The organism is Pantoea sp. ABR1s (assembly GCF_057812235.1).
This window is the reverse complement of record NZ_CM173823.1, coordinates 2,974,021-3,029,974: the sequence shown is the minus strand read 5'-3', so window position 1 is coordinate 3,029,974 and position 55,954 is coordinate 2,974,021. Positions and strand designations below refer to the sequence as shown.

Here is a 55,954-nt window from a genome sequence, read left to right as displayed (position 1 = left end):
GAGCAATATGGATATGCGCATTCGCTACAACGCACCGGTAACCGATCGCTTTACCGTTACGATTGGCGGTGGCGCCCTGGATAACCTGCAAATCCAGACGCTGCAGCCTCAACCGCTGGAGGCGGTGACGATTGGCAGCGATCTGCGGCTGACCTTTTCGGCCCGAAATACCGGACCGGATCACGCGATCTGGCTTGGCCTGCAGCCGCGCAATGCGGGCCGCATTCACGTCACTATTCATGGTGACGGCCATGCTCCGGCCCGTTTTACCCAATGGATTTATCCCTGACAGAGGCGCTTTATGGAAACGGTATTACGTGCCGCAGCGATCTACCTGGTGCTGATGGTCGTGTTCAAAATTGCCGGCAGACGCACTCTGTTGCAGATGACCTCTTTCGATCTGATTCTGCTATTGATCATCAGTGAAGCAACTCAGCAGGCGCTGCTGGGCGACGATTTTTCTGTTACCGGCGCTGCGCTGACTATTATCACGCTGGTAGCGATTGATATTGTGCTGGGCAAACTGAAAAGTCGCTTTCCGGTGGTAGAGCAGGTGATCGATGGCGGCCCGGTGATCCTGGTCGAGAATGGTAATCTGCTGACTGACCGCATGAAGATGACCGGCATCAGTCCTGATGATGTGCTGGAAGCGGCGCGCTCCGGGCAGGGTCTGGAGCGATTTGATCAGATTAAATATGCGGTGCTGGAGGTTAACGGGCATATCTCGATTATTCCCCGAGCCGATAAAGAGTCCTGAGGGGCGTTCGCCCTGGCCTGACAGGAGAGCGCCCGTGCCGGAGTCGCGCAGGTTACACACGCCTGAGATATCCTCATCCCCTTGCTGCAGCAGGCCCTGAATGCATTACAGATCCTCATTGCGTCACGCTGCGCTTGTTATGCCGCTTCCCTTGTAATCCTGTCGATTTCGTTCAGACTGAGTATTCCACTCATGCTTTATCATCAGAGCTGGCCTGACTATCAATCAGCGTTATGCTTTTACAGTCAGGATTAAATGAATGAATTTACGCGATTTACCTTCTACCCGGTTACCGGCTGGCATATTGGTCCCCTGAATACCCATCAGGCACTGGTAGTGAAATTCGGTTATATCGATCCCAATGCCCCGCGTGAAAAGGGCCCGCAGGAGACCCTGTTTCTGGGTCTGACCCTCGAAATGGCGAAAAAGCTGGTCGCCAATCTTTCCGAACACATCGACTACGCTGAAAAAAAGAGCACCCAGCACTAGTTTCTCACCGCGATCGGTTACCACGCCCACCGTCGGGCTATTTTGCTGCGCTGTCGCCCGGTGCATAAACCCGCAGTGCACTGGCTATCAGGCGAAAATGTGCGGGTGTCTGACCGATAATCTCACCATCTGCATTGATGTAATGGGGACGGCGCGTCTCAATCGTCAGCTCCGTGGCGCTGAATGCCCGCACGTTACGCCAGCGACCGTGAGTGCCGCGCCGCAGAAAGGGCAGCAGCGCAATGAGCTGCCAGCTATGCTGCAGCTCCAGACTGTAGACATCCAGTAACCCATCGTCCGGAGCGGCACGCTGTTCCACTGTCATGCCGCCCCCATAAAAGCGTCCATTGCCCACCGACACCTGAACCGTTTTGATCGGCGTCCGATGGCCCTGATGCACCAGCGTAGCGCTGAAGGGACGGCTCTGCCGCAGCACCCGCAAAGCCGCCAGGGCATAACCGCCCACTCCCCAGCGTTTTTTCGATTCCGCCGTGAGGTTGCGCGCCAGTTCCACCGAAAAGCCGATGCTGGAGACGTTCAGAAACAGGTGCTGATTCACTTCACCCAGGTCCACTGCGCGCAGCTGCCCGTCAGCGATAATCTTTATCGCGGACTCCAGGATGGCAGGAATGCCCAGCGTGCGGGCAAAATCGTTGGCGGTGCCCAGTGGTAAAATGCCCAGCGGCAGGCCGGTCTGCATCAGTCCCGGCGCGGCCGCATTAAGCGTGCCGTCGCCACCGCCGACGATCACCGCATCAGCGCGATGGGCATACGCCGCGATTAATTCGCTGTAGCTGCGGGTATCATCTCCGGCCGGTTGCAGCAGGGTGAACCCGGCCTGAGCCAGCAGCGACTGTGCGCGGCTGGCCTCGGCGCGTCCTTTGCGCGAGCGCTGATTAATCAGCAGCAGGGCAGTTTTCTCCTGTTGAGACATACTTTTGCGTTATCCCGATGTCAAAATGGCTGTAACGAGACGGCAAGTACAGCACTGGCCTGACCGGTGAACAACCCTGCTTGCGCTACTTTACGTAACCTGTTGAGTGCCATAAGCGGCGATAAAGATCGTCTACACTGCTAAGGGTCAGATCCACACTGAGGAGTTGCGATGACAGAACACGAATTCAGAAAATTGTTAGCCGAACAGGGTTTTGACGAGCCTCTGTTGATTGAGCGTGCAGCCGCCGCCCAGCTTGATAATCATGTACATCCCTTTGAAGCACTGGCACTGATTCTGAGTGGTGACATCACCATCAGTACCGAACAGGGCGATACCACCTATCATCCCGGTGAGACATTTCATCTGCAGCCCAACGAACTCCATCGTGAGGCGTTCGGGTCGCAGGGCGTACGCTATCTGGCGGGACGTAAATATGAGTGACTGGCAATCAGCATGAAGGTTTCTGACGACCTGTTTACCCGGCTGTCACGCTCGCCGTTCCGTCAGCGCTTTCGTCTGGGACGCGCGGAATATGATTATGCGAGCAGCAAAGGCGAGCCGGTATTGCGCCAGCACGCCGCTGAGTTTGTGGCACAGCGGCTGGCGCCTGCGCAGCCTGAAAATGATGGCAAGCAGACGCCGATGCGCGGCCACCCGGTGTTTATCGCTCAGCACGCCACCGCAACCTGCTGTCGTGGCTGTCTGAGTAAGTGGCATAACATCGGACAGCACCAGCCGCTGAGCGCGGAGCAGCAGACCTATATAGTGACGGTGTTGCTGCAGTGGATCACTAATCAGATGCAGCAGCCTGCACCGCCTGCTCGCGTCAGCCGAAGCCAGCCGAAACCGGATGAAAATCCGCAACTCGCACTTTGGTAATGGACGAAAAAGCTACAACCGGCGGCTTTTTCTGGTGAAAACTGGCCCTTTTTCATTCCTGGTTTATTCTTAAATCTTTCCTGGGAACACTATGCCAGGATTAAAACCTACACGGCAACGATTCATACAGAGGGAATTATGAAGAAATCAATTATTGCACTGTCTGCTATTTTGCTGGCCTCGCCGGTATTTGCTGCTACCACCACAGACAACACCGTTGCGGAAGCGCATAAAGGCGCCGATACCGCGAAGGAAAAACTGCATCAGACCCAGAACGAAGGCAAAGAGCTGAAGCTGAAGTCTGAGCATGCCGCTGAAGGCAAAAGCGATACCACCGGGAGTAAAATCACCGAAGGTACGCAGAAAGGCTGGCACAAAACCAAAGAAGGCACTGAGAAAGGCTGGGATAAAACCAAGCAGGGTGCTGAAGATCTGAAAAACAAAGCGACTAACTAATTCGCGGCTGTTCTCAGGTTAAAAAAAGAACCCACCGACAGGTGGGTTTTTTTTATGGTTGGGAAATTCTGGCTTTGGATTGCTGCTGGATCGAGCCTGCTCAGGGTACTGGGTCAGATCGGAAAGACGCAAAGGCCGTCACGGTCAAACGTGGCAGCTTTTTTTCTGGGCGAGCGAGCCACAGTGCGGGCCTGAGCACCTCTGCTGCTGCCGGGCCGTCCTCGCGCCGCTCACGCGGTACCTTCGGCTTTGACGGCGTGCCGACGAACCGTTCGGGGATCGGCCCTCCCTGGCCGGCCCCGAACTGTCCACGCTTCCCGGCGTGGACTTCTGGCCCGCCGTCACGCCTCAGCGCTGCGGATAGCCCTTTCAGCAGCAGAGGCGCTCATGCCTTCACTCTCGTGCCCTTTTTAACAATACGCACCAGACTGCGTTATCCCCTGTCGCTTAACTGACTGGCATTACCCACCGAAAGGTGGGTTTTTTTATGCCTGACGCGGATTAGGCTTTCTTTTCCGCTGTTTCTTTCTCCGAGGCGGCTAACGCCGCGACTTTCCTTTCCGTCTCTGCCGCCGCATCGGCGGAGGCCGCCGCCGCTTCAGCCGCAGCCTCTGCCGCGGTATCAGACTGTTTCTTGCCTTCTTCGATAAACTCTTCGTCGATGGCTTCGATGTTTTCGCGGTTATCGCGTCCTGAGAGCAGGTTCCAGCAGGCGATAAACAGAGCGGCAATCACCGGACCGATAACAAAACCGTTGATGCCGTAAATCTCCATGCCGCCCAGCGTGGCGATCAGAATCAGGTAGTCAGGCATTTTGGTGTCTTTGCCGACCAGCAGCGGACGCAGGATGTTATCCACCAGTCCGACGATCACTACGAAGAAGCCCACCAGGAACAGCCCTTTCCACAGTGCACCGGTGGCGAAGAAGAAGATCGCCGCAGGCACCCAGATAATGGCGGAACCGACTGCCGGAATAAGGGAGAGGAAGGCCATCAGTGCGCCCCACAGCAGGCTGCCGTCGATGCCGGTAAACCAGAATGCCAGCCCACCGAGAATACCCTGAACAATACCGACCACCACCGTGCCTTTCACCGTCGCGCGCGCCACGGCCGCAAACTTCACCATCAGGTGATGCTTCACGTAGGTTGAGAGCGGCAGCGCTTCCAGGATCAGATGTACCAGATAGGAGCCATCTTTCAGCAGGAAGAACAGCAGATAAAGCATCACGCCAAAGCCGACGGTGAAGCTGAACGTCCCTTTACCGATGATAAAGGCGCTGCCTGCCACATACTGACCGCCCTTAAGGGCAAACGAGGAGAGCTTCTGCTGAATCTGTTCGGCGTTATCCAGGTTATTTTCAGCCAGATAATGTTTTGCCCAGCGCGGCAGATGCTGCAACAGATCGGCGAAGACCGCCGGGAACTGCGCCGAATTGGTCTGCAGTTTGTGATAGACCGCATTGGTTTCGACCACCAGCGATGAGGCGATAATGGCCAGCGGCGTGAACACAATCAGACAGATACAGAGCAGGGTAATCAACGCGGCCAGGCCATTGCGTTCGCCCATTCGGACCCGCAGATACGTTTTCAGCGGATGGAAAATCACCGCCAGAATCGCCGCCCATAAAATCGGCGAGAAATAGGGCGAAAGCACCTCGAAAAAACCGAGGGTGGCAATAGCCAGAATCAAAATGAAAAACCCGATGTTCAATCCTTTAAAACGCATGGAAAAACCTCATCTCGAACAACTCTGATAAACCCGACGCGCGAATTTTCTGTGTCTGGCTTTGCTTATGCGGCTGCCTCGTCACTGATTATCGGTCAGGCTTTGCTTTTTAAACGCTGCTGATGACAGCATCATGCTGGCTAACTCTTTGAAAGGTCTGGCAGAAGTGATGAACGGGCAATGTGCGTTCGCTGCGTGACTTCCTATAGGTAACACGCTGCAACTGACAGCAGCGCGCTGAATCCTACATTAGCGTAGCGGTTTCGACCATTATTGGTAGGTCAGAGACTCATGATCCCGGGGGATGCTGCCGATAACAGTATTAACTGGATAAAAAACAGGCAATGAAAAATGAGTAAACAGAGCGTCTTAATCGTGCTGCTGACGCTGGTATTAACCGGCTGCGCCACCAAGCAGTATCCGCAGGCATCCGCGGTCACCCCGGAAGAGACGGCGATGCTGAATTGCAGCGCGCTGGATCAGGAGCTGGTGAAAGCGCACAGCGTGCAGAGTGATATTGAGCAGACCGGCCAGTTCGATGCACTGACCGTGCTGGGCTTTGTCGGGGATTTCGGGCTGGGCAATGGCATTGCGAAATACAATGCCAGCCAGAAGGCGGAGCGGCGACTGACGCAGTTGCAGTCGCTGAAAGCCGCGAAGTGCAGCCAGCGGCTTTCGTAGCGACTGCGCCGGGTCAGCCGAGCGTCCGTTCGCTGACATGCTGCAGCCGGACATTTTCGGCGGCGCGTTTACCGGCAAGGAAGGCGTGATCCGAGTTGTAATATTCCCACTCGCTGTAGCGGCCTGACAGATGAATGTCCTGGGTCAGCAGCCACTGGCGGATCAGCGCCACGTTAGCGCTGCGCGCATGGTCATAGACCACGTAGGCGTAGGGCATATCGACTTCTGAGGCACAGAGCAGCGGATCGTCCGCGGTGATCATGCCAACTCTGATGCAATCCTGACGGCAGCGCTCAATCAGCGCATCCCCCGCCAGCGGCAGCGGATTGGCCGCGTTATAGGTAATTTCGCAGGTTAAGCCGAAACCGCCCGGCGGGTTGCAGTGCGGACTCGCATTGCCCTGCACAAAGATGCGGTGAAACAGCGTATCACCAGGATAGTAAATCCAGTGCTTTTCGGTCAGGTCAGCGCGGCCAATCCCCAGATTAACGCAGCGCACCGAGACAAACTGCAACTGCTGCGCCGCCCGTTGCACACTATCCGGCACTTCATCGCCCATCAGTTTAATCAGCTCCGGCAGCGGCATGGTGCTGATCAATTGTTCATAACGGTAGTGGCGGCCATCCGCCAGCAGCGCGACGTGCGCCTGCGGGTAGAGGCGGGTCAGGGTGGCATCCGTTTCCAGCGTACATTTCAGGTGCGGCAAAAAGCCGGACATCAGCGCCTGGAAACCACCGCGCAGCGGATAGCCGAAACGGGCGTTGGGGCCAACCGGCTTCGCCAGCGGTTGCAGCGCGCCATCAATGATCTGCGCCAGATCGGGCAGCGGTACGCGTCCGCCCAGCCATGAAGTTTCCATGTCGGTCAGCGGCACCTTCCACAGTTTCTGGTTGTAGGGCAGGGCAAAGTGACGCGCGATGCCTTTGCCCCAGGTGCGCATAATGAAGTGCTGGAAATCCTCTTCGCCTTCCACCACGCCTGTGCTGCTGCCCTCATCGGGGATCGCGCCATCTGCGCAGCAGTCCCGCCGTGCCCGCGCCCGATCCAGTGGCACCGCGGCGGCGGCCGTTTCGCCATAACGCGCCTCGATAGCGCCCAGCACGCACTCTTTTACCACCTCGACCGGCAAGCCGTGTAGCGCGGACTGGAAGGGATAGCGGGTATAAACGCCGTCGCTGTAGACCCAGGCTTCACGCGCCTGCCAGTGCAGGTTGTCGCCCAGCAACATCTCATACAGCTGCAAGACGTACGGGTCCTGCGAGAACATAATGTGACCGGCATAGTCGAAGGTAAAACCCTGATCGTCAATCGAGCGGCACCAGCCGCCAGGCGTGGCATTTTTCTCCAGTAACACTGCGCCTTCGCCATAGTGATAACCGGCGCTCAGCCCGGTTGGCCCGGCTCCGATAATCAGGCAGGGCACAGCTTCACTCTCCAGCATCAATGGGGTTAACGGCGTGATATTCGCCTGCGCGCTGCCCTGGCTGGCCGACCTTAGTGCGGGCTGACGCTGCGTCAGCGCCTGCTGGATCAGTCCATGAATCTGTTCAGCGGTGCGATCCCATGAGGTGGCATCGACCTTTGCCTGCATCCGTCCCGCCAGCGCCAGCCGTTCTGCGGCACCAATCGCCATCGCCTGTTCACAGGCGGCAATAAATTCAGCGGGGCTCTCTGCCACCGCCACTTCCTCTGCGTAATGCCGCGCTACGTCAATAATCGCGGTACTGACAATCGGCAGCTGCGCCGCCATATACTCCAGCACCTTGGTCGGTGAGATGAAGCGGGTCGAGGCATTGATGGCAAACGGCATCAGACAGACATCCCAGCCCGCCAGAAACTGCGGCAGCGCCTGATAGGGCTGCTGGCCGAGCCAGTGAATATTGTCGCGCTGCGGCAGGCTGGCGGGATCAATTTTTACCACCGGCCCGACCATAATAATCTGCCACTCGGGGTGGCTGTCCGCCAGCGCCGCAATCAGCGGCAGGTCTATGCGCTCATCCAGCACGCCGTAATAGCCAAGACGCTGTGCCGGAATCGCATCCTGCATCGGATGACGATTGCTGCGATCGCGCGCCTGCTCAAAATGAATAGCATCAACGCTGCTGGGAAAGCAGTAAACCTGAGGATGTTTGTCACGCTTCGCTTCATAGAGGCTGGTGCCGCCGGTAAAGACCAGATCGGCGCGGGTCATCAGCGCGGATTCGCGCTGCTGCAGCTGGCGCGGTGCATTCTGAAAAGCGGAAAGCTCATCCATGCAGTCGTAAATCACCAGTGACGGATTAAAAGGGGTCAGCAACGGCAGCGCCATCGGCGTATAGAACCAGATCAGCGGCTGTTCATCTTCCTCCAGCAGCGGCGTCAGCAACAGCAGCAGCGGGGCGATCTGGCTGTCGTGGAAACCAGGCGAGTCGCTGTCGGTATGCGGCTGGATCACCGTGATGTTAGCGGCAGGCGAGCTCTGATGCAGGCCCTGTGGCCCCGCCTGCCAGATCGGCTCTTCGACAAACAGCACGCGATAGTGCTGTGCCAGTCGTGTCAGTAGCTGCTGCGGACGCTGAAAAACAAATCCCCAGCGTAAATGGCTGAAAACGATGAGAACAGGTGGTTTCATAGTGTGCTCCTGACAGGGGTGTTTTGAGGAGTGGATGTGCTGCAAAAAGCGCTGCGCCTGACGTAATGCGTCGGCATAAGGCTGCTGTAGCTGGCGGGCATAGGGATCGGCCCCCAGCAGATCGAGATCCCACAAACCGCTGCGGGTCCAGAAAGTCGTCTCCTCCCATAAGGGACGATCGAGGATCGGATAGAGGCAGATGCCGTGCAGCTCAACGCCTGCCAGTTGCGCCTGCGCAACCTGCGCGGCGATCTCAAGGATCCAGCTTCCGCGTCCGCTGCCGACGTGGCTGGTTTCCGCCAGCAGCAGTGGCCGCTGATAACGCTGCCAGACCTGCTGCAGCATCCGATGCAGCGGCAGGCGTCGGCTGTCGCCCAGATGCCAGTAAAGCCGCCGGTTTGATCCCTGCTCCCACTGATTGTCGTGGTAGTAATTCACGCCAATCAGATCGAGATAGCGTGGGGCGCCGCCCAGTTCCGGGTTGCGCCTGCCGCTCAGCATGTCCCATGCCTGATACTGGGTGTCACACATCTCACGTGCCAGCACGTCGCTGGCCGGATCGGCGGGATCGGGCACGATATGGATCAGTGGATCACAGTGCAGCAGACGGGCTCGCGGATCGGCCAGCCAGATGGCATCACAGGCTGCCAGCGTAGCGCGCACCAGCTGCTGCTTGGCGGCATCCGCCCGATCCGCTTCAGGGATCGCCTCACAGGTGAACAGCCCTACCGAGATACCCCAGCTGACAAAGGAGATCTCATTCATCGGAGAGTAGACTGGCGCCTGCTGATACCAGGGGGCCAGGAAGCGGGCCAGTGCGCCACAGAAGGCGGCGAAACGGCTGACAAAGTCGTGGTCAAACAGGCTGACGCCAGCGGGCCAGCCGTAGTGGCAGATTGTCCAGCTCAGCTGAATGCCCTGCTGCTCTGCGGCCTGCATCCGGGCCGCGACCGTCGAGAAGTCATAGCGGCCATCGTGCTCACATAACCGCCAGCCGACGCTTTCGCGCACTGTGCGAATGGAAAAGGGGGCCAGCGCGGCATAATCTTCTGCTGCACGCGCCTGATGCTGGTTAAGATCGTTCATCGACAGCGCAAGGCCGGCAGGATTGATATGATCGGCACCTTCGTAGCCGGCCTGCCAGAAACTGGAAAAGGGCGTCATGGCATCTCCCGAAAAAAAGCAACACGCTTCCCGCTGACGAGCCGTCGTGAAACGGGTCAGGGCGTCAGGGTATGCATTGCAGACTGATCGATCTGACCACTCTGAACGGACGGGCGATCCATGCCATAAGCCACAGACACTGAGTTGCAGGCATCAGGGCCTGTCGCGGTGTGGACGAGTGAGATAGCAGGTATAGGCCAGTGACGCTATCGGCAGAAAAAGGCTGGCTTCTCTGGATGTTGAAAGGATTTGCGGAAGCCTTACTGGAAAGTATAGGCAGTAAGGTTTGGTTCGCAATTTATTGAAGTAAAAGAAAAAAGCGCAGCGGTAAAAATTATCCAGCAAGAAACAGGAAGTTTTAGCATGCGGTTTTGCGAACGGCCCGATAAGCGTAGCGTGAATAGTGTCAGTGCCATTTTCAGCTTTGTTAACCTTTTCCTCAACATGCAGAGAGGTCAGACTCGCCCACTTTCGCGTTACAGCTTCGCTTGCCTTTTGGCGGGCTGGCGACAAGATTTACTTATCACTGGCCTGAATCTGCGGGTCATCAACGGGTGATGCGACGATGCGCGCCCCCTAAAACAGGATGTTTTACAGGCTATGTTCTCATTCGACTGGCACCGTTTCTTACTTAACGATCAACCGGCCACCTTTTTGTTTGAGGTGGTGGTACGGGTCATGATCGCTTATCTGGTGGTGTTCACCTTTCTGAAAGTCTCAGGACGACGCGGCGTGCGCCAGCTGTCGTTGTTCGAGTTGGTGGTGATCCTGACGCTGGGTTCCGCGTCCGGTGATGTGACATTTTACGATGATGTGCCGGTGCTGCCGGTCATTATGGTGTTTGTAGTCCTGCTGGCGCTCTACCGCTTCACGACCTGGCTGACGGCGCACAGCCCGCGCTTTTCACGGCTTATTCAGGGAGACGTGATTACCCTGATTAAAGAGGGATTGTATGTGCTGGAGAGTCTGGATCGTCTGAATATTTCTGAAGATGAGTTTTATATGGAGTTACGGCAGAGTGGTGTGGAGCATCTGGGGCAGATCCGGCTGGCGCTGGTGGAGGTCGATGGTCAGCTCAGCCTCTATTTCTACGATGACGATGAGATGCGCGCCGGGTTAAGCGTACTGCCCCCTGAGCACCGGCAGGATTACAGCACTGTACCGGTCAGCGCGCTCTATGCCTGCACCCATTGCGGCCAGACGCAGATCGTTGAGGCTGAGCAGCAGGCTGTCTGCCCGCGCTGTCAGCGACAGCGCTGGTCCGCGGCACTGACCGTGCGTCGGTTGCATTAACGAGATCAGCAAATCGGGCTAAACAGCAGTTAAACCGGTTGTGCCTTGTCTCCGCTTACCACATAACTTTGCCTGTTACTGACAGAAAATGAAAACCCTTCGGGCAGCATAGCGGCACCGTTACCAAAGAGGTGTGCGTATGAAAGTGAGGCTGGCCAGTGCATTACTGTTTTTGCTGTTATCGTTTGGCGCGTTTTCACAACAGGTGATCAGCGAAAGTCATCCCCATTCACGCAGTGCGCGATGGCTGGAGCAGGGCAGTCAGGTTGATACGGCGGATTCGCCGGATGAACATCTGCTGGAGAGGCGGGAGTGGCGAAGCAGCCTGCAACGCAAGCCGTTCTGAGATGAGCTCCCCGGCGGAGAATAGCCGGGGAGCCAGGGGTTAAGCGTTTCAGACCCGTTGTGAAATTATATTGTGGCCTGTGTCGCTGCCATGCCAGGCACCAGAATCACCTTGCGGCACTCCTCTTCGCGTTTGGCGAAAATATCGTAGCCACGCGCAGCATCTTCCAGCGGCAGATGGTGGGTCACAATCTCTTCCGGCGTCAGATGGCCCTGTTCGATCAGCTTCAGCAGGTCGGGCAGATAAGCGTGTACGTGGGTCTGTCCCATCTTAAAGGTCAGCCCTTTGTCAAAGGCGTCACCAAACAGGAAGCCGTGAATGAATCCGGCGTAGACGCCCGGCACGCTGACGATACCGCCACGCCGCACTGCGGCAATACACTGACGCAAAGCTTTACCGCTGCTGCCTTCCAGTTTGAGATTGGTGAGCACGGTTTCGGTCATGCTGCCTTTTGCCTCGAATCCTACTGCATCAATCACTGCATCCACACCGCGATTGCCGGTGCTGTGTTCGATAATCCAGCCGGCCGGGTCATCGATCTCATCAAAGTTAATCGGGATAACACCGTAGCGCTCGCGGGCAAAGTTTAAGCGGTAGTTGTTGTGGTCGATCATGTAGATCTGTTCGGCACCCTGCTGTCGGGCGCAGGCGGCACTGAGCAGGCCAACCGGTCCGGCACCGAAAATCGCCAGGCTGGAGCCGGGTTTCACCTCGGCGTTTTTCACCGCCTGCCACGCGGTGGGCAGAATGTCTGACAGGAACAGCACTTTCTCATCCGACAGTACCGACGGCACTTTAAACGGGCCGGTATTGGCTTTCGGCACCCGGACATATTCCGCCTGTCCACCGGGCACACCGCCATAGAGTTTGCTGAAACCAAACAGGGCCGCGGGCGGCGTGATGTTTTTCCGGTTCAGGATGGCACCCCGTCCGCTGTTGGTATTTTCACAGGCAGCATACTGGCTCATCAGGCAGAAAAAACAGTCGCCACAGGCGATAACAAACGGGATCACCACCCGATCGCCTTTGGCCACGGCGGTCACTCCGCTGCCTGCTTCAACCACTTCGCCCATAAACTCATGACCAAAGATATCTCCGTGCCCGGTACCGGGGATTTTGCCGCGGTAAAGGTGCAGGTCTGAACCGCAAATAGCGGTGGCGGTCACACGCAGAATAATGTCATCTGCGGCTTCCAGACCGGGATCGGGAACGTTATCGACGCTGACTTTATGGGGGCCGTGATAAGTTAATGCTTTCATCTCTTCATCTCCTGATGATTAGGGACGGCGGCCAGACCAGAAGGCGTGGCCACGCACGGGAAAGACTCAGGAAACCTGAAATCGAAACCTGCCTGAAGTGTAGTAATCCTTTAAGGAGTAAGCAGAGCGGTGCAGCCGGCTGGTCAGTTTCAGCCGGGCTGACAGGGCGGCTGCACCTGCGTTGTGGCGACCGTCACGGCTCGGGTTTCGGGTTGCCAGAGAGCGAGGTCGGCAAACGCACGACGATAAACCGTGTCGATTTGTGCCGGAACCTGTTCGATGTAGTGCCAGGCATGCTCACGCGTTTCACCGGTGAGTTGCTGCAGATAGTGCCGCGCGTCGTCCAGCGTCGGGATCTGGCCTTCAACACCCGCCATGCGGGCAGGCAGACCGGTCCAGATCAGACCTTCTATGCCTTTGGTCTTAGCCCACTCTGCCAGTGGTCCCGCTGAGGTCGCTGTCACCGTCATCATCCCGATGCCATCGATACGGCTGTCCGGAATGGCCTCACGGAGGCGCAATGCGCGGCAGGCGGTCTCAAGTGAGGCGGTATTCAGCCAGGCCCAGTACACCGCCACCGGGCTGGCGTTAAGGCAGATCGCGGTCGACAGCTCGCCGCCGTCAGCGATGCGCACAAACTCAATCGGTAGCTCAGGACCATCATGATGCCACTGACTGGCCACCGGCAGTGCGCCAGCTTTCCAGATTAACGATCCCCATCCGAGGCAGGCAATTTTCATTCTCTTCTCCAGTGCACCTGTCGGCGTGATCGCGACAGAATCTGTTTAAGCGTAGCCCGTTGCGCTGAACCGTTACAGGGATCACCTTTTTAGGGGCGGTAAAACTGCCACAAAGATGGCATGATCGCCGCGCAGTCACTTTGCACAACCTGACGGTTTTTTCAGCAATCCATGCGTGTTTATCTGCACGGCTTGAACTTTTATCGTCAGGTAGTGTAAAAAGTGGCGCACGCAATCGATTACCTATGCACGGGCGGGTCAGCATCACGTTGACTGATCCGGTTGCAGCTGAGGCGCAGAGTGGGGCGGACATTTGCCTGCCTGACGGCTCAGGTTACTGGCGGCTTTTAAAACGGAAGATCTGATGAAAACCACGCAAACTGGCACGCTGGGCGCGCTTGAGAGTGACGTCGATACAGGATGGCGTAAAACCGACACCATGTGGATGCTGGGTTTATACGGCACGGCGATTGGGGCGGGTGTGCTGTTCCTGCCTATCAATGCTGGCGTCGGCGGGCTGATCCCGCTGATCATCATGGCGATACTGGCGTTTCCGCTGACCTTTTTTGCGCACCGCGCCCTGACCCGATTCGTTCTCTCCGGTAAAAATCCGGCCGGGGATATCACCGAGGTGGTCGAGGAGCATTTTGGTGTTGGTGCGGGCAAGCTGATTACGCTGCTCTATTTCTTCGCTATCTACCCGATTCTGCTGATGTACAGCGTAGCGATCACCAACACGGTTGAGAGCCTGATGGTGAATCAGCTCGGCCTGGTGCCGCCACCGCGTGTGCTGCTGTCGCTGCTGCTGATTGTCGGACTGATGACCATTGTGCGTTTCGGCGAGAAGATGATTGTCAAAGCGATGAGCGTGCTGGTTTATCCCTTTGTGGCGGTGCTGATGCTGATGGCCTGCTATCTGATCCCGCACTGGCACGGCGCTGTGCTTTCGACCCTGAACGTTCAGCCCGCGGGCAGCAGCCTGTGGATGACGCTGTGGCTGGCGATTCCGGTGATGGTCTTCTCCTTTAATCACTCGCCGATTATCTCCTCATTCGCGCTGGCAAAGCGGGAAGAGTATGGCGATGCCGCAGAGAAAAAGTGTTCGCGCATTCTGGCCTGCTCGCACCTGATGATGGTGGTGACGGTGATGTTCTTTGTCTTCAGCTGCGTGCTGAGCCTGTCGCCTGAAGATTTACACGCCGCCAAGGCGCAGAACATCACCATTCTTTCCTATCTGGCGAACCATTTTAAGGTGCCGATGATCGCCTGGCTGGGACCGCTGATTGCCATTGTGGCGATCACGAAATCGTTTCTCGGTCACTATCTTGGCGCGCGCGAAGGATTTAACGGCATGGTTAATAAGGCGCTGCGCAGTCGCGGCAAAACCATCGCGCCCGCCAGACTGAATCGCCTGACCGGACTCTTTATGCTGCTGACGACCTGGCTGGTGGCAACGCTGGATCCCAATATTCTCGGCATGATTGAGACGCTTGGCGGGCCGGTCATTGCGATGATTCTGTTCCTGATGCCGATGTACGCTATCCAGAAGGTCCCCGCGATGCGGAAGTACAGCGGTCACATCAGCAATCTGTTTGTCGTGCTGATCGGACTGATTGCCATCTCCGCAATCTTCTATTCGCTGGTGAAGTAACACTTAGCGCAACAGGCGCATCTCAATCCCCCTGGGATGCGCCTGCCATTCTGCCCGCCCTTCGCCATTCTCTCCGTGCACCTCCACGTATTCAGCGATATCGCTCCCTGATTTAAGCCCGCTGCCGCGTTGTTAATGCCGCCTCTCAGACGCATCTGGTTAGCAATAGTTACATTTGGTACTTATCAGCATGGTAGAGTTAACGCGAATAATTATTATTCCCTAAAAGGACAGGAGAAAAATGAAAATCGGGATAGTTGCTGCCACCACACTTTTACTGTCAACCGCCTGTGCGGCTACCACCTATCCGGTCACGGTGACCGATATGGATGGTCAGAAAATTACGCTGCAAAAAGAGCCGCAGCATGTGATTTTACAGGATGGGCGTGACGTGATGGCGCTGGCATTACTGGATCGCCAGAACCCGTTTCAGCGTGTCGTTGCCTGGAACAACCTGCCGAAAAAGCAGGATACCCAGACCTGGGACCTGCTGAAGCAGCGCTGGCCGCAGGCGGCATCGATTGTTGATATGGGCTTTAACGATCAGGGGCAGGTCAATCTGGAGAGCGTGCTGGCGAAGCAGCCCGATCTGATGATTGCGCAACTGCGCGCCAAACCGGCCCTGACCCAGTCAGGCGTGCTCGCCACCCTGAAAAATCTCCATATCCCGGTGCTGTTCCTTGATGTTGAACTTCATCCGAAAGAGAACACCCTGAAGAGCGTGAAAGTGCTGGGCACCGTTCTGAATCGCGAAGCCGAGGCGAAAGCCTACGCCGATTTTTACCAGCAGCGCTGGCAGATGCTTCAGCAGAAGATTGCGCAGGTGCCCCACAAGCCAACCGTGTTTATTGAACCGATTGCCGGTAACAGCGACAACTGCTGCTTTACCCACGGTCATAACGGCTGGGGCGCGCTGGTGGAAGCGGTCGGTGGCAAGAATATCGGTTCTGCACTGCTGCCCGGCAGCTCAGGATTTGTGTCGCTGGAGAAGATTATCGCCATGAAGCCGGACGTCTATATCATGACCGGCTCTAAACGCCCGAACAGTAACGTGCTGCCGTTTGGTTACGGTGCCAGTCAGACCGACGTGACCGCCACCTTTAACCGCCTGCAGAGCCGCACCGGTCTGGAGCAGATCGAACCGGTGAAACAGAAGCGGGTGTATGGCGTTTATCACCATTTCTATAATCACCCTTACAACATTATCGGCATGGAAATTCTGGCAAAAGATCTCTATCCGGAAGTGTTCCGCGATCTGGACCCGACGGCTGATTACCACCACATCGTGACGCACTTTACCGGGTTACCGGATGCGCCAGTGATCCTCAGCACGCCATAACCGCAAAAATGTCAGGGTGCGTTTCAGCATCCTGACTTTTCATCGGCCATCATCCGTCAACCAGAGCGTGATTTTCAGACAGCGCAGGTTGCCCGGTTAACCTCTGGATTGCGTCAGCAACGTTGTCATCGCATGTCCTGTGTTAAGAAAGCGCTAAGCAAGCGTAATAGTGTGTAAGTTACCGGATTTTAAGACTTTTACAGATGTCTCCCGCCACAATTATTGCCATGATGCCGATCAACGGTGCCTGAACAGCCGTTATTTTCGGAGGCAGTTTCATGAAAAAAACAACATTAACGCTTATCGCTTCACTTTTAACATGCAGCACACTCTTTTCTCAGGCCTCACGGGCAGACGATCGTGATGACGCGCACCGCAAGCCTGTGCCGCATCAGAACGGTGACCATCGTGCTGACAATCGCGGTTCTGACCAGAATCAGGAGCGTGGCAACAACCGTCATGACAGCGTCAATCATCGCCCGGATCAGGACAACAACGGTCGGGGCAGAGAGGCACGTAATGACCGCGACCATTTCGCCTGGCAGGGACACGACTTCCGTCGCGGGCATCCTGTCCCGCAAGAGTACCGCGGCGACCATTACCGCGTAGCCGACTGGCATGAACGCGGTCTGCGTGAACCGCCGCGCGGTTATCACTGGGCAAACATCGACGGCAACTATGTGCTGATTGCTGCTGCAACCGGGGTAATTACCGCGCTGGTGCTGAACAGCGCCCTGAACTGATCCCCAGGGGATGGCTGCGGCCATCCCTCTTTCTTTCCGTTTTGCTGCGCCAGCGGCTATCCTGACACTCCACGCTGAAAATTCCCTGTGTAAGGAGTCATGATGACGACGGTTAAGATGGTTGCGGTAGATATGGATGGCACCTTTCTGGACGATAACAAGCAGTACAATCGATCCCGCTTTCTCGACTGCTATCAGCAACTCACCGCCCGTGACATCAAATTTGTGGTGGCCAGCGGCAATCAGTATTACCAGCTCAAATCCTTCTTCCCGGAGATCGCCAGCGATATCGCCTTTGTAGCCGAAAACGGCGCATGGATTATCGATCGTGATGAGGAACTGTTTTGCGGTGCCTTTGAACGCCGCGATGTTGACGCGGTGATCGATACCCTGCAAAACGGCGACTATCCGGGTCTGCGTTACCTGCTGTGTGGCCGGGAGAGCGCCTGGTACTTCGACGGCATGGAAGAAAACTGGCTGAAGAAGATGCGCCATTACTGTCACCGGCTGAAGCCGATTCATCATCTGGATGAGGTGCAGCATGACCGGCTGTTTAAGTTCGCGCTGAATCTCTCTGATGACTATATCGAGCCACTGATGGCGGATATTGAACGTCTGCATCAGGGGCGAGTGGCAGCGACCTCAAGCGGTCACGGCTCGGTGGATTTGATCGTGCCGGGGAATCATAAAGCGCACGGTCTGGATCTGCTGGCACAACGCTGGGGGATCGCGCACGACCAGGTGCTGGCCTTTGGTGATGGCGGTAACGATCTGGAGATGCTCAGACAGTCTGGCTTCAGTTTTGCCATGGACAACGCGCCACAGCGGGTGAAACAGGCGGCACGCTATGCCGCACCTTCTAACAACGAGCAGGGCGTGCTGCAGGTGATTGAGCAGATGCTGGCAGGTGAGGGGCCTTTTAGCGCCACGCAGGCTTAGCCGCCTGGCGCTGCGATTAAGCCAGGGCGGTTAGCGCCGTGATTCAGCCAGCCGCCTGGCTCAGAGAGCGGGTGCAAAAGGATAGCGCTGAGGAGCAGCAAAGCCGGGCGAGGCTGGCAGGCCCGGTTGTGCCTGGTCAGCGAATGCGGGCAACGCGGCTCCTGATCACGCCGTGATTTCCCAGGCCTGCGCGATCATCATCTGCATCTGTTCGCGGCTGTAATTCACCAGCGAATTTTTGCTGTTGGCTCGCGCCAGAATCCACTCCACCTCGGCGCGGCTCAGTGAAGGGCCATCCTGCCAGAATGGGGTGATCGCCTGCTGCTGCAGCCACTGTTTCAGAAACTGCGCCGGTGAGTCCGTGGTTTCGCTGAAGAGCTGCGGGTGCAGTTCCGCCATCAGCTTACGCTGCAGTGGCTGTTCGCTGTCGGACAACAGATCCAGGAACGGAAACAGCAGACGTCCGCACACTTCACCGTGATGGAACGGCTTTATCGCGCCCAGTTCCCCTGCAATACCGTGGATCACCCCCAGACCCGCACTGCTGAGACTGACACCGCCCAGCCACGACGCCATCATCATCGCTTCCCGTGCCGCGTCGCCAGCAGCATCCTCACGATTAAGTGCAGGCCAGGCCTGAACAAACTGACGCAGGCCGGTCAGCGCCAGCTGTCGGGTAAAGAGGTTGCCTTTGCCGGAGAGATACGCTTCGAACAGGTGGGTAAACGCATCAATACCGCAGGTTGCCAGCACCCGGTCAGGCGCACCTTTCAGCAGATCGGCATCGAGAATTGCCACCTCCGGCACAAAGACCGGGTGGCGCAGTGACGCTTTTATCTGAATGTCACGCTGATCAGTCACCACCGCATTTTGCGTCACTTCACTGCCGGTACCGGCGGTAGTCGGGATAGCAATCAGCGGCAACGTGATGGGCTGAACCGCGGTGTCGCCCACTTTTTCCAGATAGCGGGCGGTTGGCAACGGATGTTGTACCATCGCACTAAACGCTTTCGCCGCATCCAGCACGCTCCCGCCGCCAATCGCGACGACCCGATCGACATGACCGCGCCAGCGCGCAACCCAGCCATCGATCTCGGCGGGTGAGGCTTCATGACTGACAATTTCATAGCCAATAATATGATCGTTGAGTCCGGCTTTTAGCCGGGCATATGCGGGGCCTTGCAGAAAAGATTGTCCACAAAACAGCAGGGTAGGCTGTGACCGGGCGGCCAGCAGCGGTACCAGTTTATCCAGGCTGCCCCGGCCAAAGAGGGTTCGTTGATTACTGTACAGCTCACTCAGGTTCTCACTCACCAGCGCATCCTTTTTACATTTCGCTAAAATCTGAGTGTAACGAAAAGCAAGGCGCCGCGACTGGCAAACTTTCTGATAACGCATTGGCAAAAAGTTGATCACCTTCGCAAAACAGAAATTCACCCCCGGCGGGGTGGTGCTTTCCTGCTGATGTTACCCTTAACATGTTATCGGTAACAGCGTTTGTCGGGATGTGTAAACATCTTACAGCGCACTGTTTTGTAGCCCTCAGGGGATCATGATAATAAACCGACACTGAATGATGTTCAGTGCACAAGGTGGAGAAAAGCTATGCCATTACTCTATGTGGCGATTGGCGTCGCGTTACTGCTGCTGCTGATGATTCGCTTTAAGCTTAATGGATTTATCGCGCTGATCCTGGTGGCGCTGGCGGTCGGTGTGATGCAGGGCATGCCGGTTAATAAAGTGATTACCTCAATCAAAGCGGGCGTGGGTGGCACGCTGGGCAGCCTGGCGCTGATCATGGGCTTTGGTGCCATGCTCGGTAAATTGCTGGCCGACTGCGGCGGTGCGCAGCGTATTGCCACCACCCTGATTGAAAAATTCGGCACTAAGCATATTCAGTGGGCGCTGGTGCTGACCGGTTTTATCGTCGGATTTGCGCTGTTCTATGAAGTCGGCTTTGTACTGATGCTGCCGCTGGTGTTCAGCGTTGCGGCGTCGGCACGTGTGCCGCTGCTCTATGTCGGGGTGCCAATGGCGGCTGCCCTGTCCGTGACGCACGGCTTTCTTCCGCCGCATCCTGGCCCGACCGCAATCGCGACGCTGTTTAACGCTGACATGGGTAAAACGCTGCTGTTTGGTACGCTGCTGGGTATTCCTACGGTGATTCTGGCGGGTCCGGTCTACGCCCGCTTCCTGAAAGGCATCGACAAACCGATTCCTGAGGGTCTCTATAACCCGAAAACCTTTACCGAGGCGGAAATGCCGGGGTTTGGCGTCAGCGTCTGGACGGCACTGGTACCTGTGGTGCTGATGGCGCTGCGTGCGGTGGCAGAGATGCTGCTGCCTAAAGGCCATGTGCTGCTGCCCTATGCGGAGTTCTTTGGCGACCCGGTGATGGCGACACTGATTGCGGTGCTGATTGCAATCTTCACCTTTGGACTGAATCGCGGCCGCACGATGGAACAGGTCATGGATACCCTGACCGACTCGATCAAAATCATCGCCATGATGTTGTTGATCATCGGCGGTGGTGGTGCCTTCAAACAGGTGCTGGTGGATAGCGGCGTGGATAAATACATTGCCAGCATGATGCATTCTACTCAGCTGTCGCCAATCTTTATGGCCTGGTCGATTGCCGCGGTGCTGCGTATTGCTCTGGGTTCTGCCACGGTAGCGGCCATTACCGCCGGGGGAATTGTGGCACCGCTGATTGTTACCAGCGGCGCCAGCCCGGAACTGATGGTCATCGCCGTAGGGTCCGGTAGCGTGATCTTCTCGCACGTTAATGACCCGGGCTTCTGGCTGTTCAAAGAGTATTTCAACCTGACGATTGGCGAAACCATCCGCTCCTGGTCGGCGCTGGAAACCATTATTTCGGTCTGTGGTCTGGTGGGTTGCCTGCTGCTCTCCTGGGCGATTTAACCTCTGGCCGCTGGCAAGCCTGCCAGCGGCTCTCCGCTTTCGCGTTTCTCCCGCTGCCTCTTTGAGCTTTGAACATCCCGTCGCGCTTGCTGCCCCTGTTGCCGGTTAAACCGGAAAGGCGGGATGTGCGGGACAGACAGCATAAAAAAGGCCGCAAGGTGCGGCCTGACAGAGAAGATTCAGTCTGAATCTGCCACGTTAATGAGGCGGTTCAAAACCGGCTTTCACCATCTGTTCCCGCAGCGCGTGTGCAATGTCACGGTTGCCACCGGTAACGGGGTAGATAACGTTATTCACCACATCATCAAGGTAGTGCTCGTCAAACTCCTGCAGAGAGAGCTGCGTGCCGCCTTCATCGTTGATGGCGAAAGTCCCTTTGATGTGGTTACCGCTGTTTTTTGCCTTGAGGCTGTAGCGGCCCATGCTGGTATTAATCGTGCTCATAAGATCTCCTCGCGACTCATTTTCAATCTCATCACTCTTGAGGCCTGCCTTGCCGCCTAAATTTTAGCCAGGAGTGTTCTGTAAAACGAAGAAAGAGAGCCGTTAAAAAGTGGTGTTGCGATCGTTATCTCAGAATTTAAATAAAGCTCAGGGTTGATGAACTTATGACCAGTTGAGCCGTAAGTGAAGCGGCAGGGCGCATTTTCCTGTCTATAATGCTTAAAGGAAAAGTGTTTAATTGGTGAGGGGAAAGGAAATGAAAATTATTCTGTGGATTATTGCGATCATTTTTATCGTTGGCTTACTGACCCTGACAGGGGTGTTCAAACTGATTTTCTGATATCTGTTAACGCTTCAGCAACAGCGGGCACCTAATCAGGTGCCCGCAATGTTTTCTGGCTGGCCAACAGAGCGCCTGTAATGGGATCCATCGGCGTATTGGGCAGCAGATCCTGTGAGCCCAGAGGTTTCTTACAGTATGCGCAGCAGGCACCATGAAAGTTTCGCTGGCCCTCGCGGTAATCAGTAAAAACGAATCGGGCGCTTCCACATTGACCGCAACGTATCTTCATCACCATCCTGTGTCTCACCCTCCTTTTACTCAGCATTAACGGATGCCTGTGCCTGACCGGTTAAGCGGACTTTATCTATTGCGCGGCAATATTATTTCGCACTGCGATAAGAAAAGTAGTTTCTTATACTTTTGATTGTTTGTTGCCAAATGCGCATTCGGCCACTAAAAAGCATTTCATTGATCCAGATCTGTGTTTATTAGTTGTTGGCTAAAATATCCGCGAATAGCCTGCCATGACTGATGATAATGGCACAGCCGACTCATTTTTTTTGGCGAGGGAGCGGGATCTGCGCCAGTGAATTTAAGATTTATCGTACAATAAATAGCCACTGGCAGGACGCAGGCCTGAAAAAGCAGAAAAACGGGTTTAAGGTCATGGGACTTACCGTCTGGATGATAGAAAAAAAATGTCCTTTTAGCGGCGTAAACGTCATTAAGAACAGGAATATATCTTAATCAGATTTTTCTTTTTAACGTCAGTAACGTAACCGCTTAAAATTAAAAAGGGTTTCGTTTCCAGCAGGTTAGCGACCGATACCCGCTCTGCGCCTGATACGCGTTGAGCGATGTTTCGCAAGTCGAAAAGCAGGAAAGTGTGATGGATGTACAGAATGTCGATATTTATCACTTTTTCATCAAATCATGCTGGACAAATCCCTCAGCAATTGCTGTACTAGACCCCGACACAGTTTAGTGTCCATTTTTCATGTAAAGGTAATATAGATGTCTAAGATCAAAGGTAACGTTAAGTGGTTTAATGAATCTAAAGGATTCGGTTTCATTACTCCTGAAGATGGCAGCAAAGATGTATTCGTACATTTCTCTGCAATCCAGAGCAACGGCTTCAAAACTCTGGCTGAAGGTCAGCGCGTAGAGTTTGAAATCACCGACGGCGCTAAAGGCCCATCTGCTGCTAACGTTATCAGTCTGTAAGTTAACAGTCAGAATTCTAAAAACCCGCCTTATGGCGGGTTTTTTTATGGCTGTAATCTGCGCTTCATCCCCCCTGTCGTACTCTCACTCTCGGCGTGTTGCCGCACAAACTGCGCGGCGGTTCACACTAAATAACCGTAACATATTTATAACAACCCGATATGCAGCTTTTTGGCTTGCGACGCTATATAACTGTGCGACAGAACCCGGTGAGTGAGGAGGCAGGATGAACATACGTCAGGCAGAGTTGAAAGACAGTTTTGCGTTGAGTGCATTACTGAGCGAGTTAGGCTACGGCGGCACTGAAAGCTTTATTGAACAGCGCCTGGCGCAGTTATGCAGCGATCCCAGTGAAGCGCTGTTGGTGGCTGAACATGGCAGTCAGGTGCTGGGGTTTCTCTCCTTACATTTTATTCCTCAGCTGGCGCTGGCCGGTGATTTCGCCCGCATCAGCTATTTCTGCATTGCAGAAGGTGAGCGCAGTAAAGGCGTCGGCCAGCAGCTGATTCAGCATGCCGAAATGCTGGCGGCTCGTCGTGGCTGCGATCGCATGGAAGTCCATTGCCATCAGTCACGTCTCAAGGCGAACCAGTTCTACGCCCGCGAAGGCTATGTTGAATCCCCCTGTTATCTCATCAAAGATCTGCAAGCGAGTTAACTTCCCGTCCGCTGGCGATGATCAGCGCCCCGGCAATCATCTCCCGCTGTTCATCCCTGAGGCTGGCGATACTGACGCGAATAAATTGGGTTGGGCCGAGCCGACAGCGCTCGCCTGGCACGACCGCAATACCGCGGGCAGCCAGCGTGATCATGGCAAACTGCTCTGAAGTCACCGGAATATAGAGGCTTAATCCGTCGCGAAGCGGCAGATCAAGTCCACGCTGTGCCAGCGCCGCGAGCAACGCTTCACGCCGTTGCCGGTAGGTCGCGCGTGCGGTGGCGATCTGCCGTTGCGTTTCCTCATCCTCCAGCAGCCACGCCACCGCATCCTGCAGAATGCGGCTGGTCCAGCTGACGCCAAAATTTCGCCATGACTGAATGCGCCTGACCATCTCCGAGGTGGCAGAGAGCACTGCCAGCCGCAGATCCGGTCCATAGGCTTTGGAAAACGAACGGACGTGCAGCGTGCGCTCAGGAAAGATTGAACCAAGGCTCCAGCTCGCCTCCGCGGAGAGATCGCCAATACCATCATCCTCAACGATCAGTGTGTTGCTCTGTTGCAGAACCTGCGCCATTGCCTGACGTCGCGCCGGGCTGATGCTGTTCCCGGTGGCCGAGTGGGTGCGGGGCTGATAGATCAACATTACCGGTGCCTGCTCCAGCAGAAGAGAAAGAACCTCTGGCAGCGGGCCTTGATCATCACACGCCAGCGGCAGAATCTCTGCGCCGACGTTATCCAGTATATCGAGTAGCCGGGTCGCGGTTGGATCTTCAATAATCACGCGGTCTCCCGGCGAGACCAGGGTTTGCACCAGCAGATTCATCGCGTCAAAACCGCCATCTGTCGCCAGAAACGCCTCGGCCGCATAGGGCCAGCGCGGCGCGATCGCCTGAAGCAGCGGCGCGGAAATCGCCTCACGGGTGTAGCTGTTGAGCTGCGGTGAGTGCAGGGCCGCCTGCAGCGCACGCTGCAGGTCAGGCAGCAGGGCGGGGTCGGGCGCGGCGAGGGTCAGATCGGCGCGGATGTTATCACCGTAGTTGCCGATCTTCTCAAAGCGAATCGGACGCGGCATCACCGTATTACTACTGACCCAGACACCACTGCGCCCCTTGCCCGCCAGCACTTTCTGCTTTCTGAGTTGCGCCCAGGCAGCAGAAACGGTTGCCGGGCTGACACCCAGCTGCTCCGCTATCTCCCGCACCGCAGGCATCTGCATACCTGTCGCGATCTGTCCGTCACGAATCAGCGCGGAGGCTGCCTGTGCAATGCCTTTCACTGAAGGCGATTTTATCTGGCTGCAAAACCAGTTGAGGTCGACGCTCTCTGTCATAAGAAAATACTTTGTTCAGTAACAAATTAATGATTGTTCAGGTAAGTATTCCGGATCTAGTATCAAATTCAAGCACTATTTTATGCCCCGTCCCGACGGTGCAGCGTAAACGGAGAGATCATGGCAAGGCTACTCATCAGACTGGCGGTACGCGACTGGGACTACTTCACCCCGCTGGCGCTGGGCGATATCAGACCAGAAGGTTTTGAACTGCAGATCGACCGCGTCGGCACACTTGTGAATGATCTGGCGACCAGCCCCGACTATGACGCGGGCGAAGTCTCCTTCAGCCGCTATGCTCAGGGCCGGGCCAGAGGAGACGAAACACTGCTTGGCCTGCCGCACTTCCTGATGCGCGGCTTCCGCCAGCGCTGCATTATCACAACCAGCAGCAGCCCCATCACCACGCCTGCGCAGCTGAAAGGTAAGAGAATCGGCGTCACCGGCTGGCAGGATTCGGGCAATACCTGGACACGCACGGTGCTGCGTGAAGCAGGCGTCGAAATCGATGATGTGTTCTGGTATGCCGGTCGTCTTACTGCCGATCATCCGATTGTCGATCGGCTGGCGGGATTTGGCCGCCCGGGCCGCATTGAACCCGCGCCTGACGAACGACCGCTGATAGAGATGCTGCAGGCGGGTGAGCTGGATGCCATCTTCACGCCATTTATGCCGGAGGGCTTTTTCCTGCCTGGTTCGGGATTACGTCAGCTGCAGACCGATTTTTATCAGGCGGAGCGGGACTACTTTAATCGTGTCGGCTATGTGCCGGGCATCCACATTCTGGCGCTTAAACCGGCACTGGCGGCGGCGCATCCGTGGCTGCCTGCGGCGTTAAGTGAGGTCATCGATCGCTCTTACCGGCTGTGGATGCAGAAAAGAGAGAAATATGCCGACACCACGCCGTGGCTGCTGGACGATTTGCGACGCACTGCGCAGGAATTGCCCGCTGACTGGAATCAGAATGGTTTTAGCGTTAACAGAAAGATGATTGCGGACTTTGGCCGTGAGCTCTATGAGCAAGGGCTGACTCACCAGGTACTGACGCCGGAAGCAATGTTTCCGGCCGCTGCGGGAGAAGACAAATGATGAAAGTAGCACTGGGACAATTTGCGGTGAGCCGCGAATGGCAGGAGAACGCCAGTATCTGTCTGGACTTAATGCTGCGGGCGACAGAAGGTGGCGCCGATCTGCTGGTACTGCCGGAAGGGGTGCTGGCACGTGATATAGCCGACCCCGATTTAGTGCTGAAGGCGGCGCAGCCGCTGGATGGTCCTTTTCTGAGCCAGCTGCTGGCCGCCAGCAAGCATACTGCGCTGACCACCATGATGAGCATTCACGTTCCCACCGGGGAGCAGAAAGCGCTCAACGTACTGGTAGCGATCCGCAACGGTGAGATCATCGCCGCCTATGAAAAGCTGCATCTGTACGATGCCTTTGCGATGCAGGAGTCGCAGCGGGTCAATCCCGGCCACGTCATTCCGCCGCTGATTGAGGTCGCGGGTATGAAAGTCGGATTAATGACCTGCTATGACGTGCGCTTCCCGGAGCTGGCGCGTCGGCTGGTACTGGATGGTGCAGAGGTGCTGGTGCTGCCTGCCGCCTGGGTTAAAGGTCCGCTGAAAGAGATGCACTGGGAACTGCTGACCCGCGCCCGCGCGCTGGAAAACACCTGCTATATGGTGGCGGTGGGGGAGTGCGGCCCGCGCAATATCGGCAACAGTCTGGTGGTCGATCCGCTGGGCGTGGCGGTGGCAAATGCGGCTGAATCGCCGGCGCTGCTGTTTGCCGATCTCGATCCTGAGCGCGTCGCCTATGCCCGCCGGGTGCTACCGGTACTGGAAAACCGGCGCTTTGCCCGTCCCGAACTCAACTGATCCGCTGAACCAGGAATCCATTATGACGAAGAGAGCAACCGCCTTAATCGTGGCGCTGGGGCTGACTGCATCCCTGGCGCAGGCTGCCGACGCTATTCCGGTGCAAAAAGTTGATCAGGCCCTGCATGACAGACTGCCGGATGAGATCAAAAAATCGGGCAAAATGATTTCAGTGAATAACGGTTCATTTCCGCCCTATGAAATTGTGAATGGCCCGCACTCAATGGAGGGCGCGTCGGCCGAATTAACGACTGCACTGGCACAACTGCTGGGTGTGAAGATCGAGCATGCGACGGTGAGTGGTTTATCGGGCGTACTCACCGGCATCAATGCGGGTCGTTATCAGCTGGCAATTGGGCCGATTGGTGATTATCCGGACCGTCAGCAGAAAGTGGATTTCATCGATTTTGTGCAGGAGTTCGTGGTGTTCGGCGTGCAGAAGGGCAATCCGGCCAGAATCAATCAGCTGGACGACACCTGCGGCAAGCGCATTGCCGTTATGGCCGCTGGCTCTGCGGAACAGGTTATCCGTAAGCAGTCAGCCCGGTGTGTGGCCGACGGGAAACCGGCCGTGACGGTGCAGGCCTTTACCGATCAGCCTTCATCAATTCTGGCGGTACGCTCTAAACGCTCCGATGCGTTCTTCTCATCACAGGCGCCGCTGACTTACTTTGTTAATCAGGCGAAAGGGCAACTTGAGCTGGCGGGCAAAGGGCAGAAAAACGGCTTTGGCGATATTTTCCAGGGCACGGTGGTGCCGAAAGGCTCGCCGCTGGGTCAGGTGGTGCTGGATGCCTACAAAGAGCTGTATCAGAACGGAACGTATGCGGCCATCATGAAAAAGTGGCAGCTTGAGGGCAACATGACCACCGCACCCGGACTGAATCTGGCGAAAGAGGCCAGCAAATGAGCCCGCCGCGCCATCTGCACAGCGGTGACAGAGGCGAGGCACAGCTGCGCGACGTGGCGTTCGCTCGCAGCGCCCCCACTTACGGACGCTGGATCAGCTGGATTTTAGTGCTGGTGATCGGCACCAATCTATTGTGGCTGGTGGCGACCAACCCTAATTTTGAATGGCAGGTGGTACTCAAGTGGTTTACCGAAGGATCCGTGCTTAAAGGGTTGCAGGTCACTCTGGGGCTGACAGTGGTGTCGATGGTACTCGGCACGCTGCTCGGTCTGCTGCTGGGCGTCTGGCGGCTCTCTGAGAACCGGTTGCTGCGCGGCGTTGCCGGACTCTATATCTGGTTCTTTCGTGGCACGCCGCTGCTGGTACAGCTGATCTTCTGGTACAACCTTTCTACGCTGTTTCCGGCGCTGTCGCTGACGCTGCCGTGGACCGATATCACGCTGGCCAGCTGGAATACCAACGATCTGATTACGCCGCTGACAGCTGCTATTGCCGGGCTGGCGCTGAATGAAGCGGCCTATATGGCGGAAATTATTCGCGCCGGTCTGCTGTCGGTGGATAACGGTCAGGTAGAGACCACACAGGCCTTTGGCATGAGTCGTTCACGGGCGCTGCGGCGCATCATTATTCCGCAGGCGATGCGGTCGATTATTCCGCCCACCGGCAACCAGCTGATCAGCATGATCAAGGCGACGTCGCTGGTCAGCGTGATCGCAATGGGCGATCTGCTCTATTCGGTGCAGGCCATCTACAACCGTACCTTCGAGATCATCCCGATGCTGATGGTAGCGGTGATCTGGTATCTGCTGATCACCTCGATCCTCAATCTGGGCCAGTCCGCCATCGAGCGTTACTACGCGCGTGGCACTCGTCGGGTGGCCAGCGCCCCCAGACGCGCCGCCGTCGCGGCTAACGTGCAACCCCAGCAGGAGGAGCAATGAGTCAGCGTGAACCCCTGGTCTGCGCCCGCAATGTGCAGAAGAATTACGGCGACAATCAGGTTCTGAAAGGGATCGATCTGGATGTCTGGCCCGGTGAAGTAGTGGTGATCCTCGGGCCATCTGGTTCCGGTAAATCCACGTTTCTGCGCTGCATCAATCATCTTGAAGAGATGAACGCCGGATCGATTCGGGTCGGCGATGAGCAGATCGGGTATGTACTTAAAGGGCATGTGCTGCACCGGTTGTCGCCACGCCAGATCGCCCGTCAGCGCCAGAAAATTGGTATGGTGTTTCAGCAGTTCAATCTCTACCCCCATATGACCGTGCTGCAGAACATCACTGAAGCGCCCATCGGCGTGCATAAATTCCCGCGTCAGGAGGCTATGGCCCATGCCCGATCGCTGCTGGCGACGGTGGGGTTAAGCGATAAAGCGGACGCCTGGCCACGTCACCTCTCGGGCGGACAGCAACAGCGTGTGGCGATTGCGCGGGCGCTGGCGATCAAGCCGCAGCTGATGCTGTTTGATGAGCCGACCTCCGCGCTCGATCCGGAACTGGTGGGCGAAGTGCTGGCGACCATGCGTACCCTGGCCGACCAGGGATTAACGATGATCGTGGTGACTCATGAGATTAGCTTTGCGCGGGAAGCCGCCGATCGCGTGGTTTTTATGGATGGGGGGGTGGTGGTGGAGCAGGGCACGCCTGAAGAGGTGATCGCGAATCCACAGCATCCGCGCACCCAGGCGTTCCTGAGTCGCTTCATCTGAGATCTTACTCTGTTACAGATTCCAGTTGTCGCCGCAGGCAAACTGCGCGTAAATATCAGTCACCGTGATTCGATAAAGTTGAAAGGTTAAATATGGAAGGTATCAGTATTGCCAAGCTGCTGATTATCGGTGCGCTTATCGTACTGCTTTTTGGTACCAACAAGTTGCGCTCACTGGGTGGCGATCTGGGCTCCGCAATCAAGGGCTTTAAAAAAGCCATGAAAGATGAAGATACCAGCGCAACCCGAACTGCGGCTGAAGACGTGCCGGCAGAACGCGTCGTTCATAAAGATTAATCGGTTATTTGCTGCAAATAACTGTTACTTTTTATTTCAGGCACAGATAAAAAAACCAGACTGTTTCCAGTCTGGTTTTTTGTTTTTCGGGCTTCCTGAAGCAAAAGCGTGCTTATTTCACTTCTTCGCCTTTAGCCTGCATATCCGCATGATAGGAAGAACGGACAAACGGACCGCACGCGGCATGGGTAAAGCCCATCGCCATCGCTTCTTCTTTCATTTCATCGAACTCAGCCGGGCTGACGTAACGCTGAACCGGCAGGTGGTGGCGGCTCGGCTGCAGATACTGGCCCAGCGTCAGCATGGTGACACCATGGCGACGCAGATCGCGCATCACTTCAACGATTTCGGCATTGGTTTCGCCCAGGCCCACCATCAGACCCGATTTTGTCGGGATGTGAGGATGCGCCTCTTTGAAACGTTCAAGCAGCTTCAGTGACCACTCGTAGTTCGCGCCCGGACGCACCTGGCGGTAGACGCGCGGTACGTTTTCCAGATTGTGGTTAAACACATCCGGTGGCGTCGCGGTAAGAATCTCCAGCGCGCGATCCATACGGCCACGGAAGTCCGGCACCAGCGTTTCGATTTTGATCGTCGGATTTTTTTCGCGAATCGCGCTGATGCAGTCGGCAAAGTGCTGTGCGCCACCATCACGCAAATCATCGCGGTCAACCGAGGTGATCACCACGTAGCGCAGGCCCATATCGGCAATCGTCTGCGCCAGTTTAGCGGGTTCGTTAGCGTCAGGGGCATTGGGGCGGCCATGTGCCACATCGCAGAACGGACAACGACGGGTACAGATTGCGCCAAGGATCATAAAGGTGGCGGTGCCGTGGTTGAAGCATTCGGCGAGGTTAGGACAGGATGCCTCTTCACAGACTGAGTGCAGCCCGTTTTTACGCATCGCGGCCTTAATGCCCTGAATACGACTGGAGTCAGCTGGCAGCTTGATTTTCATCCATTCCGGCTTACGCAACATCTCCTGCCGTTCAACAGCCACGGTTTTCACCGGGATCAGCGCCATTTTGTCTGCGTCACGATATTTGACGCCGCGTTCCATCTGAATTGGTTTACTCATAAATCAGCAGGTTCCGGTCGGATTGCGATTTGAAAGCGTTCCCACTCAAACCGGGAAGGCTGCTTTCAACTTTATTTGAAAAAAGTGCAAAAATTATATCATCACATCGCCTGCGAAGCAGCCACAGTCAGCGCGGATAAGTTACATATTTGTAAATTCGCATTCTGCGTTAAGGTTTAACAGGGAGATCCCCTGAAATCCATTCAACATTTTCATAACCTGACAGCCGCGCAAACGCGCTGACCAGCGGAGAGTGTACCTGCTCCGTCGTCACCTCTGGCTGGAAATTTTTCAACTGGGTCATGCTCATGCCGGCGTAACCACAGGGATTGATGCGCAGGAAGGGCGACAAATCCATAGCAACATTCAGCGCCAGACCGTGAAACGAGCAGCCTTTACGGATGCGTAATCCCAGTGAACAGATCTTCTCTTCCCCGACGTAGACGCCAGGTGCATCAGCACGGGCGCGGGCGCTGACGCCAAACTCTGCCAGGGTGGCGATAACCGTCTCTTCCAGAATGGTCACCAGCTGGCGTACGCCGAGCTTACGGCGTTTTACATCGATCAGGACGTACATCACCTGCTGTCCTGGCCCGTGATAGGTGACCTGACCCCCACGGTCACTCTGCACCACCGGGATTTCGCCTGGCATCAGCAGATGCTCTGCTTTGCCCGCCTGACCCTGAGTAAAGACCGGAGGATGTTCAACCAGCCAGATTTCATCACGACTCTGGTCGTTGCGCTGGTCGGTATAGTGATGCATGGCGTCGGAGACAGATTGCCAGTCGCGCAGACCTGACTGGCGGACAAGAAGAGTTTCAACTGACAAAACGATAGCCCGCTAAAGGAAAAAACGCTGAGGATAACGTCGGCAAACCGTCAGGCAGAGGCGCCTTGCCGACCCGTAAATTACAGTACCATCCGCACAATTTCGATGTTGCCCAGCTCTTCGTACAGGCGTTCTACCTGCTCGATGTGGGTGGCGGTGATAGTGATGTTGACGGAGTGATAGTTGCCTTTGCTGCTCGGCTTAACTTCAGGGCTGTAGTCGCCTGGCGCATGGCGTTGCACCACTTCAACCACTTGATCAACCAGCTCCGGTTGTGCCAGACCCATTACTTTGTAGGTAAACGGGGTAGGAAATTCGAGCAGCTCATTCAGTTTGGTTTTCATATTAACTCCGGTGCATAAAAAACAGGCTCCCGCCTGAGCGGGAGCAACATAATATCGTGTAATGGGGGCGAAGGGGTGATTTTTCAATCACCCGCCACGCTTAACCGAACCAGTGATGGAACATCAGCTTGATGTAATCAACGATACGGCCAAAGAAACCCCCTTCAGAGATCTCGTTCAGTACCACCAGCGGACGCTGTTCGATAGTCTTGCCATCCAGCTGGAAGTTGATGCTGCCGACCACCTGATTTTTCTTCAGTGGTGCATGCAGTTCCGTGTTGGTCAGCACATAGCTGGCTTTCAGATCTTTCATGCGGCCACGTGGGATGGTCAGGTAAGCATCTTTTTCCACGCCCAGCTGCACACGGTCGTTATCGCCGAACCAGACTGGCTCAGAGGCGAACTCTTTGCCCGCTTTCAGTGGCGCCACGGTTTCAAAGAAACGGAAGCCCCAGGTCAGCAGTTTCTTACTCTCGGTCTCACGGCCTTTGTAGGTATGACCGCCCATCACAGCAGAAATCAGGCGCATCTGGCCTTCAGTCGCAGACGCCACCAGGTTGTAACCGGCTGAGTTGGTATGACCGGTTTTGATGCCGTCCACATTCAGGTTGGTATCCCACAGCAGACCGTTACGGTTCATCTGACGGATATTATTGAAGGTGAACTCTTTCTCTTTATAGACAGCATACTCTTCCGGCACGTCACGGATCAGCGCCTGACCGATCAACGCCATATCGCGCGCGGAGCTGTACTGACCTTCCGCGTCCAGACCATGAACGGTCTGGAAGTGGGTATTCTGCAGGCCAATCGCTTTGACGTAATTGTTCATCAGGTTAACGAACGCATCCTGGCTGCCAGCGACATAGTCAGCCATCGCAACACAGGCATCGTTACCGGACTGCAGCACAATCCCACGGGTCAGCTGAGAGACCGGCACGCGGTCGCCTGGCTTCAGGAACATCAGCGAGGAGCCTTTGAACACCGGGTTGCCGGTCGCCCAGGCATCCGGGCCGACGGTGACCATATCGTCCTGATGAATTTTACCCGCTTTAACGGCCTGACCAATGACATAGCTGGTCATCATCTTGGTCAGACTGGCAGGATCGCGGCGTGCATCGGCATTTTTCTCTGCCAGCACTTTGCCTGAGTTGTAGTCGATAAGGACGTACGCTTCGGCATCAATGTCCGGCACGCCCGGAATCATGGTCTTGAGATTGACGTCATCAGCAATAGCAGCATGGCTGAGAGAGAAAGCGATCAGTGATCCCACTGTCAGGCGTTTCAGCAAACGAGATGATTTCAGCGTGTTCATGTGTAGGACTACAACATCCGTGAGTTTGAGGTTGAAAATGTCACTCATCATACTCAATGCCAGATTAACTGGCACCGGGCGTGATGATTGGGTTGTTAGCAGACGTAACGTGCAGCTGTCTGATAAACGGTTCAGCGACGCGTGTTAGTAATAAATGAGGCGGCCTGGCCTTCACTGCTCAGGCGCTGTTGCAGCGCAGCCGCTTCGGCGCGGGAGGCGTAACCGCCGAGCTGAACGCGATACACATTGTTGCCCGCGTCTTCTACCTTACCGGGCACGCCATAACGCTGGCTCAGGCTTTTCATCATCTGCTGGGCACGCGCCGGGTCATTCAGCGCACCGACCTGCACCACATATCCGTCGGCACCACCACTGCTGGCTGCAGGCGCGGCGCTGGCTGCTGCGGGAGCAGAACTGCTGGCTGCTGGTGCGGAACTGGCTGGTGCGGCGGCTGGCGGTTCATTACCTTCCAGTACGCCGGTCGCTAATGGCTGGGGTGCACCAAGAAAGCCGCTGCTCTGCACCGGCGCGCCCATGTTGTCACCGCTTTGCAGCGTACTGTTGCTGATGGCCTCAACATTTTGCGCAGGCGGCTCTGAGGGGGCTGCGCTGCCGCCGTTCATCACCGCGCCACCACTCAGGTCCGGACGGGCAGGCAGAGAGTAGCTCTGTTTTGCCACGACGGTCCCGATGGTGCCGGGGCCAGAGAGCGAACCGTCTGGGGCGACCTTGATGAAATCAACCCGCACGCGCGAATTGTTGGAGATGTTCAGGCGGTCACCGGCAGCCCGCGACAGGTCGATAATGCGTCCTGGCGTGTAAGGGCCGCGATCGTTAACGCGCACCACAATCTGACGGCCATTCGCGATATTGGTCACGCGCACATAGCTCGGCAGCGGCAGAGTAGGGTGGGCCGCGGTCAGCGCATCAGGATCGTAGGCTTCGCCGGTAGCGGTGCGGTTGCCCTGCGCCTCTTCGCCGTACCAGGTGGCCAGGCCGACTTCACTGTAGTTCGACGGATCTTTAATGACGCGATAATTTTTGCCGTTCACGCTGTAATCCTGGCTGGTGCCTGGATTGATCGGCTCATAACGTGGCTCAACGCCTGGAATCTCAACAACCGGTCCATTGTAAGCCGGTTGCGGCGGCGCCGTATTTTGGGGTTCCGGCGTGGTACAGGCCGCCAGAACCAGTGATGCCAGTGCAACGCCAAGCCATTCCTTACGCATCTGCAGCCTCTTAGACACTTTTAGATAACATTTTTCGGTGAGTGTGGATCGACATCACAATGCCAAATCCCGCCATAAGCACGATAAGCGCGGAGCCGCCATAACTGACCAGCGGCAGCGGCACGCCAACTACCGGTAAGATACCACTAACCATGCCAATGTTAACGAAAACATAAACGAATAAAATCAGCATTAAACCGCCCGCCATTACCCGGCCAAAGGTGGTCTGCGCCCGGGCTGCCACAACCAATCCCCGCATGATCAGCAGCAGATAAAGGGCCAGCAGCAGCAGCACGCCAACCAGGCCTAACTCTTCGGCCAGAACCGCAAAGATAAAGTCAGTATGACGTTCCGGCAAAAACTCCAGCTGAGACTGGGTGCCCTGCAGCCAGCCTTTACCGCGCAGGCCTCCTGAGCCAATAGCAATTTTCGACTGGATAATGTGATAGCCCGCACCCAGCGGGTCCGTTTCCGGGTCGAGCAGCATCATCACGCGGTCACGCTGATAATCGTGCATCAGGAAAAACCACAAAATCGGGATAAAGGCGGCGACCAGCAACACGGCTACGCCAATCAGTTTCCAGCTCATACCCGAGAGGAACAGCACAAACAAGCCGGAGGCGGCAATCAGAATCGAGGTGCCGAGATCGGGCTGTGCCGCCACCAGCAGGGTGGGCAGGAAGATCAGAATCAGCGCAATGCCGGTATTTTTCAGCGTTGGCGGACAGACATCGCGGTTAATAAAGCGCGCCACCATCAAAGGCACCGCTATCTTGGCAATCTCAGAGGGCTGAAAACGCACAAAGCCGAGATCGAGCCAGCGTTGAGCGCCTTTACTGATCTGCCCAAAGGCATCCACCGCCACCAGCAGAATGACACAGACAATATAAAGATAGGGCGCCCAGCCTTCATAGACGCGCGGCGGTACCTGCGCCAGCACAATCATGATGACCAGCCCCATCGCAATCTGACCGAGTTTACGCTCCATCATGCCGGGGTCCTGACCACTGGCGCTCCAGATCACCACAGCGCTGTAGGTCAGCAGGCCGAGAATGATCAGCATAAACAGCGGATCGATGTGGATGCGCATCCAGATCGAACGTTTCTGCGGACTATCTTGCATCGACATGTTTATTCACCTTCATAACCGGGCGGCACAGGAGCGGCGTCCGGCAGGACTGTATTGTTATCACCCAACATAATGTGATCCAGAATCTGGCGCATGACGGTGCCGACAGCCGGACCGGCGCCACCGTTTTCCAGGATAATGGTCACGGCGACCCGAGGTTTGTCATAAGGGGCAAACGCGGTCATTAATTTATGGTCGCGTAATCGTTCAGCAATTTTATGGGCGTTATAGGTTTCGTTCTCTTTCAGGCCAAAGACCTGAGCCGTACCGGACTTGGCGGCGATTTTATAGGGTGCATCGGCGAAGCTCTTGTGCGCGGTGCCGTTGGGCCGGTTCGCCACGCCATACATGCCATCTTTGGCAATTTCCCAGTAGCCGGAATGGATATCACCAATCGGGGCTTCAGGCGGCTGGCGATAGGGCACCAGGGTACGGCCTTCGCGGGTGGCGCGCAGCATATGGGGCACCTTGACGACGCCGTCGTTGATCAGAATCATCATCGCTTTGTTCATCTGCAACGGCGTAGCGGTCCAGTAACCCTGTCCGATCCCCACCGGAATGGTATCGCCCTGATACCACGGCTTTTTAAAGCGTCTCTGTTTCCAGTCACGGGTCGGCATGTTACCGGCGCTCTCCTGCGGTAAATCGATGCCGGTACGGCTGCCGTAACCAAATTTATTCATCCACTCCGACAGCCGGTCGATACCCATGTCATAGGCAACCTGATAGAAGAAGGTATCGGCAGACTCTTCCAGCGCTTTGGTGACGTTCAGACGTCCGTGGCCCCATTTTTTCCAGTCGCGGAAGCGTTTTTCTGAACCAGGAAGTTGCCACCAGCCGGGATCAAACAGGCTGGTATTACGGTTAATCACGCCAGCACTCAGGGCAGAGACCGCCACATAAGGTTTAACCGTCGAAGCCGGTGGATAGGCAGCCTGAATCGCACGGTTATAGAGCGGACGGTTTTCATCTTCCAGCAGGCCGCGGTAATCCTTACTGGAAATACCGTCGACAAACATGTTGGCGTCATAGCTGGGCGTTGAGACCATGGCGAGGATTTCGCCGGTGCGCGGATCGCTGACCACGACGGCCGCGCGACTGCCCGCCAGCAGGGTCTCGACATATTGCTGCAGTTTGAGATCGATAGTCAGATAGATATCACGGCCTGCCTGAGGGGACTCCTCATGCAGCTGGCGAATGACCCGGCCACGGTTGTTGACCTCAACCTCTTCAAAGCCGGTTTTGCCGTGCAGCAAATTTTCGTAATAGGCTTCAATGCCCAGCTTACCGATGTCGTGCGTCGCGGCGTAGTTAGGCCATATGCCCTCTTTGTCGAGGCGTGCAACGTCACGATCGTTGATTTTTGAGACGTAGCCGACCACATGCGTCAGCGTGGCACCGTAAGGGTAGTAGCGGCGCTGGTAACCTTTAACTTCCACGCCGGGGAAGCGGTACTGATTGACCGCAAAGCGCGCGACCTGCACGTCATTCAGACCGGTTTTAACCGGGATAGAGGTGAACCGACGCGAGCGTTTACGCTCTTTCTGGAAGTTTTCGAGGTCGTCGTCAGTCAGCTCAAGAATCGGGCGTAAGTTTTCCAGGGTCTGTTGCAGATTATCAACTTTTTCCGGAACCAGTTCTGCCTGATAGATGGTGCGGTTCAGCGCCAGCGGCGTGCCGGTACGATCGTAAATTATGCCGCGGCTGGGGGCCACAGGCACCAGTTTGATACGGTTCTGGTTGGAGCGGGTGCTGTAATCATCAAAGCGAAGGATCTGCAGGTGGTAAAGGTTAACCACCAGTACTGAAGAGAGCAGTAAGATACCGACGAAGGCGATAAAGGCCCGACGGACAAAGAGTTTCTGTTCGGCGCTGTAATCGCGAAAGGCGTTGCTTTGTAATTTCATCCGCTACTTGTCATGTCTGATGTGGGCTGATCGGTCATTCACGATGATAAGGATGATTTGTCGTTATGCTCCAGGCCCGATACAGACTTTCGGCTACCAGCACGCGCACCAGCGGATGGGGCAACGTCAATGCTGACAGTGACCAGCTCTGCTCTGCCGCCGCTTTACAGGCGGGGGCCAGGCCTTCAGGCCCGCCAATCAGCAGGCTGACGTCGCGACCATCCAGCTTCCAGCGTTCAATCTGCTGTGCCAATTGCGGGGTTTCCCACGGATGACCAGGAATATCCAGCGTGACGATGCGATTGCCTTTGCCGACCGCCGCTAACATCGCTTCACCCTCTTTTTCAAGAATGCGTTTGATATCAGCATTTTTACCGCGTTTACCTGCGGTCACTTCGGTCAGCTCAAGCGGCATATCTTTCGGGAAGCGGCGCAGATATTCCATAAAACCGGTCTGCACCCAGTCAGGCATTTTCGTGCCGACGGCAACAAGTTGCAGTTTCACCGATTAGCCCCAGAGTTTTTCCAGCTCATACAGCTGGCGACTCTCTTCCTGCATCACATGCACGATGACATCACCCAGATCGACCACGACCCAGTCTGCCGCGCTTTTACCTTCAATGCCTAATGGCATCAGGCCTGCTAAACGCGACTCCTGCTCTACGTGTTCTGCGATCGAAGTCACATGACGCGTGGAGGTGCCGGTGCAGATGATCATGAAATCGGTGATGCTGGATTTGCCCTGAACGTCGATGGTGACAATGTCCTGGCCTTTGAGATCATCAATCTTATCAATAACGAACTCTTGGAGTGCTTTACCTTGCAAAAGGTTCCCCTTGGAATCTGGTGGTAACGAGCCGGCTGTAAGCCCGGAGAGTGCAGCCAAAAAATTAAGCGGCGTAGTATAGCATGCCCGGATCAGTCGCGATATAAGCCTTCGCGGTCGATATAATCGATAACCGCAGCGGGCAACAGATCGTCGCAGGGCTGATTCTGGTGGCGACGACGGCGAATTTCAGTGGCCGAAATGTCATAGAGAGGGGTGTCCGCCAGCCAGATATGGCCTGCGGGCTGCTGATGCAGCTGCCGGATATCCTGAGCGAGGTGTTGCTCAAGCCAGCGCTGCATGTCAGGCGAGTCGAACCGGGTCGGATAGCCGGGGCGCTGGCACACCAGCAGATGGCAGAGTGACAGCAGATCCTGCCAGCGATGCCATTTTGATAAGCTCAGCAATGAATCCTGACCAATAATAAACCCCAGCGGCTGTTCTGCACCGCGTTCGGTGCGCCAGGCTTCCAGGGTGGTCACGGTCCAGGACGGCGTGTCGCGTTCCAGCTCGCGGGTATCGATCTCAAACAGCGGCAGGTCGCGGATAGCGCAGCGCAGCATAGCAACCCGCTGGGCAGCGCTGGCTTCCGGTTGCGGACGATGCGGCGGTACATTGTTGGGCAGCAGCGTCACACGCTGCAGGCCGGTCTGTTGCGCCAGCGCTTCGACCGGGCGCAGATGGCCAAAATGAATCGGATCAAAGGTGCCGCCAAACAGTGCGTGTAACTCAGACATGGGCAAAGCTCGTCGGAAAAGCACGACTGCTGAGCAGCAGCGTCAGGGTCTGTAACTGCGGCCACACCGGCTGTCCATAATCCTGCTTCAGGGTGATTTCAATCTGACTCAGCAGATGAATGGCGCGTTGCAGACGCGTGGCATCCACTCGTTGCAGCGCGTCGGTAAACAGCGCACGGCGGTTCTGCCAGATGCGCTGCTGATCCATCAGCGTACGAAGCGGCTGCGCTGTCTGGTGGCGTTGCAGATGCAGCAGCGTCAGCAGATCACGCTGCAGCGTACGCAGCAGTATCACCACTTCGCTCTCTTCTTTCTCCAGCTGATGCAGAATATGCAGGGCGCGGCGGCTTTTTCCCGCCAGCAGGGCATCCACCCAGTGGAAAGGAGTAAAGTGCGCGGCATCACTGACCGCCTCTTCAACCCGGGGCAGGGTCAGCTTGCCGTCGGGCCACTGCAGCGAGAGTCGCTCCAGCGCCTGCGCCAGCGCCAGCAGATTGCCTTCATAGCAGTAACACAACAGCTGCACGGCCGCGTCATCCACCGATAATTTCAGCGCCTTAGCGCGATTAACGACCCAGCGTGGCAGTTGCGCCTGTTCAGGCGTCTGACAGGGCACCAGTACCGCAGAGGCGGACAACGCTTTAAACCAGGCGCTGTTTTCCTGCGCTTTGGTCAGCTTCGCCATCCGGCAGATCAGCAGAATATCGGCGTGCAGCAACTGCGACAGCTTAACCAGCTGTTCTGACATCGCGGCGTTGGGGCCATTATCGGGGAATTGCAGCGTCATGGTCTGACGCTGAGCAAACAGACTCAGTGACTGGCAACTGACGAACAGGCTCTCCCAGTCAGTCTGTGCATCCAGCGTAAAACTAAAATGTTCTTCGAATCCCTGCGCGGTTGCGGCGACGCGAATCGCATCTGAACTTTCCTGCAGCAGCAGCGGTTCGTTACCGGCTAACAAATAACAGGCGCGCAGCCCCTCACGGAGCTGCGCGCTGAGTTGCTCAGGATAAATCCTGATCATTGCAGGCTGGTAGCAGAGGAAGTGGGCGCTTCCTGTGAACCCTGACCCGGCACCGGAATCACTGACGCCGGTAAGGTCTCTTTGCTGTTGATCTGCGCGGCGTGTACCGTCAGCAGTTTACGTACCAGCTGTTCAGCAGCACGCTGACGCATCTCCTGCGTAATCAGATCCTGCTCGGCATCTTTTGCCAGCGCAGCGTTCGGGTTATCGAAGAATGACCGATAAACCGTGGTGCTGATAGGATAGATACCTTTGCCCGGCAGCAGCACCTGCGCCGTGATGGTCATCACCATCTGATACTCCGCAGAGGTGCCGCTGATAAAGACCGAAGCCGTGTTACGGCCTTGCGCTTCAGGCCCCAGGCGCAGCGTCGGAATATCGGTGCGATTCTGTTTGCTGTCTTCAACAATTTTGACATCGTTGATACGCAGCTGCTGACGCACAGTACGCGCCAGCGGCCCATAAGGATCGCCGGTTGAAACAATCAGGGTTTTCAGTTCGCTGGGCACCTGAGTGGTGCCGCGCGGATGAAAACCACAGCCAGCGGTGATCACCACCGCCAGCATGACAAACAGCCTGATAATCGGATGTCGCACAGTTCCTCCTGAACTTAACCTACGACCAGGTTAAGCAGTTTGCCCGGTACATAAATGACTTTACGGATAGTCACGCCGTCCAGATACTTCGCTACCAGATGCTCCTGCGCAGCGCGTGCCTGAACCTGTTCCTGTGTTGCATCGGCTGGCACGGTGATTTTACCGCGCACTTTACCGTTAACCTGAACCACTACCAGCAGCGAATCTTCAACCATAGCGGCTTCATCCGCAACCGGCCAGCTCGCTTCATCGATAGTGCCTTCGCCACCCAGCGTCTGCCACAGAACATAGCAGGCGTGCGGGGTAAACGGATAGAGCAGACGGACGATGGCCAGCAGCGCTTCTTGCATCAGAGCGCGATCCTGCTCGCTTTCCTGCGGGGCGCGTGCCAGTTTGTTCATCAGCTCCATGATCGCCGCAATGGCGGTGTTGAAAGTCTGACGACGGCCAATATCATCCGCCACTTTGGCGATGGTTTTGTGCAGATCGCGACGCAGCGATTTCTGCTCGTCATTCAGGCTCTCCACATCCAGTGCCACTGTCGCACCTTTCTGTGTATGCTCGAAGACCAGCTTCCAGACACGTTTCAGGAAGCGGTTCGCCCCTTCAACGCCCGACTCCTGCCACTCCAGCGTCATATCCGCCGGTGAAGCAAACATCATAAACAGACGCACGGTATCCGCGCCGTAACGCTCAACCATCAGCTGTGGGTCGATGCCGTTGTTTTTCGACTTCGACATTTTGCTCATGCCCGCGTAGATCACTTCGCGGCCCTGCGTGTCTGTGGCTTTAACAATGCGGCCTTTCTCATCCCGCTCAACCTCAACGTCAACCGGTGAAACCCAGTTACGCTCGCCGTTGGCACCAAGGTAGTAGAAGGCGTCAGCCAGCACCATGCCCTGGCACAGCAGACGTTTGGCTGGCTCATTGGAGTTCACCAGGCCCGCGTCACGCAGCAGCTTGTGGAAGAAGCGGAAATACATCAGGTGCATGATGGCGTGTTCAATACCGCCCACATACTGATCGACCGGCAGCCAGTAGTTTGCCGCTGCCGGATCCAGCATGCCTTCCTTGTAGCTGGCGCAGGTATAACGCGCGTAGTACCAGGAAGACTCCATGAAGGTGTCAAAGGTGTCGGTTTCACGCAGGGCTGGCTGGCCGTTTACCGTGGTTTTAGCCCACTCCGGATCCGCTTTGATTGGGCTGGTAATGCCATCCATCACCACATCTTCCGGCAGGATCACCGGCAGCTGGTCTTCTGGTGCAGGCATAACGGTGCCATCTTCCAGCGTCACCATCGGGATAGGGGCACCCCAGTAGCGCTGACGGGAGACACCCCAGTCGCGCAGGCGGTAGTTCACTTTACGCACGCCCACGCCTTTTGCCGCCAGCGAATCCGCAATGGCGTTAAAACCGGTGGCGTGATCCATGCCGTTAAACTCACCTGAGTTGAACAGCGCACCTTTGTCAGTCATCGCCGCGATGCTGACATCAGGAATGGAACCATCCAGATTCAGGATGACCGGCTTAATCGGCAGATCATATTTAGTGGCAAACTCCCAGTCGCGCTGATCGTGCGCCGGAACCGCCATCACAGCGCCGGTGCCATATTCCATCAGTACGAAGTTGGCAACCCAGACCGGGATAAGCTCGCCGGTCAGCGGATGAACAACAGACAGGCCGGTCGCCATGCCTTTCTTCTCCATGGTCGCCATATCGGCTTCGGCCACTTTGGTATTGCGGCATTCAGCGATAAAGTCAGCCAGCGCCGGATTATTGACCGACGCCTGGGTCGCCAGCGGATGGCCTGCGGCAACGGCAACATAGGTTGCGCCGATAAAGGTATCCGGGCGGGTGGTGTAGACGGTGACCTTCTCTTCGCTGTCAGCCACATCGAAGGTGATTTCGACACCTTCAGAGCGGCCAATCCAGTTACGCTGCATGGTTTTGACCTGCTCAGGCCACTCTTCCAGCGTATCCAAATCGTTCAGCAGCTCTTCCGCATAATCGGTGATTTTGATAAACCACTGCGGGATCTCTTTACGCTCAACTTTGGTGTCGCAGCGCCAGCAGCAGCCGTCGATCACCTGCTCGTTCGCCAGCACCGTCTGATCGTTCGGGCACCAGTTCACGGCAGAGGTCTTTTTATAGACCAGGCCTTTTTCATACAGTTTGGTAAAGAACCACTGTTCCCAGCGATAGTACTCTGGCTGGCAGGTTGCCAGTTCACGACTCCAGTCATAGCCAAAGCCCAGCAGTTTGAGCTGGTTTTTCATGTAGGCGATATTGTCGTAAGTCCACGGGGCCGGAGCGGTGTTGTTTTTCACCGCAGCGCCTTCCGCAGGCAGGCCGAAAGCATCCCAGCCAATCGGCTGTAGTACGTTTTTGCCGAGCATACGCTGATAACGCGCGATTACGTCGCCGATGGTGTAGTTACGAACGTGGCCCATGTGCAGGCGGCCAGAAGGATAGGGCAACATGGAGAGGCAATAGTATTTCTCTTTACCTTCCTGCTCAGTCACTTTAAACGTTTCGTTTTCATCCCAGTGCTGCTGCACACGGGATTCAATTTCTTCCGGGCGGTATTGCTCTTGCATGGCTGCCTGTGGTCCTTTATGAAAAACATTTTTCTGGCTCTAAGATCCGCATAGCATACCCATAAGGCCGCGTATCAACAACACTTCCCACTTTTGCCGGCACGATTTCTGCCGAAAGCGTCAGAGCCTTCACCCTTTTGTAATTCACTGTACAGACGACACGGCAAAAGCAACATTACGACTAAACTTAGTTCAGCGAGGGTCTGCATAAAGGAGAACAAAATGAATAAAGTGGCTCAGGAATATCGCGAGTCGTTAGCCGTATTGACCGAACGTCTTCGTCAGGGCGATCGTAACCTTGATGAGCTGATTGCCGGGCGACGAAGCCAGTTGCTGGTGCGTGATGATATGACGGAACAGGAGATTGACCAGGCGCTCAGCTCAGTGCGCCGTGATCTGGGCGAGTTTGCACGCAGCTACACCGATGTGGAAGAACCGCTGGCGGACTCACTGTTTATGCGCATCATCCGCGAGAGCGTCTGGAAAGAGCTGGCGGATATCACCGATAAAAGTCAGCTGGAGTGGCGAGAGGTCTTCCAGGATCTGCATCATCACGGGGTTTATCAGAGCGGGGAAGTGGTGGGGCTGGGCAATCTGGTCTGTGAGAAATGCCAGTTCACCCGGGCAATCTACACGCCTGAAACGCTGTCACGTTGTCCGGAATGCGGCAACGATCAGTTCCAGCGTCAGCCGTTTGAACCCTGATAGTGCGGCGTAGCTAAATGAAGCGGGCCACCCTGGGTGACCCGCCTGTTCGTCAGGTTTAGTGCAGGATTTTTGCGAGGAAATCTTTAGCGCGCTCAGACTGTGGATTATTAAAGAAGTCATCTTTGTTGGTGTCTTCGATAATTTTCCCTTCATCCATAAAGATCACGCGATTGGCAACCTTACGGGCGAAGCCCATCTCATGGGTCACCACCATCATCGTCATCCCTTCCTGTGCCAGTTCAACCATCACATCCAGCACTTCGTTGATCATTTCCGGATCCAGCGCGGAGGTGGGTTCATCAAACAGCATCGCGATAGGGTCCATGCAGAGCGCTCGCGCAATCGCCACACGCTGCTGCTGACCACCTGAGAGCTGGCCGGGAAACTTCTCAGCATGGGCGGAGAGACCCACTCGCTTCAGCAGCTTCAGCCCTTTATCGCGGGCTGCAGCTTTGTCGCGCTTCAGCACTTTCACCTGCGCCAGAACCAGGTTGTTGATAATGCTCAGATGCGGAAACAGCTCGAAGTGCTGGAACACCATCCCGACCTGGCTGCGAAGCTGCGCAAGATTAGTCTTTTTGTTATTCACCTCGGTGCCGTTCACCGCAATCACGCCCTGCTGAATCGGCTCAAGGCCGTTCACCGTTTTGATCAGCGTTGATTTACCGGAGCCGGACGGGCCGCATACCACCACCACTTCACCGGTTTTGACGTCGGTTGAGCAGTCGGTCAGCACCTGAAAGTGACCATACCACTTAGAAACATTTTTCAGGCTAATCATTTAAACCGTCCTTTTTCTTTTTAGATAGCTGACCAACAGCGATGCGCTCAGGCTGATAACGAAGTAGACCAGACCTGCAAACAGAACCATTTCAACCTGGGTGCCATCACGCTCACCAATGGTGGATGCGGTACGGAAGAAGTCCGCCAGGCTTAAGACATAAACCAGCGAGGTATCCTGGAACAGCACGATACCCTGCGTCAGTAACAGCGGAACCATGGCGCGAAACGCCTGTGGCAGGATGATCAGTCGCATTGCCTGCCACTGCGTCATACCCAGCGCCAGAGCCGCACTGCCCTGTCCACGCGAGATACTGATGATGCCGGCGCGAATAATTTCAGAGTAGTACGCCGCTTCGAACAGCGAAAAGGCGACCATGGCCGAAATCAGTCGGATATCCGTTTTGGGCGACAGCCCCAGCACCTGCTGCAGAAAACTCGGCACGACCAGATAGAACCACAGCAGCACCATAACCAGCGGCACCGAGCGGAACAGGTTGACGTAAATTTTAGCGAACCAGCTGATAGGCTTAAACGTCGACAGGCGCATCACCGCCAGCAGAGTGCCCCACAGGATGCCGAAGACCACGGCGGTAATCGTGATCTTAAAGGTGATCACTAAGCCATTAAGCAGATAGGGCAGGCTGGGTGTAATCGAACTCCAGTCAAACTCGTACATTACTTGCCTCCCGCATTGCCTGGCAGCCGGACTTTGCGCTCGACCAGACTCATCAACAACATAATCACCAGGTTAATCGCAACGTAGGCCAGCGTAATAGCGGTAAAGGATTCATAGGCGTGGGCAGAATAGTCGAGCAGTTTGCCCGCCTGCGCCGCCATATCGACCAGACCAATGGTGGAGGCGATAGCGGAGTTCTTCACCAGGTTCAGCATTTCCGAGGTCATCGGCGGCACAATCACGCGATACGCATTCGGCAGCAGCACATAGCGATAGGTCTGCGGCAGGGTTAAGCCCATCGCCAGACCGGCATTCTTCTGTCCACTCGGCAGTGACTGAATCGCTGCGCGCACCTGCTCGCAGACGCGGGCGGCGGTAAACAGGCCAAGACAGATCATCGAGGAGAGGAAGAACTGAATGTTGGGATCCAGCTCAGACTTAAACCACATGCCAAGCTTTTCGCCCACCAGCTCGGGCGCTACCAGATACCAGAAGAAGAACTGGACGATCAGTGGGATGTTACGAAACAGTTCGACATAGCAGGTGCCAATGGTCGACAGCAGGCGATTAGGCACGGTGCGTAGAATGCCGAAAAATGAACCCACGCAGAAGGCGATAATCCAGGCGCAGCAGGAGACGGCAATTGTCACCTGAAAACCGGACCACAGCCAGCCGAGGTAGGTCGTGTTACCGAACGGGGCCTGTTCGAGGAATATGCCCCAGTTCCAATCGATACCCATAACGAGCTCCGGAAAAAAAGGGTAGCTAAGCTACCCTGAAGATTGATGAACGGCGTTTTATTTCCTGACTCAGGGGAACGACCCGTGTCAGTCTGTCTGTCCATGCCGCGGTTTCAGCAATCGAGAGGGCAGCCAGGCCGCCCTTGTTATACCCGTCGTCTTTCAGGCTGCATTTTTGTTGGCTACATTCACTCACCCGAATCACTTACCGGAGCAGGCTCATCGGGAGTCATTTTTCTGCTGCCTCAATGCAATCTGAAATCCATTGGGTATTTTGTTGTTAATTCAGTGCTTTATCATTTGGCGTTTTGAACAGCGCTTTCATGTCATCAGAGAGCTCAAAGTTCATGTTCAGGTTCTTTGGTGGAATCGGCTGTTTGAACCAGGTGTCGAACCATTTTTCTGCCTGGCCAGAGGTCTGGGCTTTAGCAATGGTTTCATCCACCAGGGCTTTGAACTGCGGATCATCTTTACGCAGCATGCAGCCATAGGCTTCTTTTGACTGTGGCGTGCCCAGAATTTCCCAGTTGTCCGGCTTTTTGGCTTTGGCGCGTTCGCCTGCCAGCAGGGCATCATCCATCATAAAGGCCACGGCACGACCGGTTTCCAGCGTACGGAAGGAGTCGCCGTGATCTTTTGCGCTGATGATGCGCAGATCCAGTTTCTGTTCGTCGTTGAGTTTGTGCAGCAGCACTTCAGAGGTGGTACCTGAGGTCACCACTACGGTTTTGCCTTTCAGGTCAGCGAAATCTTTGATCGGGCCATCTTTCTTAACCAGCAGACGGGTGCCGATAACAAAAATAGTGTCTGAGAAGGCGGCCTGTTTCTGGCGCTCAAGGTTATTGGTGGTCGAGCCACACTCATAATCGTAGGTGCCGTTTTGCAGCAGCGGAATACGGTTTTGTGAGGTGATCGGGATCATTTTGACCTGCAGATCAGGCTTGTTCAGCTTTGCTTTAATCGCTTCAACGATGGCGTTTGAGTAAGCCTGTGAGTAGCCGACGACTTTTTGCTGGTTGTCATAATAAGAAAAGGGAACTGATGATTCGCGATGCCCGACCACAATGACGCCATTGTCATTGATCTTCTTCAGGGTGCCGCTGAGATCTTCCGCCTGGGCCGCTCCCGCCGCTGCGCTGATCAGCAGAAGAGATAATGCCACTTTGCGTAGTTGCATGTTCCAACTCCTTCGTATGAAAAAGGCACAGGATATAACCTGCGCTGATTATGATGTTGAGTCTGTTTTCTGCTGCGTTTCTGCTCATTCTGCGGTTTAAACGGGCGCAGAAGAGTCATTAACATAGCGGATTGTTAACGCAATGAAACAAAAAAGTTTCTTTTTTGCGAGGTGATACGCACCAAAAAAAGGCAATTTTTTCACCCTGCGCGTTAATGGTGCAGCAGCGTCAATTGTTTTGGTGCAACCCGCCCGGCATCAGCGCCTGCAATCAGCCTGTTTGCGAAAAGCAGTGAAACATTTTGCAATCATCGTGCCAGAAAGAGGTTATGAGTTAGAAAGACAGCAGAGTGTGCGGCGTGGGGAGTGAAAAAAACCGGAGAGTCACCATGAAAAAGGCGAAGCACGTGCTTCGCCTTCAGTGAGCACAGGAGGGGAGGTTATCGACGACGGCGCAGGAGTGCTATCACCGCCGCCAGCAGCGTCAGTGACCATACTGGCCAGATGCCAGCCCGCGCATAAGGGGTTTCTCCCCGCGTTGGCGTAACCTTGCTGGTCAGCACATCGCGGGTAAACTGCGGCAGCATGGCTTCCACATCACCACTGGCATTGACCACCGCCGTCACACCATTATTGGTGCTGCGCAACAGCGGACGTCCCAGCTCCAGCGCACGCATCCTCGCCATCTGGAAGTGCTGCCATGGGCCGATAGAGTGACCAAACCAGGCATCGTTCGAAACGGTCAACAGGAAGTTGGTGTCAGGATGGAAGTTGGCCCGCACCTGTTCTCCCAGCACGATCTCATAACAGATGGCGCTGGTCAGGTTATAGCCCGCCACGCTAAGTTGCGGCTGGAGGTAGTTGCCACGACTGAAGGCCGACATCGGCAGATCGAAGAACGGGGCCAGCGGACGCAGCAGATCGGCCAGCGGCACAAATTCGCCAAATGGCACCAGGTGATTCTTCTGGTAACGATTGCCGCTGAAGTAGTTGTATGGCGCTTTACCGCCCAGCACGATCACGGTGTTGTAATCGTGATATCGGTTCTGCTCCAGCCGGGAGTCCACAATGCCGGTGATCAGCGAGCTGCCGCGCTCACGCAGTTCGTCATCCAGCGAACGCAGGAACGGCTGCTGATTACTCTCCAGATCGGTAATTGCCGATTCAGGCCAGATAATAATCGGCGCTTTGCCCATCAGCGGCTGACTCAGACCATTGTAAATGCGCAGGGTAGTGAGCAGCTGCTGCGGATCCCACTTCATCGATTGCGGAATGTTCCCCTGGACCAGCGCCACCTCGACGGCCCGCTCGGGCATCGGCTGAACCCACTGGATGTAGCGCAACGGCCATGGCAATGCCAGCAGCAGCAGCGCTGCTACCAGACTTCTGACGTTGCGCTGTTGCAGGGCATAAGCCAGCAGGCCAGCCACCACCATCAGCAGGAAGGTCAGCGTCTCTACGCCCGCCAGTGGGGCCAGGCCTTTTAACGGGCCATCGATCTGGCTGTAACCAAACTGCAGCCACGGAAAGCCGGTCAGCACCCAGCCGCGCAGGAACTCGGTGATCTGCCACAATGCCGGTGCCGCCAGCGCCAGGCGCCACAGCGTCGTTCGCGGCCAGATGCGATTCAGTACGCCGGCAAACAGCGCCGGGTAGATCGCCAGATAAGCCGCCAGCAGCGCTACGATAAAGACATTGACCGGGCCAGGCATGCCGCCAAAGGTGGCGACACTGACATAAACCCAGTTGATGCCACTGCCGAACAGACCTAAACCCCAGACAAACCCAATGGCGCTGGCCTGCGGGCTGGAGCGGTTAAGAGTCAGCAGCTGTAAGCCACACAGCGAGAGCAGTGCAGCGGGCCAGAAATCGTAGGGAGAAAAGGCGAGGGTGCCAAGTGCACCCGTTATTAAAGCCAGCAGCAGGCGAACCCGCTGACGCGGGTAGAGTGAGGCTAAAGCCATAGACTTATTCGTCTTCCAGTTGAGGTTGTGGCGAATTTTCCGGAATAGTCACGTGAACCTGGATGATGCGGCGGCTGTCAGCCATCGCCACCTTGAACTGGTAACCCTCAATCTCGATGCTTTCACCGCGAGCGGGCAGATGACCGAAGCCCTGCATTACCAGACCACCGATGGTGTCGACTTCATCGTCACTGAACTGGGTGCCAAACACCTCGTTGAAATCTTCAATGGCGGTCAGTGCACGCACGGTAAAGGTGTGACGGTTGAGCTGACGGATATCACGATCTTCTTCGTCGTCATACTCATCTTCAATTTCACCGACGATCAGCTCCAGGATGTCTTCAATGGTCACCAGACCGGAGACACCGCCAAACTCATCAATGACGATCGCCATATGGTAACGCTGGGAGCGGAACTCTTTCAGCATCCGGTCAACACGCTTACTTTCAGGCACAACCACCGCAGGACGCAGCACTTTCTCAATGCTGAAAGGCTCAGATTCGCTGCTCATAAACGGCAGCAGATCTTTCGCCATCAGAATCCCTTCCACATGATCTTTATCTTCGCTGATCACCGGGAAACGAGAATGGGCGGATTCGATGATGACATCCAGGCACTCTTCGAGGCTCTGATTACGTTTCAGGGTGATCATTTGCGAGCGCGGGATCATGATGTCACGCACGCGCTGCTCCGCAATATCCAGTACCCCTTCGAGCATGTCGCGGGTGTCCTGGTCAATCAGCTCTTTGTTATTCGAGTCGCGGATCAGCTCCAGTAGCTCATCACGGCTTTTTGGTTCACCGTGAAAGAGTTGGTTGATCAACAGGGAGAAAAATCCCTTTTTACTACTGGGTGCATCGCTGTTTTGAGAATGGTCGTCGCTCATGGCGGTTTTTAAAGATCTCTCTGGTGAGGAATGGGTGCTGTCAGTAGCCTGTACTGACAGCAGGATTGACTGAATTCAGGATTCAGGCGTCTTCTTTCTCCGAAATGTACGGATCAGGATACTCAAGAGCAAGCATTATCTCGGTCTCCAGCCCTTCCATCTCGTCCGCTTCGTCGTCTTCAATATGGTCGTAACCCAGCAGATGCAGCGTGCCGTGTACCACCATATGTGCCCAGTGGGCCTCAACGCTTTTACCCTGTTCAGCGGCTTCCTGCTCAACGACCTGGCGGCAGATGATCAGATCGCCCAGCAGCGGCAGCTCAATGCCCGGCGGTGCTTCAAACGGGAAAGAGAGGACGTTGGTCGGCTTGTCTTTGCCGCGATAAGTCAGATTAAGCTCATGACTCTCCGCTTCATCAACCAGACGCACTGTAACTTCGCTTTCGGGCTGAAAAGGGGTGACAGCCGCGGACAGCCAGCGATGAAACTGGCTTTCATCAGGCAGGTCAGCGGTGTTGTCACAGGCGACCTGCAGGTCGAGAATCACCTCGCTCATTTGCTCTCCTGCGTGGCGCTCTGTGCAGCCAGTGCTTCACGTTTACGCTCTTCGGCCTGCTGGTCACGACGGGTCTGATCGGCCGCTTCCCAGGCTTCATAGGCGGTGACAATGCGGGCAACCACCGGATGGCGCACCACATCTTCGCTGTGGAAGAAGTTGAAGCTGATCTCTTCAACGTCCGCCAGCACCTCAATGGCATGACGCAGGCCTGACTTGACGTGACGCGGCAGGTCAATCTGGGTAACGTCGCCGGTAATCACCGCTTTAGAGTTAAAGCCGATACGCGTCAGGAACATTTTCATCTGCTCGATGGTGGTGTTCTGGCTCTCATCAAGAATGATAAACGCATCGTTCAGGGTACGACCACGCATGTAGGCCAGCGGGGCGACTTCAATGACGTTGCGCTCCATCAGCTTTTCCACCCGCTCGAAGCCGAGCATTTCGAACAGCGCATCGTAGAGCGGACGCAGATAAGGGTCGACTTTCTGGCTCAGATCGCCTGGCAGAAAGCCCAGCTTTTCACCCGCTTCGACGGCAGGGCGGGTCAGCATGATGCGGCGAATCTCCTGACGCTCCAGCGCATCCACTGCCGCGGCTACCGCCAGATAGGTTTTACCGGTACCCGCCGGGCCGACACCAAAGGTGATATCGTGGTCGAGCACATTAGCGATGTACTGGGCCTGGTTTGGAGTGCGCGGCTTGATCACACCGCGCTTGGTCTTGATATTGACCGCTTTACCATACTCCGGCACGCTCTCAGCGGTTTGCTCCAGTACCCGGCTCTCTTTGATCGCCAGGTGAATCTGATCAGGCTCAATATCCGGGATGTCGCCACGCACAGGCGCGGTATCGACATAGAGGGTTTTCAGAATATCTGCTGCGGCATTGACGCAAAGTGGACGTCCTGACAGCTTAAAAACGTTGTCGCGACGATTGATCTCAATGCCCAGACGACGCTCAAGCTGTTTTACATTATCGTCGAAAGGCCCACACAGGCTCATCAGACGACGGTTATCAGCCGGTTCAAGGGCGATTTCACGAGTTTCGATATTCAAACGAATCCTTTGGGTCACTCAGGGCCAGTTATGGGATGTGTCTGACGCACCGTTAAACTTAACCGGATGCACCATAACGAAATTATTTATGCCGTAACGCCTGGGCGCAAGCTTATGGAGAGATATTTGGGCGACACTTTCAGAAAGCAAGTGGTGCAAAGTGAAATTGGCGGCAACGCGATGCGCGCTGCCGCACAGTAAAGCGGGCATCACGGCTGGAACAGACTCACGCCGATTTCATTTTCTTTACGGGTACGGGCGATCACGGACGCCGGGCTTTCCGCCATGCGCAGCCCCATCTCGTCTTCAGTACGCACCAGTTTGCCGCGCAGCGAGTTGGTGTAGACATCAACAATCTCAACATCCACAAAGCGGCCGATCATTTCAGGCGAGCCTTCGAAATTCACCACGCGGTTATTTTCGGTGCGGCCAGAGACTTCCATCACGTTCTTGCGGGAGATGCCTTCCACCAGAATACGCTGCACTGTGCCCACCATGCGGCGACTGATCGCCTGCGCCTGCTGGTTAATGCGGTCCTGCAGGATCCACAGACGCTGCTTTTTCTCCTCTTCGCTGACATCATCCGGCAGGTCAGCGGCGGGCGTGCCGGGACGGGCAGAGTAGATAAAGCTGAAGCTGACGTCGAAATTGATCTCGGCGATAAGCTTCATGGTCTGCTCGAAATCCTGCTGAGTTTCACCGGGGAAACCAATGATGAAGTCAGAGCTGATTTCAATATCCGGGCGCGCCGCGCGCAGCTTGCGGATAATCGCCTTATACTCCAGCGCGGTATGAGCACGCTTCATCAGCGTCAGAATACGGTCTGATCCACTCTGAACCGGCAGGTGCAGGAAGCTCACCAGTTCCGGCGTATCGCGGTAGACCTCGATGATGTCATCGGTGAACTCAATCGGGTGGCTGGTGGTGAAGCGAATGCGGTCGATACCGTCGATGGCGGCGACCAGGCGCAGCAGCTCAGCGAAGGTACAGATTTCACCATCAAAGGTGGCACCACGATAGGCGTTAACGTTCTGGCCAAGCAGGTTAACTTCACGCACGCCCTGCGCCGCCAGCTGAGCGATCTCCAGCAGAATGTCATCGCTGGGACGGCTCACTTCCTCGCCACGGGTGTAAGGCACCACGCAGAAAGTACAATATTTGTTGCAGCCTTCCATGATGGAGACAAAGGCAGTCGGGCCGTCTGCGCGCGGTTCCGGCAGGCGATCAAATTTCTCGATTTCCGGGAAGCTGATGTCGACCACCGGGCTTTTGGTGCCGCGCACGGTGTTGATCATCTCCGGCAGGCGGTGCAGTGTCTGCGGACCAAAAACGATATCCACGCAGGGCGCACGCTGGCGGATATGATCCCCTTCCTGCGACGCCACGCAGCCGCCCACGCCGATAATCACATCCGGGTTGCGCTCTTTGAGTTTTCTCCAGCGTCCCAGCAGGTGGAATACTTTCTCCTGCGCTTTCTCACGAATAGAACAGGTGTTAAGCAGCAGAATATCCGCCTCTTCAGGAACCTCGGTCAGCGTATAGCCGTGCGTACTGTTCAGCAGATCAGACATCTTGGATGAATCATACTCATTCATCTGACATCCCCAGGTTTTGATATGCAGTTTTTTTGTCATCGCGCTAACCATTGATTCAGTGCAGTGAAGTGCGGGGCGCGTATTGTAATGCTTTGATGCTGTTGTGACCAGCCTCAGGGCTTTTCTGCCAGCAATCCGGTTTTCCGGTACACTTTGCTTTATTCAGACCCGTGTTGCGCAGGCTGGCGGGAATAAGAGAGGGACATAAGCAATGCAGGATAATCAGTTTGATGTAGTGATTGTTGGCGGTGGCATGGTCGGTGCGGCGCTGGCATGTGGACTGACGCAGCAACATTTTCGCGTTGCGGTAATTGAGCGTGCCGAACCCGCGCCTTTTGATGCCGACAGCGATCCCGATCTGCGAATTTCGGCGATTGGGTCATCCTCGGTGGGGTTGCTGAAGCAGCTCAACGTCTGGCCACGGGTAGAGGCGATGCGCAGCGCGCCCTATCGCAGGCTGGAAACCTGGGAGTGGCAGACGGCGCAGGTGAGTTTTGATGCGGCCTCGCTGGGGCTGCCCGAGCTGGGCTTTATGGTCGAGAACAGCGTGCTTCAGCGGGCGCTATGGGAGGAGATGCAGTCGCTGGGCGTGACCTGCTATTGCCCGGCCACACTGGAGAACCTGCAGCCAGAAAATGGCGGCTGGCGCATCGACCTCAACGACGGCGTTGCCTTACACGCCCGCCTGGTGGTTGGGGCTGATGGCGCGAACTCTCAGGTGCGACAGATGGCCGGGATCGGTATTCATGGCTGGAGCTATGCGCAATCCTGTTTACTGATCAGCGTGACCTGCGAACATCCGGCAGGCGATGCGACCTGGCAGCACTTTACGCCTCAGGGACCGCGCGCCTTCTTGCCGCTGTATGGCAACCGGGCCTCGCTGGTCTGGTATGACGCGCCTGCAAGAGTCCGGCAGCTACAGGCGATGCCGATGGCCCAGCTGGAAAAAGAGATAGCCAGCCATTTCCCGGCGCGGCTGGGACGTTTTAAAGCCCATGCGGCGGGCGGCTTCCCGCTGGTACGGCGTCACGCTTCACGGTATGTCCTGCCAGGACTGGCGCTGGTCGGTGATGCCGCGCATACCATTAATCCGCTGGCCGGGCAGGGCGTGAATCTGGGCTATCGCGATATTGATGCGTTGATTAATGTGCTGGTCAGCGCACGCGGTGCGGCGGAAGATTGGGCATCCGAGCGCGTATTGCAGCGCTATCACCGGCAACGTCGTAAAGACAATATGCTGATGCAGGGCGGTATGGATCTGTTCTATTTTGCCTTCAGCAATCAGCTGGCACCGCTGCGGTTTGCACGTAATCTCGGATTGATTGCCGCCGAACATTCCGGGGTACTGAAGCGGCAGGTATTGCGCTACGCGCTGGGGTTATAGCAGATTGCGCATGTCGGCTCGCCGCACGGCGGGCCTGCAATCAGGAAGGGGAACGACAAAAACAACAAAGCCCGCAAAAGCGGGCCAGGTTGTGCAATTTGGCTGGGGTGCAGGGATTCGAACCCCGGAATGCTGGTATCAGAAACCAGTGCCTTACCGCTTGGCGACACCCCAATAATGGTGTTTTTCAAATTGTCTTTTGTATGGCTGGGGTGCAGGGATTCGAACCCCGGAATGCTGGTATCAGAAACCAGTGCCTTACCGCTTGGCGACACCCCAATTATATGGTGGCTACGACGGGAATCGAACCTGTGACCCCAGCATTATGAGTGCTGTGCTCTAACCAGCTGAGCTACGTAGCCAAATTGTACTGCATTTCAATGATGGCTGGGATACCTGGATTCGAACCAGGGAATGCCGGTATCAAAAACCGGTGCCTTACCGCTTGGCGATATCCCATTCGTCCGTTCTCAGCCTCGAGAATCATCGAAATTGGCTGGGATACCTGGATTCGAACCAGGGAATGCCGGTATCAAAAACCGGTGCCTTACCGCTTGGCGATATCCCATCCACGCTGCCGAATAATGAAATGGTGCGGGAGGCGAGACTTGAACTCGCACACCTTGCGGCGCCAGAACCTAAATCTGGTGCGTCTACCAATTTCGCCACTCCCGCAAAAAAAGATGGTGGCTACGACGGGAATCGAACCTGTGACCCCAGCATTATGAGTGCTGTGCTCTAACCAGCTGAGCTACGTAGCCATCTTTTTTTCGCGTTACCTTCATCGGCGTTGCGGGGCGCATTATGCGGAGTTGACCAGACAGCGTCAACAATTTTTTTACCGTTTTTTGCCAGATAATCGCTGTTTGACTGGCTTATAACCAGCCTGGGTGTTTATTCGGCAATTTTTCAGTGAATACAACGCTAATCGTAAAAAAAATGGGCCGCAGCGGGCCCATTCTGGTTGCTTTCAGCCGGCTTATTTATAGGCTGACTGATGCACACCCACGGCACGACCAGAGGGATCGTCCATGTTTTTAAACGCTTCATCCCATTCAATCGCTTTAGCTGAAGAACAGGCGACTGATGGACCGCCAGGCACACACTCTGCCGCGCTCGCCAACGGGAACAGCTCTTCAAAGATCTCACGATAGA

56 protein-coding genes and 7 tRNA genes (2 of these 63 running past the window's edge) are annotated in these 55,954 nt (G+C 55.9%); 25 read left to right on the top strand and 38 right to left on the bottom strand.

Annotated elements, in window-relative coordinates; genetic code table 11:
* The 3 genes from ACXKZD_RS14320 to ACXKZD_RS14310 form a co-directional block, all read left to right on the top strand.
* Positions 1-289, top strand: partial view of a hypothetical protein gene (locus ACXKZD_RS14320; RefSeq protein WP_228379703.1) — the 3' portion only. Its footprint begins 221 nt before the window's first position; only the last 289 of its 510 coding nucleotides appear in the window; the start codon falls outside the window, past its left edge; its stop codon occupies positions 287-289.
* A gap of 12 nt (positions 290-301) precedes the next feature.
* Positions 302-757, top strand: coding sequence for a DUF421 domain-containing protein (locus ACXKZD_RS14315; protein WP_010671255.1), 456 nt, complete (start codon positions 302-304; stop codon positions 755-757).
* Positions 758-1,012: 255 nt separating this feature from the next.
* Positions 1,013-1,246: a hypothetical protein gene (locus ACXKZD_RS14310; protein WP_010259022.1), complete on the top strand. Its 234-nt coding sequence runs from the start codon at positions 1,013-1,015 to the stop codon at positions 1,244-1,246.
* A 37-nt stretch (positions 1,247-1,283) separates the two neighbouring features.
* On the opposite strand, the gene ACXKZD_RS14305 is transcribed toward ACXKZD_RS14310, so the two are convergent.
* On the bottom strand, positions 1,284-2,180 hold the full coding sequence (locus ACXKZD_RS14305) for a lipid kinase (RefSeq protein ID WP_488981692.1): 897 nt from the start codon (positions 2,178-2,180) through the stop codon (positions 1,284-1,286).
* A 171-nt stretch (positions 2,181-2,351) separates the two neighbouring features.
* Between ACXKZD_RS14305 and ACXKZD_RS14300 the strand changes: the two genes are divergently transcribed.
* The 3 genes from ACXKZD_RS14300 (at position 2,352) to ACXKZD_RS14290 (ending at position 3,518) form a co-directional block, all read left to right on the top strand.
* A complete protein-coding gene (locus ACXKZD_RS14300) occupies positions 2,352-2,624 on the top strand; it encodes a cupin domain-containing protein (protein WP_010259018.1) in 273 nt (90 codons plus the stop codon).
* Positions 2,625-2,636: 12 nt separating this feature from the next.
* Positions 2,637-3,062 (top strand): DUF4186 domain-containing protein, encoded by a 426-nt coding sequence (locus ACXKZD_RS14295; protein WP_488981691.1) that lies wholly within the window; start codon positions 2,637-2,639, stop codon positions 3,060-3,062.
* A gap of 138 nt (positions 3,063-3,200) precedes the next feature.
* Entirely contained in the window at positions 3,201-3,518 is a 318-nt protein-coding gene (locus tag ACXKZD_RS14290) for a hypothetical protein (RefSeq protein ID WP_010259015.1), read from the top strand.
* Between the two features lie 501 nt (positions 3,519-4,019).
* Here the strand turns inward: ACXKZD_RS14290 and ACXKZD_RS14285 are convergent.
* Positions 4,020-5,243 (bottom strand): AI-2E family transporter, encoded by a 1,224-nt coding sequence (locus ACXKZD_RS14285; RefSeq protein ID WP_010671259.1) that lies wholly within the window; start codon positions 5,241-5,243, stop codon positions 4,020-4,022.
* A 351-nt stretch (positions 5,244-5,594) separates the two neighbouring features.
* Between ACXKZD_RS14285 and ACXKZD_RS14280 the strand changes: the two genes are divergently transcribed.
* The gene (locus tag ACXKZD_RS14280; RefSeq protein WP_045140688.1) at positions 5,595-5,924 is read left to right on the top strand and encodes a hypothetical protein; all 330 of its coding nucleotides are present in this window, start codon (positions 5,595-5,597) and stop codon (positions 5,922-5,924) included.
* Between the two features lie 13 nt (positions 5,925-5,937).
* On the opposite strand, the gene ACXKZD_RS14275 is transcribed toward ACXKZD_RS14280, so the two are convergent.
* Entirely contained in the window at positions 5,938-9,699 is a 3,762-nt protein-coding gene (locus ACXKZD_RS14275; protein ID WP_488981690.1) for an NAD(P)-binding protein, read from the bottom strand.
* A 600-nt stretch (positions 9,700-10,299) separates the two neighbouring features.
* On the opposite strand from ACXKZD_RS14275, the gene ACXKZD_RS14270 reads away from it, so the two are divergent.
* Positions 10,300-10,992, top strand: coding sequence for a DUF421 domain-containing protein (locus ACXKZD_RS14270; RefSeq protein WP_052271545.1), 693 nt, complete (start codon positions 10,300-10,302; stop codon positions 10,990-10,992).
* Between the two features lie 139 nt (positions 10,993-11,131).
* Positions 11,132-11,338: a hypothetical protein gene (locus tag ACXKZD_RS14265; protein WP_010259007.1), complete on the top strand. Its 207-nt coding sequence runs from the start codon at positions 11,132-11,134 to the stop codon at positions 11,336-11,338.
* Positions 11,339-11,403: 65 nt separating this feature from the next.
* Here ACXKZD_RS14265 and ACXKZD_RS14260 read toward each other — a convergent pair whose 3' ends face one another.
* Both ACXKZD_RS14260 and ACXKZD_RS14255 read right to left on the bottom strand, forming a co-directional pair.
* Positions 11,404-12,597 carry a zinc-dependent alcohol dehydrogenase gene (locus ACXKZD_RS14260; protein ID WP_033756861.1) on the bottom strand — a complete coding sequence of 398 codons (1,194 nt, stop codon included), beginning with the start codon at positions 12,595-12,597 and terminating at the stop codon, positions 11,404-11,406.
* Between the two features lie 149 nt (positions 12,598-12,746).
* Entirely contained in the window at positions 12,747-13,337 is a 591-nt protein-coding gene (locus tag ACXKZD_RS14255; protein ID WP_033756863.1) for a hypothetical protein, read from the bottom strand.
* 364 nt (positions 13,338-13,701) lie between these two features.
* Between ACXKZD_RS14255 and ACXKZD_RS14250 the strand changes: the two genes are divergently transcribed.
* The 4 genes from ACXKZD_RS14250 (at position 13,702) to ACXKZD_RS14235 (ending at position 18,009) form a co-directional block, all read left to right on the top strand.
* Positions 13,702-14,988 (top strand): HAAAP family serine/threonine permease, encoded by a 1,287-nt coding sequence (locus tag ACXKZD_RS14250; protein WP_010671264.1) that lies wholly within the window; start codon positions 13,702-13,704, stop codon positions 14,986-14,988.
* A 241-nt stretch (positions 14,989-15,229) separates the two neighbouring features.
* Positions 15,230-16,327 (top strand): ABC transporter substrate-binding protein, encoded by a 1,098-nt coding sequence (locus ACXKZD_RS14245; RefSeq protein ID WP_033756865.1) that lies wholly within the window; start codon positions 15,230-15,232, stop codon positions 16,325-16,327.
* A gap of 278 nt (positions 16,328-16,605) precedes the next feature.
* Positions 16,606-17,070 (top strand): RcnB family protein, encoded by a 465-nt coding sequence (locus ACXKZD_RS14240; RefSeq protein WP_033756867.1) that lies wholly within the window; start codon positions 16,606-16,608, stop codon positions 17,068-17,070.
* Positions 17,071-17,172: 102 nt separating this feature from the next.
* Entirely contained in the window at positions 17,173-18,009 is an 837-nt protein-coding gene (locus ACXKZD_RS14235) for a Cof-type HAD-IIB family hydrolase (protein ID WP_033756869.1), read from the top strand.
* 165 nt (positions 18,010-18,174) lie between these two features.
* On the opposite strand, the gene ACXKZD_RS14230 is transcribed toward ACXKZD_RS14235, so the two are convergent.
* Positions 18,175-19,323 (bottom strand): iron-containing alcohol dehydrogenase, encoded by a 1,149-nt coding sequence (locus ACXKZD_RS14230; protein WP_033756949.1) that lies wholly within the window; start codon positions 19,321-19,323, stop codon positions 18,175-18,177.
* A gap of 291 nt (positions 19,324-19,614) precedes the next feature.
* Between ACXKZD_RS14230 and gntT the strand changes: the two genes are divergently transcribed.
* Positions 19,615-20,931 carry a gluconate transporter gene (gntT, locus tag ACXKZD_RS14225; RefSeq protein WP_010258995.1) on the top strand — a complete coding sequence of 439 codons (1,317 nt, stop codon included), beginning with the start codon at positions 19,615-19,617 and terminating at the stop codon, positions 20,929-20,931.
* 198 nt (positions 20,932-21,129) lie between these two features.
* On the opposite strand, the gene ACXKZD_RS14220 is transcribed toward gntT, so the two are convergent.
* A complete protein-coding gene (locus tag ACXKZD_RS14220; RefSeq protein WP_010258994.1) occupies positions 21,130-21,375 on the bottom strand; it encodes a hypothetical protein in 246 nt (81 codons plus the stop codon).
* 256 nt (positions 21,376-21,631) lie between these two features.
* On the opposite strand from ACXKZD_RS14220, the gene ACXKZD_RS14215 reads away from it, so the two are divergent.
* The 3 genes from ACXKZD_RS14215 to ACXKZD_RS14205 all read left to right on the top strand — a co-directional run bounded on the left by ACXKZD_RS14215 (position 21,632) and on the right by ACXKZD_RS14205 (position 23,540).
* Complete coding sequence (locus tag ACXKZD_RS14215; RefSeq protein ID WP_019105993.1) at positions 21,632-21,715, top strand: small membrane protein YohP; 84 nt, start codon at positions 21,632-21,634, stop codon at positions 21,713-21,715.
* A gap of 957 nt (positions 21,716-22,672) precedes the next feature.
* A complete protein-coding gene (gene cspE, locus ACXKZD_RS14210; protein ID WP_006118399.1) occupies positions 22,673-22,882 on the top strand; it encodes a transcription antiterminator/RNA stability regulator CspE in 210 nt (69 codons plus the stop codon).
* Between the two features lie 226 nt (positions 22,883-23,108).
* Positions 23,109-23,540: a GNAT family N-acetyltransferase gene (locus ACXKZD_RS14205; protein WP_010258992.1), complete on the top strand. Its 432-nt coding sequence runs from the start codon at positions 23,109-23,111 to the stop codon at positions 23,538-23,540.
* Here the strand turns inward: ACXKZD_RS14205 and ACXKZD_RS14200 are convergent.
* Entirely contained in the window at positions 23,518-24,873 is a 1,356-nt protein-coding gene (locus ACXKZD_RS14200; RefSeq protein ID WP_033756872.1) for an aminotransferase-like domain-containing protein, read from the bottom strand. The two genes, ACXKZD_RS14205 and ACXKZD_RS14200, sit on opposite strands and share 23 nt — an antisense overlap.
* 120 nt (positions 24,874-24,993) lie before the next feature.
* Here ACXKZD_RS14200 and ACXKZD_RS14195 point away from each other — a divergent pair, with 120 nt between their 5' ends.
* From ACXKZD_RS14195 to tatE, 6 genes are all read left to right on the top strand, one after another.
* Positions 24,994-25,962 carry an ABC transporter substrate-binding protein gene (locus ACXKZD_RS14195; protein WP_089414487.1) on the top strand — a complete coding sequence of 323 codons (969 nt, stop codon included), beginning with the start codon at positions 24,994-24,996 and terminating at the stop codon, positions 25,960-25,962.
* Entirely contained in the window at positions 25,962-26,750 is a 789-nt protein-coding gene (locus tag ACXKZD_RS14190; protein ID WP_061704242.1) for a deaminated glutathione amidase, read from the top strand. The genes ACXKZD_RS14195 and ACXKZD_RS14190 overlap by 1 nt, the downstream gene beginning before the upstream one ends.
* 22 nt (positions 26,751-26,772) lie before the next feature.
* Positions 26,773-27,660, top strand: a complete 888-nt coding sequence (locus ACXKZD_RS14185) for an ABC transporter substrate-binding protein (RefSeq protein WP_010671270.1) — start codon at positions 26,773-26,775, stop codon at positions 27,658-27,660.
* Complete coding sequence (locus ACXKZD_RS14180) at positions 27,657-28,601, top strand: amino acid ABC transporter permease (protein ID WP_159227176.1); 945 nt, start codon at positions 27,657-27,659, stop codon at positions 28,599-28,601. The genes ACXKZD_RS14185 and ACXKZD_RS14180 overlap by 4 nt, the downstream gene beginning before the upstream one ends.
* Entirely contained in the window at positions 28,598-29,368 is a 771-nt protein-coding gene (locus ACXKZD_RS14175; RefSeq protein ID WP_010258981.1) for an amino acid ABC transporter ATP-binding protein, read from the top strand. Before ACXKZD_RS14180 ends, ACXKZD_RS14175 begins: the two co-directional genes overlap by 4 nt.
* A 92-nt stretch (positions 29,369-29,460) precedes the next feature.
* Positions 29,461-29,664: a twin-arginine translocase subunit TatE gene (tatE, locus tag ACXKZD_RS14170; RefSeq protein WP_010671272.1), complete on the top strand. Its 204-nt coding sequence runs from the start codon at positions 29,461-29,463 to the stop codon at positions 29,662-29,664.
* A 112-nt stretch (positions 29,665-29,776) separates the two neighbouring features.
* Here tatE and lipA read toward each other — a convergent pair whose 3' ends face one another.
* The 13 genes from lipA to leuS all read right to left on the bottom strand — a co-directional run bounded on the left by lipA (position 29,777) and on the right by leuS (position 43,272).
* Complete coding sequence (lipA, locus tag ACXKZD_RS14165) at positions 29,777-30,742, bottom strand: lipoyl synthase (protein ID WP_010258979.1); 966 nt, start codon at positions 30,740-30,742, stop codon at positions 29,777-29,779.
* 169 nt (positions 30,743-30,911) lie between these two features.
* Positions 30,912-31,571 (bottom strand): lipoyl(octanoyl) transferase LipB, encoded by a 660-nt coding sequence (gene lipB, locus ACXKZD_RS14160; RefSeq protein ID WP_029519432.1) that lies wholly within the window; start codon positions 31,569-31,571, stop codon positions 30,912-30,914.
* A gap of 80 nt (positions 31,572-31,651) precedes the next feature.
* Positions 31,652-31,915 (bottom strand): DUF493 family protein YbeD, encoded by a 264-nt coding sequence (gene ybeD, locus ACXKZD_RS14155; RefSeq protein WP_003854030.1) that lies wholly within the window; start codon positions 31,913-31,915, stop codon positions 31,652-31,654.
* Positions 31,916-32,015: 100 nt separating this feature from the next.
* On the bottom strand, positions 32,016-33,227 hold the full coding sequence (dacA, locus tag ACXKZD_RS14150; RefSeq protein WP_010258977.1) for a D-alanyl-D-alanine carboxypeptidase DacA: 1,212 nt from the start codon (positions 33,225-33,227) through the stop codon (positions 32,016-32,018).
* Between the two features lie 131 nt (positions 33,228-33,358).
* Positions 33,359-34,456: an endolytic peptidoglycan transglycosylase RlpA gene (gene rlpA, locus ACXKZD_RS14145; protein ID WP_488981689.1), complete on the bottom strand. Its 1,098-nt coding sequence runs from the start codon at positions 34,454-34,456 to the stop codon at positions 33,359-33,361.
* A 10-nt stretch (positions 34,457-34,466) separates the two neighbouring features.
* A complete protein-coding gene (gene mrdB, locus ACXKZD_RS14140; protein WP_010258973.1) occupies positions 34,467-35,579 on the bottom strand; it encodes a peptidoglycan glycosyltransferase MrdB in 1,113 nt (370 codons plus the stop codon).
* Positions 35,580-35,587: 8 nt separating this feature from the next.
* Positions 35,588-37,492 carry a peptidoglycan DD-transpeptidase MrdA gene (gene mrdA / locus ACXKZD_RS14135; RefSeq protein WP_010258971.1) on the bottom strand — a complete coding sequence of 635 codons (1,905 nt, stop codon included), beginning with the start codon at positions 37,490-37,492 and terminating at the stop codon, positions 35,588-35,590.
* A gap of 34 nt (positions 37,493-37,526) precedes the next feature.
* A complete protein-coding gene (gene rlmH, locus ACXKZD_RS14130; RefSeq protein ID WP_010258969.1) occupies positions 37,527-37,997 on the bottom strand; it encodes a 23S rRNA (pseudouridine(1915)-N(3))-methyltransferase RlmH in 471 nt (156 codons plus the stop codon).
* A gap of 3 nt (positions 37,998-38,000) precedes the next feature.
* On the bottom strand, positions 38,001-38,318 hold the full coding sequence (gene rsfS / locus ACXKZD_RS14125; protein ID WP_010258968.1) for a ribosome silencing factor: 318 nt from the start codon (positions 38,316-38,318) through the stop codon (positions 38,001-38,003).
* Positions 38,319-38,410: 92 nt separating this feature from the next.
* Positions 38,411-39,055, bottom strand: a complete 645-nt coding sequence (nadD, locus tag ACXKZD_RS14120) for a nicotinate-nucleotide adenylyltransferase (RefSeq protein ID WP_022626055.1) — start codon at positions 39,053-39,055, stop codon at positions 38,411-38,413.
* Positions 39,048-40,079: a DNA polymerase III subunit delta gene (gene holA / locus ACXKZD_RS14115; RefSeq protein ID WP_022626054.1), complete on the bottom strand. Its 1,032-nt coding sequence runs from the start codon at positions 40,077-40,079 to the stop codon at positions 39,048-39,050. The genes nadD and holA overlap by 8 nt, the downstream gene beginning before the upstream one ends.
* Positions 40,076-40,675, bottom strand: coding sequence for an LPS assembly lipoprotein LptE (lptE, locus tag ACXKZD_RS14110; protein WP_187494326.1), 600 nt, complete (start codon positions 40,673-40,675; stop codon positions 40,076-40,078). The genes holA and lptE overlap by 4 nt, the downstream gene beginning before the upstream one ends.
* Before the next feature lie 14 nt (positions 40,676-40,689).
* Entirely contained in the window at positions 40,690-43,272 is a 2,583-nt protein-coding gene (gene leuS / locus ACXKZD_RS14105; RefSeq protein WP_010258964.1) for a leucine--tRNA ligase, read from the bottom strand.
* Between the two features lie 222 nt (positions 43,273-43,494).
* On the opposite strand from leuS, the gene ACXKZD_RS14100 reads away from it, so the two are divergent.
* On the top strand, positions 43,495-43,977 hold the full coding sequence (locus ACXKZD_RS14100; protein ID WP_010258963.1) for a zinc ribbon-containing protein: 483 nt from the start codon (positions 43,495-43,497) through the stop codon (positions 43,975-43,977).
* 58 nt (positions 43,978-44,035) lie between these two features.
* On the opposite strand, the gene ACXKZD_RS14095 is transcribed toward ACXKZD_RS14100, so the two are convergent.
* The 9 genes from ACXKZD_RS14095 to miaB all read right to left on the bottom strand — a co-directional run bounded on the left by ACXKZD_RS14095 (position 44,036) and on the right by miaB (position 53,454).
* Complete coding sequence (locus tag ACXKZD_RS14095; protein ID WP_010258962.1) at positions 44,036-44,761, bottom strand: amino acid ABC transporter ATP-binding protein; 726 nt, start codon at positions 44,759-44,761, stop codon at positions 44,036-44,038.
* Positions 44,762-45,439 carry a glutamate/aspartate ABC transporter permease GltK gene (gene gltK, locus ACXKZD_RS14090; protein ID WP_010258961.1) on the bottom strand — a complete coding sequence of 226 codons (678 nt, stop codon included), beginning with the start codon at positions 45,437-45,439 and terminating at the stop codon, positions 44,762-44,764.
* Complete coding sequence (locus tag ACXKZD_RS14085) at positions 45,439-46,179, bottom strand: amino acid ABC transporter permease (protein ID WP_010258960.1); 741 nt, start codon at positions 46,177-46,179, stop codon at positions 45,439-45,441. Before ACXKZD_RS14085 ends, gltK begins: the two co-directional genes overlap by 1 nt.
* Positions 46,180-46,459: 280 nt before the next feature.
* Positions 46,460-47,356 carry an amino acid ABC transporter substrate-binding protein gene (locus ACXKZD_RS14080; RefSeq protein ID WP_010258958.1) on the bottom strand — a complete coding sequence of 299 codons (897 nt, stop codon included), beginning with the start codon at positions 47,354-47,356 and terminating at the stop codon, positions 46,460-46,462.
* A 440-nt stretch (positions 47,357-47,796) separates the two neighbouring features.
* A complete protein-coding gene (gene lnt, locus ACXKZD_RS14075) occupies positions 47,797-49,320 on the bottom strand; it encodes an apolipoprotein N-acyltransferase (RefSeq protein WP_488981688.1) in 1,524 nt (507 codons plus the stop codon).
* A 4-nt stretch (positions 49,321-49,324) separates the two neighbouring features.
* Complete coding sequence (gene corC, locus ACXKZD_RS14070) at positions 49,325-50,206, bottom strand: CNNM family magnesium/cobalt transport protein CorC (RefSeq protein WP_008925004.1); 882 nt, start codon at positions 50,204-50,206, stop codon at positions 49,325-49,327.
* Positions 50,207-50,288: 82 nt separating this feature from the next.
* The gene (gene ybeY / locus ACXKZD_RS14065) at positions 50,289-50,762 is read right to left on the bottom strand and encodes an rRNA maturation RNase YbeY (protein ID WP_346437955.1); all 474 of its coding nucleotides are present in this window, start codon (positions 50,760-50,762) and stop codon (positions 50,289-50,291) included.
* Positions 50,759-51,820 (bottom strand): PhoH family protein, encoded by a 1,062-nt coding sequence (locus ACXKZD_RS14060; RefSeq protein ID WP_010258952.1) that lies wholly within the window; start codon positions 51,818-51,820, stop codon positions 50,759-50,761. Before ACXKZD_RS14060 ends, ybeY begins: the two co-directional genes overlap by 4 nt.
* 209 nt (positions 51,821-52,029) lie before the next feature.
* On the bottom strand, positions 52,030-53,454 hold the full coding sequence (gene miaB, locus ACXKZD_RS14055) for a tRNA (N6-isopentenyl adenosine(37)-C2)-methylthiotransferase MiaB (protein ID WP_331843044.1): 1,425 nt from the start codon (positions 53,452-53,454) through the stop codon (positions 52,030-52,032).
* 172 nt (positions 53,455-53,626) lie between these two features.
* Between miaB and ubiF the strand changes: the two genes are divergently transcribed.
* Positions 53,627-54,799 (top strand): 3-demethoxyubiquinol 3-hydroxylase, encoded by a 1,173-nt coding sequence (gene ubiF, locus ACXKZD_RS14050; protein ID WP_022626049.1) that lies wholly within the window; start codon positions 53,627-53,629, stop codon positions 54,797-54,799.
* Between the two features lie 99 nt (positions 54,800-54,898).
* Here the strand turns inward: ubiF and ACXKZD_RS14045 are convergent.
* The 8 genes from ACXKZD_RS14045 to asnB form a co-directional block, all read right to left on the bottom strand.
* Positions 54,899-54,973 (bottom strand) — tRNA-Gln (locus tag ACXKZD_RS14045).
* Positions 54,974-55,003: 30 nt separating this feature from the next.
* A tRNA-Gln gene (locus tag ACXKZD_RS14040) sits at positions 55,004-55,078 on the bottom strand.
* 6 nt (positions 55,079-55,084) lie between these two features.
* A tRNA-Met gene (locus tag ACXKZD_RS14035) sits at positions 55,085-55,161 on the bottom strand.
* A gap of 22 nt (positions 55,162-55,183) precedes the next feature.
* Positions 55,184-55,258 (bottom strand) — tRNA-Gln (locus ACXKZD_RS14030).
* A 34-nt stretch (positions 55,259-55,292) separates the two neighbouring features.
* A tRNA-Gln gene (locus ACXKZD_RS14025) sits at positions 55,293-55,367 on the bottom strand.
* Positions 55,368-55,389: 22 nt separating this feature from the next.
* Positions 55,390-55,474 (bottom strand) — tRNA-Leu (locus tag ACXKZD_RS14020).
* A gap of 9 nt (positions 55,475-55,483) precedes the next feature.
* A tRNA-Met gene (locus ACXKZD_RS14015) sits at positions 55,484-55,560 on the bottom strand.
* Positions 55,561-55,778: 218 nt separating this feature from the next.
* Positions 55,779-55,954: the 3' end of an asparagine synthase B gene (asnB, locus tag ACXKZD_RS14010; RefSeq protein WP_010671283.1), read on the bottom strand. 1,492 nt of this gene lie beyond the right edge of the window; the window shows 176 of its 1,668 coding nt (coding positions 1,493-1,668); its start codon lies beyond the right edge, outside the window — the gene reads right to left on this strand; the stop codon is at positions 55,779-55,781.

What these genes read in the sequence shown, in the direction of transcription:
- mrdB (WP_010258973.1), bottom strand. Translation starts at nt 35,579, where the DNA reads ATGCAAGATAGTCCGCAGAAACGTTCGATCTGGATGCGCATCCACATC.
- ACXKZD_RS14180 (WP_159227176.1), top strand. Translation starts at nt 27,657, where the DNA reads ATGAGCCCGCCGCGCCATCTGCACAGCGGTGACAGAGGCGAGGCACAG.
- ACXKZD_RS14300 (WP_010259018.1), top strand. Translation starts at nt 2,352, where the DNA reads ATGACAGAACACGAATTCAGAAAATTGTTAGCCGAACAGGGTTTTGAC.
- cspE (WP_006118399.1), top strand. Translation starts at nt 22,673, where the DNA reads ATGTCTAAGATCAAAGGTAACGTTAAGTGGTTTAATGAATCTAAAGGA.
- ACXKZD_RS14195 (WP_089414487.1), top strand. Translation starts at nt 24,994, where the DNA reads ATGGCAAGGCTACTCATCAGACTGGCGGTACGCGACTGGGACTACTTC.
- ACXKZD_RS14205 (WP_010258992.1), top strand. Translation starts at nt 23,109, where the DNA reads ATGAACATACGTCAGGCAGAGTTGAAAGACAGTTTTGCGTTGAGTGCA.
- ACXKZD_RS14265 (WP_010259007.1), top strand. Translation starts at nt 11,132, where the DNA reads ATGAAAGTGAGGCTGGCCAGTGCATTACTGTTTTTGCTGTTATCGTTT.
- ybeY (WP_346437955.1), bottom strand. Translation starts at nt 50,762, where the DNA reads ATGAGCGAGGTGATTCTCGACCTGCAGGTCGCCTGTGACAACACCGCT.
- ACXKZD_RS14250 (WP_010671264.1), top strand. Translation starts at nt 13,702, where the DNA reads ATGAAAACCACGCAAACTGGCACGCTGGGCGCGCTTGAGAGTGACGTC.
- corC (WP_008925004.1), bottom strand. Translation starts at nt 50,206, where the DNA reads ATGAGCGACGACCATTCTCAAAACAGCGATGCACCCAGTAGTAAAAAG.
- ubiF (WP_022626049.1), top strand. Translation starts at nt 53,627, where the DNA reads ATGCAGGATAATCAGTTTGATGTAGTGATTGTTGGCGGTGGCATGGTC.
- ACXKZD_RS14185 (WP_010671270.1), top strand. Translation starts at nt 26,773, where the DNA reads ATGACGAAGAGAGCAACCGCCTTAATCGTGGCGCTGGGGCTGACTGCA.
- tatE (WP_010671272.1), top strand. Translation starts at nt 29,461, where the DNA reads ATGGAAGGTATCAGTATTGCCAAGCTGCTGATTATCGGTGCGCTTATC.
- lipA (WP_010258979.1), bottom strand. Translation starts at nt 30,742, where the DNA reads ATGAGTAAACCAATTCAGATGGAACGCGGCGTCAAATATCGTGACGCA.
- miaB (WP_331843044.1), bottom strand. Translation starts at nt 53,454, where the DNA reads ATGACAAAAAAACTGCATATCAAAACCTGGGGATGTCAGATGAATGAG.
- ACXKZD_RS14305 (WP_488981692.1), bottom strand. Translation starts at nt 2,180, where the DNA reads ATGTCTCAACAGGAGAAAACTGCCCTGCTGCTGATTAATCAGCGCTCG.
- ACXKZD_RS14175 (WP_010258981.1), top strand. Translation starts at nt 28,598, where the DNA reads ATGAGTCAGCGTGAACCCCTGGTCTGCGCCCGCAATGTGCAGAAGAAT.
- ACXKZD_RS14280 (WP_045140688.1), top strand. Translation starts at nt 5,595, where the DNA reads ATGAGTAAACAGAGCGTCTTAATCGTGCTGCTGACGCTGGTATTAACC.
- mrdA (WP_010258971.1), bottom strand. Translation starts at nt 37,492, where the DNA reads ATGAAATTACAAAGCAACGCCTTTCGCGATTACAGCGCCGAACAGAAA.
- ACXKZD_RS14190 (WP_061704242.1), top strand. Translation starts at nt 25,962, where the DNA reads ATGAAAGTAGCACTGGGACAATTTGCGGTGAGCCGCGAATGGCAGGAG.
- gntT (WP_010258995.1), top strand. Translation starts at nt 19,615, where the DNA reads ATGCCATTACTCTATGTGGCGATTGGCGTCGCGTTACTGCTGCTGCTG.
- ACXKZD_RS14220 (WP_010258994.1), bottom strand. Translation starts at nt 21,375, where the DNA reads ATGAGCACGATTAATACCAGCATGGGCCGCTACAGCCTCAAGGCAAAA.
- rlpA (WP_488981689.1), bottom strand. Translation starts at nt 34,456, where the DNA reads ATGCGTAAGGAATGGCTTGGCGTTGCACTGGCATCACTGGTTCTGGCG.
- ACXKZD_RS14315 (WP_010671255.1), top strand. Translation starts at nt 302, where the DNA reads ATGGAAACGGTATTACGTGCCGCAGCGATCTACCTGGTGCTGATGGTC.
- dacA (WP_010258977.1), bottom strand. Translation starts at nt 33,227, where the DNA reads ATGAACACGCTGAAATCATCTCGTTTGCTGAAACGCCTGACAGTGGGA.
- ACXKZD_RS14095 (WP_010258962.1), bottom strand. Translation starts at nt 44,761, where the DNA reads ATGATTAGCCTGAAAAATGTTTCTAAGTGGTATGGTCACTTTCAGGTG.
- gltK (WP_010258961.1), bottom strand. Translation starts at nt 45,439, where the DNA reads ATGTACGAGTTTGACTGGAGTTCGATTACACCCAGCCTGCCCTATCTG.
- ACXKZD_RS14215 (WP_019105993.1), top strand. Translation starts at nt 21,632, where the DNA reads ATGAAAATTATTCTGTGGATTATTGCGATCATTTTTATCGTTGGCTTA.
- ACXKZD_RS14200 (WP_033756872.1), bottom strand. Translation starts at nt 24,873, where the DNA reads ATGACAGAGAGCGTCGACCTCAACTGGTTTTGCAGCCAGATAAAATCG.
- ACXKZD_RS14235 (WP_033756869.1), top strand. Translation starts at nt 17,173, where the DNA reads ATGACGACGGTTAAGATGGTTGCGGTAGATATGGATGGCACCTTTCTG.
- ACXKZD_RS14100 (WP_010258963.1), top strand. Translation starts at nt 43,495, where the DNA reads ATGAATAAAGTGGCTCAGGAATATCGCGAGTCGTTAGCCGTATTGACC.
- ACXKZD_RS14245 (WP_033756865.1), top strand. Translation starts at nt 15,230, where the DNA reads ATGAAAATCGGGATAGTTGCTGCCACCACACTTTTACTGTCAACCGCC.
- ACXKZD_RS14085 (WP_010258960.1), bottom strand. Translation starts at nt 46,179, where the DNA reads ATGGGTATCGATTGGAACTGGGGCATATTCCTCGAACAGGCCCCGTTC.
- ACXKZD_RS14270 (WP_052271545.1), top strand. Translation starts at nt 10,300, where the DNA reads ATGTTCTCATTCGACTGGCACCGTTTCTTACTTAACGATCAACCGGCC.
- holA (WP_022626054.1), bottom strand. Translation starts at nt 40,079, where the DNA reads ATGATCAGGATTTATCCTGAGCAACTCAGCGCGCAGCTCCGTGAGGGG.
- ACXKZD_RS14275 (WP_488981690.1), bottom strand. Translation starts at nt 9,699, where the DNA reads ATGACGCCCTTTTCCAGTTTCTGGCAGGCCGGCTACGAAGGTGCCGAT.
- ACXKZD_RS14080 (WP_010258958.1), bottom strand. Translation starts at nt 47,356, where the DNA reads ATGCAACTACGCAAAGTGGCATTATCTCTTCTGCTGATCAGCGCAGCG.
- ACXKZD_RS14290 (WP_010259015.1), top strand. Translation starts at nt 3,201, where the DNA reads ATGAAGAAATCAATTATTGCACTGTCTGCTATTTTGCTGGCCTCGCCG.
- ACXKZD_RS14285 (WP_010671259.1), bottom strand. Translation starts at nt 5,243, where the DNA reads ATGCGTTTTAAAGGATTGAACATCGGGTTTTTCATTTTGATTCTGGCT.
- ACXKZD_RS14255 (WP_033756863.1), bottom strand. Translation starts at nt 13,337, where the DNA reads ATGAAAATTGCCTGCCTCGGATGGGGATCGTTAATCTGGAAAGCTGGC.
- ACXKZD_RS14295 (WP_488981691.1), top strand. Translation starts at nt 2,637, where the DNA reads ATGAAGGTTTCTGACGACCTGTTTACCCGGCTGTCACGCTCGCCGTTC.
- ybeD (WP_003854030.1), bottom strand. Translation starts at nt 31,915, where the DNA reads ATGAAAACCAAACTGAATGAGCTGCTCGAATTTCCTACCCCGTTTACC.
- leuS (WP_010258964.1), bottom strand. Translation starts at nt 43,272, where the DNA reads ATGCAAGAGCAATACCGCCCGGAAGAAATTGAATCCCGTGTGCAGCAG.
- ACXKZD_RS14310 (WP_010259022.1), top strand. Translation starts at nt 1,013, where the DNA reads ATGAATGAATTTACGCGATTTACCTTCTACCCGGTTACCGGCTGGCAT.
- nadD (WP_022626055.1), bottom strand. Translation starts at nt 39,055, where the DNA reads ATGTCTGAGTTACACGCACTGTTTGGCGGCACCTTTGATCCGATTCAT.
- ACXKZD_RS14260 (WP_033756861.1), bottom strand. Translation starts at nt 12,597, where the DNA reads ATGAAAGCATTAACTTATCACGGCCCCCATAAAGTCAGCGTCGATAAC.
- ACXKZD_RS14240 (WP_033756867.1), top strand. Translation starts at nt 16,606, where the DNA reads ATGAAAAAAACAACATTAACGCTTATCGCTTCACTTTTAACATGCAGC.
- lnt (WP_488981688.1), bottom strand. Translation starts at nt 49,320, where the DNA reads ATGGCTTTAGCCTCACTCTACCCGCGTCAGCGGGTTCGCCTGCTGCTG.